Source organism: Helicovermis profundi (genome assembly GCF_033097505.1).
GTDB lineage: Bacteria > Bacillota > Clostridia > Peptostreptococcales > Acidaminobacteraceae > Helicovermis > Helicovermis profundi.
Window position 1 is genome coordinate 1,095,757 of the sequence record NZ_AP028654.1, and the last position, 57,671, is coordinate 1,153,427.

At 30.0% G+C, this 57,671-nt stretch carries 37 protein-coding genes, 14 tRNA genes, 3 rRNA genes and 1 other annotated feature (2 of these 55 only partly in view); of the genes, 44 read left to right on the forward strand and 10 right to left on the reverse strand.

The window, feature by feature from the left end; all coding sequences use genetic code 11:
* On the forward strand, positions 1–544 hold the 3' portion of the coding sequence (locus tag AACH12_RS04725) for a cell division protein ZapA (RefSeq protein WP_338536926.1). It extends 305 nt beyond the left edge of the window; only the last 544 of its 849 coding nucleotides appear in the window; the start codon falls outside the window, past its left edge; the stop codon is at positions 542–544.
* 207 nt (positions 545–751) lie between these two features.
* Here the strand turns inward: AACH12_RS04725 and AACH12_RS04730 are convergent, their stop codons facing one another.
* The gene (locus tag AACH12_RS04730) at positions 752–1,930 is read right to left on the reverse strand and encodes an IS110 family RNA-guided transposase (RefSeq protein WP_338536595.1); all 1,179 of its coding nucleotides are present in this window, start codon (positions 1,928–1,930) and stop codon (positions 752–754) included.
* A 267-nt stretch (positions 1,931–2,197) separates the two neighbouring features.
* On the opposite strand from AACH12_RS04730, the gene AACH12_RS04735 reads away from it, so the two are divergent.
* The 6 genes from AACH12_RS04735 (at position 2,198) to AACH12_RS04760 (ending at position 11,844) form a co-directional block, all read left to right on the forward strand.
* Positions 2,198–4,603, forward strand: coding sequence for a U32 family peptidase (locus tag AACH12_RS04735; RefSeq protein WP_338536927.1), 2,406 nt, complete (start codon positions 2,198–2,200; stop codon positions 4,601–4,603).
* A gap of 9 nt (positions 4,604–4,612) precedes the next feature.
* Positions 4,613–6,976, forward strand: coding sequence for an endonuclease MutS2 (locus tag AACH12_RS04740; protein ID WP_338536928.1), 2,364 nt, complete (start codon positions 4,613–4,615; stop codon positions 6,974–6,976).
* Positions 6,977–7,035: 59 nt separating this feature from the next.
* Positions 7,036–7,449 (forward strand): 2-thiouracil desulfurase family protein, encoded by a 414-nt coding sequence (locus AACH12_RS04745; protein ID WP_338536929.1) that lies wholly within the window; start codon positions 7,036–7,038, stop codon positions 7,447–7,449.
* A 138-nt stretch (positions 7,450–7,587) separates the two neighbouring features.
* Entirely contained in the window at positions 7,588–9,168 is a 1,581-nt protein-coding gene (locus AACH12_RS04750; protein WP_338536930.1) for a DUF342 domain-containing protein, read from the forward strand.
* Between the two features lie 21 nt (positions 9,169–9,189).
* On the forward strand, positions 9,190–11,001 hold the full coding sequence (locus AACH12_RS04755) for a hypothetical protein (protein WP_338536931.1): 1,812 nt from the start codon (positions 9,190–9,192) through the stop codon (positions 10,999–11,001).
* Positions 11,002–11,019: 18 nt separating this feature from the next.
* A complete protein-coding gene (locus AACH12_RS04760) occupies positions 11,020–11,844 on the forward strand; it encodes a carbon-nitrogen hydrolase family protein (protein WP_338536932.1) in 825 nt (274 codons plus the stop codon).
* Between the two features lie 100 nt (positions 11,845–11,944).
* Here the strand turns inward: AACH12_RS04760 and AACH12_RS04765 are convergent, their stop codons facing one another.
* Positions 11,945–12,754 carry a rhomboid family intramembrane serine protease gene (locus AACH12_RS04765; RefSeq protein WP_338536933.1) on the reverse strand — a complete coding sequence of 270 codons (810 nt, stop codon included), beginning with the start codon at positions 12,752–12,754 and terminating at the stop codon, positions 11,945–11,947.
* Between the two features lie 304 nt (positions 12,755–13,058).
* Positions 13,059–13,257 (forward strand) — a binding site (T-box leader).
* A 42-nt stretch (positions 13,258–13,299) separates the two neighbouring features.
* Between AACH12_RS04765 and argS the strand changes: the two genes are divergently transcribed.
* The 11 genes from argS (at position 13,300) to AACH12_RS04820 (ending at position 27,226) form a co-directional block, all read left to right on the forward strand.
* The gene (gene argS, locus AACH12_RS04770; RefSeq protein WP_463671011.1) at positions 13,300–14,997 is read left to right on the forward strand and encodes an arginine--tRNA ligase; all 1,698 of its coding nucleotides are present in this window, start codon (positions 13,300–13,302) and stop codon (positions 14,995–14,997) included.
* A gap of 396 nt (positions 14,998–15,393) precedes the next feature.
* The gene (locus AACH12_RS04775; protein WP_338536935.1) at positions 15,394–16,467 is read left to right on the forward strand and encodes a pyridoxal-phosphate-dependent aminotransferase family protein; all 1,074 of its coding nucleotides are present in this window, start codon (positions 15,394–15,396) and stop codon (positions 16,465–16,467) included.
* Between the two features lie 10 nt (positions 16,468–16,477).
* Positions 16,478–17,389 carry a D-2-hydroxyacid dehydrogenase gene (locus AACH12_RS04780; RefSeq protein ID WP_338536936.1) on the forward strand — a complete coding sequence of 304 codons (912 nt, stop codon included), beginning with the start codon at positions 16,478–16,480 and terminating at the stop codon, positions 17,387–17,389.
* A gap of 15 nt (positions 17,390–17,404) precedes the next feature.
* Complete coding sequence (locus AACH12_RS04785; RefSeq protein ID WP_338536937.1) at positions 17,405–18,649, forward strand: DUF1015 domain-containing protein; 1,245 nt, start codon at positions 17,405–17,407, stop codon at positions 18,647–18,649.
* Between the two features lie 520 nt (positions 18,650–19,169).
* Positions 19,170–20,921 (forward strand): B12-binding domain-containing radical SAM protein, encoded by a 1,752-nt coding sequence (locus AACH12_RS04790; RefSeq protein WP_338536938.1) that lies wholly within the window; start codon positions 19,170–19,172, stop codon positions 20,919–20,921.
* Between the two features lie 26 nt (positions 20,922–20,947).
* Positions 20,948–21,706, forward strand: a complete 759-nt coding sequence (locus tag AACH12_RS04795; RefSeq protein ID WP_338536939.1) for a hypothetical protein — start codon at positions 20,948–20,950, stop codon at positions 21,704–21,706.
* A gap of 14 nt (positions 21,707–21,720) precedes the next feature.
* On the forward strand, positions 21,721–22,539 hold the full coding sequence (locus AACH12_RS04800; RefSeq protein WP_338536940.1) for an NAD(+)/NADH kinase: 819 nt from the start codon (positions 21,721–21,723) through the stop codon (positions 22,537–22,539).
* A 14-nt stretch (positions 22,540–22,553) separates the two neighbouring features.
* The gene (locus AACH12_RS04805) at positions 22,554–23,675 is read left to right on the forward strand and encodes a tetratricopeptide repeat protein (protein WP_338536941.1); all 1,122 of its coding nucleotides are present in this window, start codon (positions 22,554–22,556) and stop codon (positions 23,673–23,675) included.
* 220 nt (positions 23,676–23,895) lie between these two features.
* Positions 23,896–24,804 (forward strand): bifunctional enoyl-CoA hydratase/phosphate acetyltransferase, encoded by a 909-nt coding sequence (locus AACH12_RS04810; RefSeq protein ID WP_338536942.1) that lies wholly within the window; start codon positions 23,896–23,898, stop codon positions 24,802–24,804.
* A gap of 68 nt (positions 24,805–24,872) precedes the next feature.
* Positions 24,873–26,648: an indolepyruvate ferredoxin oxidoreductase subunit alpha gene (gene iorA / locus AACH12_RS04815; RefSeq protein ID WP_338536943.1), complete on the forward strand. Its 1,776-nt coding sequence runs from the start codon at positions 24,873–24,875 to the stop codon at positions 26,646–26,648.
* A 2-nt stretch (positions 26,649–26,650) separates the two neighbouring features.
* Positions 26,651–27,226: an indolepyruvate oxidoreductase subunit beta gene (locus tag AACH12_RS04820; RefSeq protein WP_338536944.1), complete on the forward strand. Its 576-nt coding sequence runs from the start codon at positions 26,651–26,653 to the stop codon at positions 27,224–27,226.
* 151 nt (positions 27,227–27,377) lie between these two features.
* Here the strand turns inward: AACH12_RS04820 and AACH12_RS04825 are convergent, their stop codons facing one another.
* Both AACH12_RS04825 and trkA read right to left on the reverse strand, forming a co-directional pair.
* Positions 27,378–28,832, reverse strand: coding sequence for a TrkH family potassium uptake protein (locus tag AACH12_RS04825; protein WP_338536945.1), 1,455 nt, complete (start codon positions 28,830–28,832; stop codon positions 27,378–27,380).
* Positions 28,833–30,188 (reverse strand): Trk system potassium transporter TrkA, encoded by a 1,356-nt coding sequence (gene trkA, locus AACH12_RS04830; protein ID WP_338536946.1) that lies wholly within the window; start codon positions 30,186–30,188, stop codon positions 28,833–28,835.
* A 736-nt stretch (positions 30,189–30,924) separates the two neighbouring features.
* On the opposite strand from trkA, the gene AACH12_RS04835 reads away from it, so the two are divergent.
* The 17 genes from AACH12_RS04835 (at position 30,925) to AACH12_RS04915 (ending at position 37,634) form a co-directional block, all read left to right on the forward strand.
* Positions 30,925–32,458 (forward strand): 16S ribosomal RNA (locus AACH12_RS04835).
* 212 nt (positions 32,459–32,670) lie between these two features.
* A tRNA-Ile gene (locus AACH12_RS04840) sits at positions 32,671–32,747 on the forward strand.
* 361 nt (positions 32,748–33,108) lie between these two features.
* Positions 33,109–36,034: ribosomal RNA gene (locus tag AACH12_RS04845) — 23S ribosomal RNA — on the forward strand.
* Positions 36,035–36,209: 175 nt separating this feature from the next.
* A 5S ribosomal RNA gene (rrf, locus tag AACH12_RS04850) occupies positions 36,210–36,326 on the forward strand.
* The 16S, 23S and 5S rRNA genes sit together here with 14 tRNA genes alongside, the layout of an rRNA operon.
* A gap of 6 nt (positions 36,327–36,332) precedes the next feature.
* Positions 36,333–36,407, forward strand: a tRNA-Asn gene (locus AACH12_RS04855).
* Between the two features lie 11 nt (positions 36,408–36,418).
* Positions 36,419–36,507: transfer RNA gene (locus AACH12_RS04860), tRNA-Leu, on the forward strand.
* Positions 36,508–36,680: 173 nt separating this feature from the next.
* Positions 36,681–36,756 (forward strand) — tRNA-Met (locus AACH12_RS04865).
* Between the two features lie 10 nt (positions 36,757–36,766).
* Positions 36,767–36,841 (forward strand) — tRNA-Glu (locus tag AACH12_RS04870).
* 38 nt (positions 36,842–36,879) lie between these two features.
* Positions 36,880–36,955 (forward strand) — tRNA-Val (locus AACH12_RS04875).
* 6 nt (positions 36,956–36,961) lie between these two features.
* Positions 36,962–37,038 (forward strand) — tRNA-Asp (locus tag AACH12_RS04880).
* Positions 37,039–37,064: 26 nt separating this feature from the next.
* Positions 37,065–37,140 (forward strand) — tRNA-Thr (locus AACH12_RS04885).
* A 6-nt stretch (positions 37,141–37,146) separates the two neighbouring features.
* A tRNA-Tyr gene (locus AACH12_RS04890) sits at positions 37,147–37,231 on the forward strand.
* A gap of 3 nt (positions 37,232–37,234) precedes the next feature.
* Positions 37,235–37,309: transfer RNA gene (locus AACH12_RS04895), tRNA-Gly, on the forward strand.
* 4 nt (positions 37,310–37,313) lie between these two features.
* A tRNA-Gly gene (locus AACH12_RS04900) sits at positions 37,314–37,387 on the forward strand.
* A 6-nt stretch (positions 37,388–37,393) separates the two neighbouring features.
* A tRNA-Lys gene (locus AACH12_RS04905) sits at positions 37,394–37,469 on the forward strand.
* An 8-nt stretch (positions 37,470–37,477) separates the two neighbouring features.
* A tRNA-Cys gene (locus AACH12_RS04910) sits at positions 37,478–37,551 on the forward strand.
* 6 nt (positions 37,552–37,557) lie between these two features.
* A tRNA-Arg gene (locus AACH12_RS04915) sits at positions 37,558–37,634 on the forward strand.
* Positions 37,635–37,813: 179 nt separating this feature from the next.
* Here AACH12_RS04915 and AACH12_RS04920 read toward each other — a convergent pair.
* The gene (locus tag AACH12_RS04920) at positions 37,814–39,661 is read right to left on the reverse strand and encodes a sigma-54 interaction domain-containing protein (protein ID WP_338536947.1); all 1,848 of its coding nucleotides are present in this window, start codon (positions 39,659–39,661) and stop codon (positions 37,814–37,816) included.
* Positions 39,662–39,878: 217 nt separating this feature from the next.
* A complete protein-coding gene (gene nhaC / locus AACH12_RS04925; RefSeq protein ID WP_338536948.1) occupies positions 39,879–41,297 on the reverse strand; it encodes a Na+/H+ antiporter NhaC in 1,419 nt (472 codons plus the stop codon).
* Positions 41,298–41,564: 267 nt separating this feature from the next.
* Between nhaC and AACH12_RS04930 the strand changes: the two genes are divergently transcribed.
* Positions 41,565–42,743: an IS110 family RNA-guided transposase gene (locus AACH12_RS04930; protein WP_338536595.1), complete on the forward strand. Its 1,179-nt coding sequence runs from the start codon at positions 41,565–41,567 to the stop codon at positions 42,741–42,743.
* A 197-nt stretch (positions 42,744–42,940) separates the two neighbouring features.
* Here the strand turns inward: AACH12_RS04930 and lysA are convergent, their stop codons facing one another.
* The 4 genes from lysA to AACH12_RS04950 form a co-directional block, all read right to left on the reverse strand.
* Entirely contained in the window at positions 42,941–44,200 is a 1,260-nt protein-coding gene (gene lysA, locus AACH12_RS04935; RefSeq protein WP_338536949.1) for a diaminopimelate decarboxylase, read from the reverse strand.
* A 480-nt stretch (positions 44,201–44,680) separates the two neighbouring features.
* On the reverse strand, positions 44,681–45,850 hold the full coding sequence (locus tag AACH12_RS04940; RefSeq protein ID WP_338536950.1) for a M20 metallopeptidase family protein: 1,170 nt from the start codon (positions 45,848–45,850) through the stop codon (positions 44,681–44,683).
* A gap of 86 nt (positions 45,851–45,936) precedes the next feature.
* Complete coding sequence (gene alr / locus AACH12_RS04945) at positions 45,937–47,085, reverse strand: alanine racemase (protein WP_338536951.1); 1,149 nt, start codon at positions 47,083–47,085, stop codon at positions 45,937–45,939.
* Positions 47,086–47,095: 10 nt separating this feature from the next.
* Positions 47,096–48,043: a S66 peptidase family protein gene (locus AACH12_RS04950; protein ID WP_338536952.1), complete on the reverse strand. Its 948-nt coding sequence runs from the start codon at positions 48,041–48,043 to the stop codon at positions 47,096–47,098.
* Between the two features lie 139 nt (positions 48,044–48,182).
* On the opposite strand from AACH12_RS04950, the gene AACH12_RS04955 reads away from it, so the two are divergent.
* The 8 genes from AACH12_RS04955 to AACH12_RS04990 all read left to right on the forward strand — a co-directional run.
* On the forward strand, positions 48,183–50,036 hold the full coding sequence (locus AACH12_RS04955) for a sigma-54 interaction domain-containing protein (protein ID WP_338536953.1): 1,854 nt from the start codon (positions 48,183–48,185) through the stop codon (positions 50,034–50,036).
* A gap of 403 nt (positions 50,037–50,439) precedes the next feature.
* A complete protein-coding gene (locus AACH12_RS04960; RefSeq protein WP_338536954.1) occupies positions 50,440–52,380 on the forward strand; it encodes a peptide ABC transporter substrate-binding protein in 1,941 nt (646 codons plus the stop codon).
* A gap of 59 nt (positions 52,381–52,439) precedes the next feature.
* Positions 52,440–53,387 carry an ABC transporter permease gene (locus AACH12_RS04965; RefSeq protein WP_338536955.1) on the forward strand — a complete coding sequence of 316 codons (948 nt, stop codon included), beginning with the start codon at positions 52,440–52,442 and terminating at the stop codon, positions 53,385–53,387.
* Entirely contained in the window at positions 53,387–54,358 is a 972-nt protein-coding gene (locus AACH12_RS04970; protein WP_338536956.1) for an ABC transporter permease, read from the forward strand. Before AACH12_RS04965 ends, AACH12_RS04970 begins: the two co-directional genes overlap by 1 nt.
* Before the next feature lie 15 nt (positions 54,359–54,373).
* Positions 54,374–55,453: an ABC transporter ATP-binding protein gene (locus AACH12_RS04975; protein WP_338536957.1), complete on the forward strand. Its 1,080-nt coding sequence runs from the start codon at positions 54,374–54,376 to the stop codon at positions 55,451–55,453.
* A complete protein-coding gene (locus AACH12_RS04980; protein WP_463671001.1) occupies positions 55,446–56,375 on the forward strand; it encodes an ATP-binding cassette domain-containing protein in 930 nt (309 codons plus the stop codon). Before AACH12_RS04975 ends, AACH12_RS04980 begins: the two co-directional genes overlap by 8 nt.
* Positions 56,376–56,385: 10 nt before the next feature.
* Entirely contained in the window at positions 56,386–57,201 is an 816-nt protein-coding gene (locus tag AACH12_RS04985) for a C40 family peptidase (RefSeq protein ID WP_338536959.1), read from the forward strand.
* Between the two features lie 3 nt (positions 57,202–57,204).
* Positions 57,205–57,671, forward strand: partial view of a dipeptidase gene (locus AACH12_RS04990; RefSeq protein WP_338536960.1) — the start only. The gene runs 529 nt beyond the window's last position; only the first 467 of its 996 coding nucleotides appear in the window; it begins with the start codon at positions 57,205–57,207; the stop codon falls past the right edge of the window.

Below are 57,671 nucleotides of genomic sequence, written 5' to 3' on the forward strand. Positions count from 1 at the left end.
AAAAACTTCTGAGAATGAAATATTAATGGGTAATTTAAGCGAAATTCAGAAAAAGTTTTCTGAAAATGAAATTGAGGCTATTAATTTAAAAAGTAAAATATACGAATTAAATAACGAACTTGCTCACAAAAATCTTGAAATAGATTCTTTTAACGATGAGAATTTAGAAGCAAATTCACAAAAAGATAAAGAAATAAATCGTCTTAATGAAGAGCTTGGTGAAAAGAAACTTGTAAATAGAGAGCTAAGTAGTACTATAGAAGAATTTAAAAATACAGTATCAGAATTAGAAGAAAAAGTAAGAAAATATGATTTGAAATTTGAAGCGAAAAATAAAGAATTGATGTTAAAAGAAGAAGAGCTTGATGATATATATATAAAAACAGAGGAAATGAAAAATGAAATTAAATTTAATCTAGAACATGTTTTAGCATTAAAAGAAGAAGTTGCGATTAAAGATAATGAAATTTCTATTGCTTGGAAAAAATATAATCAGGCGGAAAATGAACTTAATGAATTTATAGAAGAATTTGATACTAATTAGTAAGTGAATATAGTGTATAATAAAATAAGGATGAGATTATATCTCATCCTTGTTTATTTGTAGTGGGTTATGGTTATATTAAGGAGCTAGCTATACAAAAGTCAAGAAATAAATGATGCTTTTTTTAAATGATAAAATAGAATTTTGAGCATACTTAATAAGAAGACAAGGTCTTCTAAAAGAAAATATAAATTGTATTAGATGAAACTACAATAAATTATTAAATGCAATACCAGTTTTCATAATCGCGTAAATAGTATTTGACATATTTTTTGCAGCATGGCAAATTGCCGAGTTATGATGTTTACCTTCTTTGATCTTTAGTAAATATTTATCTCTAAATTTGTTATCTTTAATTTTAGAATTTATTATAGCTACTTTAGTAGCGGTAAATATTGCAGTACGTAAATATCTTGATCCACGTTTAGATATATGAGAATTTTTAGCTATAAAGTTACCTGACTGATATATTGTAGGATCAAGTCCTGCAAAAGCAAGTAGGCTTTTAGGATGATCAAATCGATGTATATCACCGATTTCACCGACAATTAGGCCGGCAGTAATATGTCCAACACCAGGTATACTAAGTAAGAAAGAAAAATGAGCATCAATAATCTTGTTTATTTCTATCTCAAATCTATCCATTTGTCGTTTGTAATGAAAAATGTCCTCAAGAGTAGAATTAATCAGTATTTCATTTGTAATATTAACATTACCGATTGTGTTTTTAGATAATGTTTTAATTGTTTTAGCTATTTCGAATCTATTACCACGGCATTTTATAATAGATTCAAGAGTTGAAATATGCATATTAGAAATTTTTATAGTTGTAGGATAATCAGAAAAAAGTTTGTAAACCCAGTTTGAATGTTGATTAAATTGATGTCTAAATTCTGGGAAAGTAATATCTAGTAGTCGTGTCCACTCAGTTTTTGCTTTATTGAGTTTTTTTTGAACTTCAATTCTTGCTCTAGATAGTGACTTTAATTCATTTGAAATGTATAATGTAGGTGTATAGGAATTGTGACGTTTATGATTAAATTCTACGTACTTGCATATAGCATAAGCATCAACTTGATCTGTTTTAGTCAGTCTTGGTGAAAGAGCTTTACGACTATTACTTGTTAATACTGGATTAATCATTAAGACATAAAAGCCTTGTAACGCAAGAAAATTAGAAATATTTTGAGAGTATATTCCGGTTTCTTCAATTCCTATACGAATGTCATCAATAGACTCCGTATGGGATAGAATTAGCATACGGAGTTTTTTAAACCCCTCAAAATCATTTTGAATAGTAAAACATTTGGTGAGCACCTCACCATTACTTGAAGTAATTGTGATGTCATGCTTAGAAGAAGCTACATCAATACCGACAAAGATCATAAAAAAACCTCCTTATATATTTTATAAACAAGTGGTAAAACACACAATCTGAAACTTCAAATAATCTTGTAAATAAAACGTCATGCGTTCACTAGCTAATTAATTGTACAAGTAACAGATGTGGTTATAATCTCCTTAAAATAGTCAAGCTATAGAAAAAATGGAATAATCCACAATGTTTATTACTAAAATTATATAAGAAAAAATTAAATTATAAAACGAAAGGAGAGTTATACTAAAATTTATATTTTTAGTATACAAGAAAATATGATTGAATTATTGGCACCAGTGGGAACTAAAGAAGGACTAATTGCTGCTGTTCAAAATGGAGCAGATGCAGTATATTTAGCAGGTAAATCTTTTGGAGCTAGAAAATTTGCAAATAATTTTAATAGAGATGAATTAATTGATGCAATTTCTTATTGTCATATTAGAGATGTAAAAGTATATGTTACTGTGAATACAATAGTTTTTGATAATGAATTTAATGAACTTGTCGATTTTGTTGGATTTTTATACAATAATGATGTTGATGCAATAATAATGCAAGATATAGGTGCATTTAAAGTAATAAAAAATAAATATCCGCTTCTAGAAATTCATGCAAGTACACAAATGTCTATTCAGACTGTATCTGATGCTAAGTATCTTTCTAGTTTAGGTATTTCAAGAATTGTTGTTGGGCGAGAAATGTCATTAAAAGAAATAAAAGAAATAAATGATACTGTTGATGTAGATATAGAAGTTTTTGTACATGGTTCTCTTTGTATTTCACAGTCAGGACAGTGTTTAATTAGTAGTATGATAGGTGGCAGAAGCGGAAACCGTGGAAGTTGTGCACAGGCTTGTAGGCAAAAATATGATTTGGTTAATATTGATTATGATTCAAAAATTAATTCTCCGCACGGTGAGTATTTACTAAGTCCAAGAGATCTTATGACTTTAGATGATATAGATAAAATTATTAATACAGGAGCAATTTCTTTAAAAATTGAAGGTCGAATGAAACGTGACGAGTACGTGGCAACTGTAGTTGATTCATATAGAAAAGCTATTGATAATGTTATTGATGATAAAGAAATTTCTAGTAAAGATGATATTAATAAGCTAAAACAATTTAACAGATTATTTACTAAAGGTCATTTGTTTTCTGAAAGAAATCAAGACTTAATGTCTAATGAATATACAGGTATACAAGGCGAGAAGATTGCTAAGGTACTCAAATATTATCAAGATAAAAAACAAGTTGAAATTGAACTTTTTAATGATCTTTGTCAGAATGATGAAATACAAATAAGAAGAGGCTTTAATACAGTTGGTGCTAGAGTTGAAACGATGTTTTCAAATAAAAATAGGATTAAAGAAGCTGTTAAAAATCAAAGAGTAAGAGTGAATTTTAAACATTTTTGTAAACCAGGTGAAATTTTATATAAAACTTTTGACGTAGAAGTTATGAATAATGCAAAAGAATCATATAGAAAAGAAAATAAAAAATTACCTATAGAATGTGAAATATTTATTACAGAAGGGTTGACATCAAATTTAATTATTAAAGATAGTAGAGGTAATGAAGTAAATATATTAGGTGAAAAAAATGCAGAAATAGCCCAAAATAAGGCCTTAACTGAAGAAGATGTTAGAAATAATTTAAGTAAATTAGGAAATACGCCTTATTTTATTGAAAAATTAATTATTAATATTGATGAAAAAGTGTATTTGCCTGCAAAAGAAATAAATAACTTAAGAAGGAAAGCTATTGAAGAATTAGATATGCTTAGAAAAAATATATATGGTAGAGAGTTTGAAAATACAGAGTATAATTTAACAAATAAACATAATTCTATAAAAACGGATATGAGTTTTACTTATTCTGTTCATACATTTGATCAATTTCTAGCATTAGTTGACTTAGATATAAAAGAAATAATGCTTGAAAATTCTTATATTTTTAAGGAATGTTTGGATTATATTAATGAAGAAAATATTGATGTAAATATTATTCCGATTATTTATAAAAGTACATTAGAAGAAAATCATAGTAAATTTATTAAACTTTTTAATGATTATTGTGTAAAAGACGTGATGATAACAAATTATGGCCATATAATACATTATATTGATAAATTTAATTTACTTACAGATTACAGTATGAATGTAGTTAATTCTAATAGTAGCGAATTTTATAATTCTTTAGGATTTAAAAGAATAACCCTTTCGCCAGAATTAAATATAAAGCAAATAGAAAAAATGTATACCAGTGAAAATTTGGAAATTATAGGATATGGATATATTCCAGTTATGAATTTGAAATATTGTCCAATTTCAAATGTATTTGGAAGTGAAAAGAATTGTGGAATATGTGAGAAAGATAATTACGGTCTTAAAGATAAAAAAGATTATATTTTTCCACTTCTTAGAAAAGAAAATTGTAATATGGAAGTGATGAATTCAAATAAATTATTTTTAGTAAACTATTTAAATGAATTAGAGAATTCAGGAGTTTCATATTATAGAATGAACTTTATTTTTGAAAATCCTAACGAGGTCAAAAATGTTATAAAAATCCACAATGATTTTAGAAGTACTGGTAACTTTGATAATAATGAAAGATTTTATAAAAAGTTAATTAAAGAAGGAATCACTAAAGGGCATATTAAAAGAGGTGTCGAGTAGGAGTTTAAAATGAATAAAAGAAGTTTAAGAGTACTTGAATTTAATAAAATTATTGAATTATTAAAATTAGAAATTACTTCAAATGTTGGGAAAAATATTGCTGAGAATTTAGTACCATCTTCTAATATTGAAGTGGTAAGGGAATCACTAAAAGAGACTTCAGAAGCATTAAGTTTAATTATTAGAAAAGGAAATTTTCCGAGCGGTCCAATATTTGATTTGAAAAAATATTTGAAATTAGCTCAAATAGGTTCTAGTTTAAATACAAAACAATTAATAGAAACCTCAGATACACTTAGGACATCTAGAAGGATTAAAAGTTTTATAGAAGGAAATGATTCTGAAATTTATCCTAAATTATTTTCTTACTCAAATAGTATTACCATGCTAAAAGGTGTAGAAGATGAAATTAATAATGCTATTATTGGTGAAGATATAATCTCTGATAAAGCTAGCTCGAAACTTAAAAATATAAGAAAAAGTATAGAAAATAAAAATACTTCTATTAGGCAAAAACTTGATTCAATAGTTAAATCATCTTCAAATCAAAAATATCTTCAAGATGCGATTGTAACTATAAGACAGGGAAGATTTGTAGTTCCGGTCAAGAGTGAATACAGGTCTATGATTAAAGGAATAATACATGATCAATCCTCTACAGGGTCTACTCTTTATATTGAGCCATATGCAATTGTAGATTTTAATAATGAATTAAGTCAACTTAAAATTGATGAAAAGGAAGAAATAGAAAGAATTTTAATGGAGTTAAGTGCTTTAGTTGGTCAAAGTGCAAATGAAATAAGATTAAATATTGAAATGGTAAGTATTATTGATTTTATAATAGGAAAAGGAAAATTATCATTAAAATATAATGGAGTTGAACCGATATTAAATGAGAGAGGATATGTAAATATTAAATCTGCTCGTCATCCATTAATTAATAAAAAAGATATAGTTGCAAATAATATTTACATTGGTGAAAATTTTAATATTTTGCTTATAACTGGCCCTAATACTGGAGGAAAAACTGTAACAATAAAAACTTTAGGATTGCTTTCATTAATGAATCAAGCTGGACTTCATATACCTGCAAATCACAATTCCCAGATGTCCATTTTTACAAATGTTTTTGCTGATATTGGTGATGAACAGAGTATTGAACAGAGTTTAAGTACATTTTCTTCTCATATGACTAATATTGTAGAGATTATTAGAGATGTGGATGCAAAATCATTAGTTTTATTTGATGAACTAGGAGCAGGGACTGATCCTACTGAGGGAGCGGCTCTTGCTATGAGTATTTTATCATTTCTTCATAAAAAAAATATTACTGCAGTTGCTACTACACATTATAGTGAACTTAAAGAATTTGCCTTACTTACAGATAGAGTTGAAAATGCATCAGTTGAATTTAATGTAGAAACCCTTAGCCCAACTTATAAACTTTTAATAGGCGTACCAGGTAAGTCAAATGCTTTTGAAATATCAAAAAAACTTGGACTTAGGGAAGATATTATTGAAGAATCTAAGATATTTATTAAAAGAGAAAATATAGAGTTTGAAAAGATTTTAGAAACTATAGAAGAAAATAGAAAAGAAGCTCAAAAAGAAAAAGATGAAGCTGTTCGTATGAGGATAGAAATAGAAAATCTTAAAAAGCAAGTTAATGAAAAGAAAGAAAAATTAAGTTCTCAAAAGGATAGAATTCTTAGAGATGCAAAATCTGAGGCAAGAAAATTACTTAAAGATTCTAAAGAAGAATCAGAGAGAATAATAAAAGAATTAAGGGGCTTATCTGAATCTAATGATAAAGAAAAAAATAGAAAAATAGAAGAAGCTAGAAGAAAATTAAAAAGAAAACTAGAAAATACTGAAGAAAATATTTTTGAAAAAACTATTGATTATAAAAAAATACCAAAAAATTTGAAAATAGGTGATACAGTAAAATTAATTAATCTAGATCAAATAGGAAATGCTTTAACGAAACCTGATTCAGATGGAAACTTAACGGTTCAAGTTGGAATTATGAAAATTAAGACTAATAAAAAAGACTTACTACTTATTAAGGAGAAAAAAGAACATTCTTCTTCTAAAAAAATAAGTAAATCTTACACTATAAACTCTGCTAATATAAGTCCAGAGCTTGATTTAAGAGGTTATAATGTAGAAGAGGCTATTTTAGAATTAGACAAATATCTAGATGATGTATATCTTTCAAGCGTTAAATCGGTCACTATAATTCATGGTAAAGGCACAGGAGCGTTAAAAAGTGGACTAAAGAGTTTCTTTCAAAAACATTCGCATATAAAGTCTTTTAGAGAAGGCGTATATGGTGAAGGTGGTTCAGGAGTCACAGTATTAGAAATTAAATAAATAAAATTTAGCTTATTTTTATTAAAAATAAGCTAAATTTATATTTGGAGGATACAAAAATGATTTTAGTTAGCGCATGTTTATTGGGTATAAATTGTAAATATAATGGCGAAAATAATAAAAATCAAAAGGTTATTGATTATGTATTAGGAAAGAAGTTTTTACCAATTTGCCCAGAACAATTAGGTGGACTTACTACTCCAAGGTTACCAGCAGAAATAATTGGAGATAAAGTTTTTTTGACAAACGGGGAAGATGTTACTAGTAAATTTGAAAAGGGATCATTAGAGATTATGAAGTATACTGAATTACTTCCGATTGACTTTGCAATATTAAAAGACGGAAGTCCTTCTTGTGGCAGTGAATTTGTTTATGATGGAAATTTTACTGGAACAAAAATAAAAGGAGAAGGTATTACAACAGAAGAGTTAAGAAAAAAAGGTGTAAAAGTTATAAATGAAAATAATTTATAGTTTTATTTAAATATTGTTGATAATTTTAAGATAAAAGCATTAAATTGATTTCTTATTTATTAAATTTTAAGAAAATTCAATAAATTATTTAGATAATTTATGATAGAATTAGGTATAAATGTATTTTGGGAGAAAATTATGGAAATTTATAGAGATAGTAAGCTAATACTTGAAATAAATGATAAAGACGTTAATTTACAAGTATTTAATGAAAAAATATCTATGCCGGAATTTAATAATGTTTGTAAATTAAATCCGAGGGTTAAGATTACTGACTTTATTGCATTAAAAAAATTATTAAATTTAGATAGTACTGAAAAAACTAAAATAGGTGAATTGAAAGAAATATATGAACTAGATATTTCAAAAGATGAAATGGTTGCTTATTTAAAAATTTATTTAACAAATAGTGAAATTGATAGAGATGTAGATAAGGTAAAAACAGATATAATTTCTTTTTTAAATAGCAAAAATATTTTAGAAGGCATAAATCATGAACTATTAAATTCAGATATTCCTTCTTGTAAAAAATTCGTTGTTGCTACTGGTAAGGCTCCAATAAGTGGAGAAAATGCAAAACTTGTATACTATAAGTTAAGTGAAAGAAAAGTTAAAGAAGGAACTGATGGTAATATGGATTTTTATGATGTCAAGTTAATTGACAATGTTGAAAAGGACGATTGGATTGGAGAAAAAATCCCTCCTACTCTAGGAATTAATGGAAAAACACTTTTTGGAAAAATTGTGGAGCCAAAACCTGGTAAAGATGCTCAGCTAAAATATGAGAAAAAATCTGTATATGAAAATCCAGAGAACGGTAATTATGTTTTAAGAGCAAAATTTGCTGGTGCAGTTAAATTTGATGGAAAAAAAATTGGAGTTGATAATCACTTAGTAATACATGGGGATGTTGACTACAGCACAGGTAATGTAGATTTTGATGGATATGTAACTATTAAAGGCACAGTGGCTGATTTATTTTCAGTAGAAGCTACAAAGGATATAACTATCGAAGGTAAAATGGGGATAGGTGCTGTTAAATTCATAAAATCTAGGGACGGTAGTGTTTCTATTTCTGGTGGCGTTAATGGCAAGAATACTACTAAAATTAGTGCAAAACGTGATGTTTATTTGAAATACGTTAATGAAACAAGTGTTGTCGCTGGTGGAGATATCCATATTTCACAATATTCAATGGATAGTTATTTAGAAGGAAAAAAAATAATACTTTCACCGAAAAATGGAAGAATAATCGGTGGCCAAGTAAAAGCTGATCATAAAATTATTACAGGTTCAATTGGCAATAAATTTGAGAAGAAAACGGTAGTGAATGTTAAGGGATTCGAAAGAGTAATGATAAAACATGAACTTGATAGTATTGAAATTATTCTTAAGGAAACTATTGGAAAAGCAAATAAATTAAAAAGACAATTAGAGATTTTTGAATCAAACAAATCAAGATTAGAAGAAAAAGCATTAAATACTTTTAGGGCCTTAATTATAAATTATGATAATATTATGGATGAAATTGCTAGAACAAATATAAAACTCGACCACTTAGAGGATATGCTAAAAACTAGAGGTGATGGGGAAATCAAGATAGTTAATGGAGTTTATCCTAAAACCGTACTAGAAATTAAAAACTTACAGAGAAAAGTAAATGATTTAATGTCTTGTTCATTTTATGTTAAAGATAATGAACTGCATTTATATGATTAAATAATAGGGTGGTGAAAAGACATGGATAAAAATATTAAAAAAGTTTTAACAACTATTGATTTTTTTTCACAGATTTTAAGTTTTGAACAAATTATTTCATATGGGTATGAATTCTTCCACAGCACACTTAATTTAGATAAATCACTATTATATGTTAAGTATAGTAATAAATATTTAATGAAAAAATCTATTGGTTATACAAATTATATATCAGAGTATGATTATTCAATGAAATTAAAATCAATTGCCACTTTATATGGTCGTATTATGTATAAAGATTTTGATAAATATTTTGAAGAAAATTTTTATAAGCATTATAATACTGAGGTGATAATTCCAATTATTGTACGCGATGAATTGATTGGTTTTATTATTTCAAATGGATTTAAAGATAAAAATAATGTACATATATCAAAAGAATACAATGAGGGTATGAAAAATTTATTGAATCTTGCCCTCACAATAGCACTAGATACTGATAAGAATACAAAATTAAAAAAAGAGCTCGATAAAAAGATTTTTAATTTATTTTTTGTAAATCAAAGTACAAAAATGATTATGGCTGAACTAGATCTTAGTAAACTGTATTCTCTTTGTATTGATATTATAAGAGAGCTTACTTCTAGTTCAATAACATCTTTTGGATTATATGATGAACTAAGGAAAAAAATTGTAATAAAAGGCTATAGTGACATAGTTAATTTTAAAAAATATTATTCAGAAATTGACTTAATTTCTAAAAATGCTACAAATTTAAAAATTATTTATAATTTAGATACAGATAGAGATGAATTAAGCAAAATATTTGTTGATGTCTCAGAATTTGATAGATTAAGTGCTAAATATGTTATTTTGCTAATTAAAAATGATATTTTAGGGTTTGTTACTGTAGGCGAGCCTGTAAATGGTAAGAAATATGAAGATGATACTTTAGTTCAAATTGAAAGTATGGCGAAATCGATATACATATCAATTACAAATGCACTTTATTTTAATAAAATAGCATTTCAAAAGGAAATAATAGAAAAACAACTTAATGATATTAAGAATTTAAATAGAATGGTAAAAAACATTAATTCATGTAGTGATATGAATGAACTTTGCGAAATTGCAATTGAAACTATTAATATTGGTTATGATGTATCAAAAGCATTTATCTTGGTTAATGTTGGTAATCAATTTAATGTAGTAAGTAAAATAGGTTATGAAAAGAATACTAAAATAATTGTTAATGATGAATTTATTTCTTTAAATACTGAGGAAAGCTATGTAGAATACGATAATACAAAATATGAAGATTTTTTTGATATTTCATGTGGGGGAAATAGACCGGATTCGAATTGTTTATTAATTAGTCCAATTAAAATAAATTCATTTGACATATTTAACAATAATATTTACGGCTATATCGTTGTTACAGAAACATACAGTTTACTTAATAATAATCAAATGATTATTGTAGATTCAATTTCAAATAGTATTGCACCCCTATTAAAACAATTTCTAACTGTAAATCAGATAAAGAAAACTATGGTTGAAGATTCTAAAATCAAATTTTTAAAAACTCTAGATAATTATTTTGATTCAAAAAATAATTATTTTATGGATTTTAAACTCTACTATAAAGTTATTTTAAGCAAACCATTTGAAAAAACAAATCTTGATATGTATTCGAATTATGAATTTTGGTATTTTGATAATACAGTATTGTTTTTAAATTATAACGATGAAGAAATTGATGAAAATTTATTTGATGGATGTGTTTCTGGTGATGATTTGGAAGAAATAAAAGAAAATCTATCTATTGAAATAGCTTTCATAATTAATGAGTAGAATGCATATGGAGGAATTATGGATAATTTTAAAATTTCCGTTTGTCAATTGAAACCAGAGAATAATAAAGAAACTAATATTAAAAAAGCTGAAATTATGATTAGGGAAGCTAAAAATAATGGAAGCGATATTATTGTTCTTCCAGAAATGTTTAATTGTCCATATGATAATAAATTTTTTTTGGATTATAGTGAAGAATATCCAGGGTATACAACAGCTTGGTTATCTAAACTTTCAAGTGAACTTGGTATCTACATAATTGGTGGTTCAATACCAGAATTAGAAAATGGAAAATTATATAATACATCTTTTTCTTTTAATAGAAAAGGTGAATTAATTGGAAAGCATAGAAAACTACATTTATTTGATATTGATATTGAAGACAAAATATTTTTTAAAGAATCTGATACGTTGTCATATGGCAGTAAAATTACTGTGATTGACACGGAGTACGGGAAAATTGGAATTGCTATTTGTTACGATATGCGTTTTCCTGAATATATGAGAATTCTTGCACTTGAGGGTGCAAAACTAATAGTTGTTCCAGCTGCGTTTAATACTGTGACTGGACCTATGCATTGGAACTTATTAGCAAGAGCTAGGGCACTTGACAATCAGGTGTATTTTGTTGCAGCTTCCCCGGCAAGAAATATTCACTCTTCATACAAAGCGTATGGACATTCTATAATCGTTGATCCTTTTGGAAATATTATAAATGAGGCTAACATAGAAGAGGGGATTATTTCAGCTAAAATTGATTTCGATTACGTAAATAAAATAAGAGATGAACTTCCTCTTCTGAAACATAGAAGGGAAGACTTGTATAAAATTAGTTACAAATAGTTTAAAAGGAAAAGATATAATATACTTATAAAGTTTAAGTATATTATATCTTTTAAAGTTTCAGCAAAAGTAAAGCAAATGCTTAAGCTAGAAAATTAATTTATTTTAAAAAGGAGTTTTTAAATTTAATAATGGTTTCATTATGAGGAAATTTTTCGCTTGCTTCCATAATTAATTTTGTTGTTTTTTCATAGTTTTTGTCATTGTATGAATCGACAATATTATAAATATAATAATTTGCTTTACTTTGATATGAAGGGATAGAAACAAAAATAAAAAACATAAATCCAAGTATTAGGACGAGTTGAGCAATTCTATTTTTAATCTGCATTTTAATTTGATTTGGATATCCGTATGCCCATGCAGCAATAAAACCACTAATAAGCCCAAATCCGTGTGCAAAATTATCAATTTGAGGATTGGTAGTTCCGTACCATACGTTGATTAGTACAATAACTAACATGTTTTTCCTTATTGATTTTTTTATATCGTCAGGATAAAATGCTGAAATATAGAAATATGCTCCTACTAGTCCAAAAATTCCGCCTGATGCGCCAATAGATATACTATCGTCAAACATAAAACTACCAATTGAACCAAAAATTCCTGCAGTTAAATAAATTAAGAAAAAACGCTTTTTTCCTAGATTTTCTTCTATGCTTCTACCAAAAGATAAGAGTGCAATGGAATTAAATAGTATATGAGTAAAACTTCCATGTAAAAGCATTGGAGTTACAAGTCTATATAGTTCGTAATTTGCTATTTTATAATTAATCTTTGCTCCTAGTAGAAGTAAAGTATCACTTCCACTTATATATTTAATTGCTAGTGAAATTAGAAAAACAACTATATTAGTAATAAGGATTATGTCCGTTAGATATATTTTTTTATTTTTTATTATAGATTCCATGTATAAACTCCTTTTTAAATCGAGCGTATTTATAATACGTCAGCCAGTTTTATATTATAATAGTATATTCATTTTACATAATCGTGTGCAATATGCAAAATAAAAGTTATTTACTTACTATAATAATATAGCATGAAAGAATGCTTATTTCTATTATATATGGAATTAACAAAATATTTGATGTTTGCTATTATATCGCAACACACTTATGAATAGGAAAGCAAAAATCACTTTATGGTAAAAAAAAATATTTATAATATTGTACTATTATATGAAATGTGGTAAAATTAATTTCAAATGAATATTCTAATCTATGATAAAGAAAAGTAATTTAAGTACTATTTTAAGCGAACTAGAGTTGGTGTAAGTCTAGTAATAAACTTTTATGAAAAAAGAGCTTTTGAGATTTTAAATTTAAAAAAATTTATGGTATCCCCATTAAAGGATTTGAGTGGTAGCTTGCTACAACTAGAGTGGTAACGCGGATAATATTCGTCTCTTGATTTTTCAAGAGGCGATTTTTGTTTTATAAAGGAGGAAATATGATTAATTTTAAAAATGAAGTTGTTGATTTGCTAAGTGTTGTGATTCCAGAAATTGAAAAAAATGAAATATCAAGTTTGCTTGAAATTCCAAAATATACTAATATGGGTGATTTTGCTTTTCCATGTTTCAAATTATCAAAAATTTATAGAAAATCGCCAAATATGATTTCAAAAGATCTAGTAGAAAAAATCAGTGGAAACAAATATTTTGAAAAAATTGAATCTGTGAATGCTTATATTAATTTTACAAATAGTAAAACAATATTTGTTAAATCAGTTTTAGAGAATGTTAATGAAAAAAAAGATAGTTATGGTTCAAGTGATATTGGAAATGGTGAAGAGATTATTGTAGAATTCTCTTCAACTAATATTGCAAAACCTTTTCATATGGGTCATATAAGATCAACTATGATTGGAAATTCTCTTTACAAAATTCATAAATTTTTAGGGTACGATACTGTTGCAATAAACCACTTGGGGGATTATGGTACGCAGTTTGGAAAGTTAATTGTAGCATATAAATTATGGGGTAATAAAGAAGATATTGAAAACAACCCAATACCAGAACTTTTAAAAATTTACGTTAAATTCCATGAAGAAGCTGAAAAGGACGAAAAACTTGATCAAGAAGCAAGAGATTGGTTTAAGAAACTTGAAAATAATGATCAAGAAGCATATGATTTGTGGAAATGGTTTAAAGATGTATCTTTAAAAGAATTTAATAGAGTTTATGGAATGCTTGGAGTTGAATTTGACTCATATACAGGCGAGAGTTTTTATTCGGATAAAATGCCAGCCGTATTAAATGAGCTAAGAGAAAAAAATATTCTTACAAAGTCTAAAGGAGCGGAAATTGTAGATTTAGAAGAGTACGATATGCCACCAGCATTAGTTACTAAAAGTGACGGATCATCTCTTTATATAACAAGAGATCTTGCTGCTGCAATATATAGAAAAAATCATTATAAATTTGCTAAGAATATTTATGTAGTTGGTTCGCAACAAAAATTACATTTTCAGCAATGGTTCAAAATAATTGAATTAATGGGTTACGATTGGTATAAAGATTGTGTTCATGTTGATTTTGGTATGGTAGGTTTAGAAGAAGGATCGCTTTCTACAAGGAAAGGAAGAGTAGTATTTTTAGAAGATGTACTAAATAAAGCAGTGGACAAAACTAAAGAAATTATTGAAGAAAAAAATCCAAATTTAAAAAATAAAGAAGAGGTTGCCAAAGCTATAGGTATTGGAGCTGTTGTTTTCCAAGAATTATCAAACAATAGAATTAAAGATTATACTTTTTCTTTAGAAAAGACTTTGTCATTTGAAGGTGAAACGGGACCTTATGTTCAATATACCCATGCAAGAACTTGTAGTGTTCTAAGAAAATTAGATGGTGCTATATCTAATGAAATTGATTATTCAAAATTAAATGATGAAGTCTCAGTAGAAGTAATAAGGTTACTTGCTAAATTTCCAGATGTTGTCAAAGATGCTGCAAGAAAATACGAACCTTCTCTTATTACAAGATATACAATTCAATTGGCACAGGAATTTAATAGATTCTATCACGACAATTCAATACTTGTTGACGATTTAGATTTAAAAAATGCTAGAATCATGTTAGTTCAAGCTGTTGAACAGACACTAAAAAATGCATTAACATTAATTGGATTAAAAGCTCCGGAACAAATGTAATGACAATTTTGATTTTGCAATGATTTAGTTAACAAAATTTTTATAGGGACTTTATTGTTATTTTATATATATAAATTGTCCCAACAAATTTAATATTCAAATGATTATAAAGCTAAAATATTTTAAATTATATCTAAAAATATTTTAGCTTTATGTGTATTATTGACATATAAATTAAAATCACTAAGTAATATTATATAATTACTAAATATATAATAAATTTAATAATTATATTTTATTTATTATTGAAATGAATAATTTTTATGATAAAATGTGAGTGTTAAGATATAATAGTTGATAATTGTCTATGAATCACTTATTTAATAATTTTTATCAATTGTTGCTTAATATTAAGCTTGAATAAATTTTATTTATATTTATAAAGGGGGATTACAATTGTACAAAAAATTATTTATACCAGGACCAGTTAATGTACTTGATGATGTTCTAGAGAAAATGGCTACTCCGATGATAGGACATAGAACTAAAGAAGCTTCAAATATACAAAGGTCAATTTCTGAAAAAATGCAGAAATTATGGTCTACTAAAGAACAAATAATACTATCAACTTCTTCTGGTAGTGGTTTAATGGAGGGTGCAATTAGAAGTTGTACTAGAAAGAAAGCTGCAGTTTTTAGCGTGGGTGCATTTGGAGATAGATGGCATAAAATGGCAATCTCGAATGGTGTAAAAGCAGATAAATATGCATCTGAATGGGGACAACCAACAACACCTGAAATGGTAGATAAAGCATTAAGCACTGGCGAATATGATCTACTTACGATCACTCATAATGAAACTTCAACTGGATTAATGAATCCTATTGTTGAAATTGCAGAAGTAGTTAAAAAATATCCTGAAGTAATTTTCTGTGTTGATATGGTTAGTTCTGCGGGTGGTGCAAAAGTTGAAGTTGATAAATTAGGAATAGATATATGTATAACTTCTACTCAAAAATGTTTAGGATTACCTCCTGGAATGGCTATTTGTTCGTTTTCAAAAAAAGCTGTTGAAAGAGCGGAATTAGTTGAAAATAGAGGTATGTATTTTGATTTATTAGCTTTGTACAAATACATTTTAAAGAAAGATCATCAATATCCATCGACTCCAACCTTATCTCATATGTTTGCACTAGATTACAAACTAGATAAAATGGAAAAAGAAGGATTTGACGCTATTTATGATCGTCACGAGGAAAATGCAAAGTTTGTTAGAGCGTGGGCAAATAAATATTTTAAAATGTTTGCTGAAGAAAAGTACGCTTCTAATACACTTACTACTATACTAAATACTAGAGAAATAAGTGTAGCAGATTTAAATAAAAAACTTGGTGAGAGAGGTTTTACTATCTCAAATGGATATGGTGATTTAAAGGAGAAAACTTTTAGAATTGCACATATGGCTGATACTACTCATGAAGAATTAGAAGAACTATTAGGACAAATTGAAGATATATTAAATCTTAAGTAGGAGGGATTAAATGCTAAAGATACTTGCAAATGATGGTATGGATAATGCTGCTATTACAATCTTAGAGGAATGTGGTCATTATGTAGATACTAATTTTTATAATGTTGAGGAATTAAAAGAAAAATTATTAGATTTTGACGTGTTAATAGTTAGAAGTGCTACAAAGGTAAGAGAAGAACTAATTGACGTGGTGGCAAATGGCTCTTTGAAACTTATAATTAGAGCTGGTGTTGGAATCGATAATATAGATCATAACTATGCTGAAGGTAAAGGAATATCGGTTAAAAATACACCTAAATCTAGTTCTAGTGCTGTTGCAGAGCTTGCAATTGCACATATGTTTGCCTTAGCAAGATTTATTAATATTTCTAACGTAACTATGAGAAACGGCGAGTGGAATAAAAAAGCTTATAAAGGTATTGAAATTAATGGTAAAACACTTGGAATTATCGGTTTTGGAAGAATCGGTAAGGAACTTGCTAGAAAAGGTGAAGCTCTAGGCATGAAAATTGTCTATACTGATATTTTCGGTAAAAGTGAAGGCTTTGATAATTATGAATTTTTATCACAAGACGAATTGTTAGCTGTGTCAGATTTTATTTCACTTCATGTTCCATTTATTAAAGAAAATGGTGCAACTATTAGTGAAAAAGAATTTAAATTAATGAAAAAAAGTGCATTTATTATTAATGCAGCTCGTGGTGGTGTTATTGATGAAAATGCACTGCTAAACGCTTTAAATAATGGTGATATTGCAGGTGCTGGAATTGATGTTTTTGAAGAGGAACCAACTAAAAATGAAAAGTTAATTAATCACCCAAAAGTATCTGTTACACCACATATAGGAGCATCAACAAATGAAGCGCAAACTAGAATTGGTAACGAGACAATTGACACTATTAAAGAGTTTTTTAGTATTTAATATAGGAGGTATACAATGGCAGTAGTAAGACCATTTAAAGGATTTAGACCAAAAGAAGATTTAGTAGAAAAAGTTGCATCATTACCTTATGATGTAATGAATAGAGTAGAAGCAAAGAAAATGGCTGAGGGTAACGATATATCTTTTTTACATGTCGTTAGAAGTGAAATGGATGTAGATGATTCTATAAGTCAATATGATGAAAAAGTATATTTAAAAGCAAGAGAAAATCTTGATAATTTTATTGATGATGGAGTACTTATTCAAGATGAAAAACCTACATTATATATTTATAGACAATTAATGAATGGTCGAGTACAAACGGGTGTTGTTGCTTGTACATCAATAGATGATTACATGAATGATATTATTAAAAAACATGAATTTACACGTGCAGAAAAAGAAGTAGATAGAATTAATAACTTTGATGTATGTAATGCAAATACTGCTCCAATATTTTTAACTTACAGAAATAATAAAGAAATTACAACTATTATTAATGATTGGATTAAATTTAATATGCCTGTTTATAATTTTATTTCTGATGATGATATTACTCATATTATTTGGACAATTGATGAAGACAAGATTATTGAAAAATTAAGTTCTTTATTTGAAAAAGTTGATTACTTATATATTGCTGATGGACACCATAGATCAGCTTCATCAGTAAATGTTGGAAACAAGAGAAGAAAAGCTTTTCCGGACTATAGTGGAGAAGAGGAATTTAACTATTTCTTATCAGTAATATTCCCGGATGATGATTTATTTATTATGGATTATAATAGAGTTGTAAAAGACTTAAATGGAAATACTCCTGCTGAAGTAATTGAAAAAATAAAAGATAAATTTATCGTAGAAGAAGTTGATTCGGCTTCACCATATAAACCAAAGGATGCAAAGACGTACGGAATGTTTTTAGAAAATAAATGGTATAAGTTATCTGCTAAAGAAGGTATCTATGATGCTAATGACCCTGTGGATAGATTAGATGTATCAATTCTTCAAAAGAATCTTTTAACTCCAGTTTTAGGTATTGGAGATCCTAGAACAGATAAAAGAATTGACTTTGTTGGCGGAATTAGAGGACTTAAAGCACTTGAAGAAAGATGTAACAAAGATATGAAAATTGCATTTTCAATGTATCCTACTACTATGGATGATTTATTATCAATAGCTGATGCTGGTGTGGTAATGCCACCTAAATCAACTTGGTTTGAACCAAAACTTAGAAGTGGACTATTTGTTCATAGATTATAATTAAAAAATTGATACCTAAATACGCTTCATCAGCAAAATCAGTTGAAAGGCGCTACTTTAGGTATCAATTTTTTTGCCTTTAAAACATGAAATGGAAATAAAAAGATGTATAAAGGAACCTAAATACGCTTCATCAGTAAAATCAGCTGAAAGGCGCTACTTTAGGTATCAATTTTTTTGCCTTTAAAACATGAAATGGAAATAAAAAGATGTATAAAGGAACCTAAATACGCTTCATCAGCAAAATCAACTGAAAGGCGCTACTTTAGGTATCAATTTTTTTGTCTTTTAAAACATGAAAAATAAATGGAAATAAAAAGATGTACAAAGGAACCTAAATACGCTTCATCAGCAAAATCAGCTGAAAGGCGCTACTTTAGGTATCAATTTTTTTAATTTTTAACAATAATAATAAAGTGAGTAAAAATATACATAGAATATTAAATATAAATTCATCAAGCATTATGCTTTTGTGTGATATAATACATCTATCAATTATTAAATTACAAAGGAAAATAATATGAAAATTTTGTTAACAACACTTAATGCTAGATTTACTCATTCATCTTTGGCTCTGAGATATTTAAAAGCTTATAATGATAAAATAAATTCTACTGAATTCGATGTTGATATTCGAGAATTTACAATAAATCAGCACAAAGATTATATTTTAAAAGAACTTTTTACTGGAAAACATGATATGGTTGCATTTAGCTGCTATATATGGAATATTGACATGATACTTGAAATTGCAAAAAATCTAAAAAAAGTTAGTCCTAAGGTGAAAATTATACTTGGTGGTCCTGAAGTGTCTTTTGATTCAGAACTTATTTTGAAAAATAATTTATTTATTGATTTTATTATTTTTGGAGAAGGGGAAATTACATTTAATCACCTTTTAAATACTATAAAAAGCGATGAAAACTTAGCTTTGGTAGATGGTTTATCTTTTAGAATTGGGGAGAAAATAATTAAAAATAAAGAAAGAAATCAAATCGATAATTTGGATATTGTTCCATTTCCTTATTCTGATTTAAAAGAACTTGAAAATAGAATTATTTATTATGAGAGTTCGAGAGGGTGTCCATTTAATTGTCAATATTGCCTTTCTTCGCTAGAAAAAGGTGTAAGATTTTTTTCTTTTGAAAGAGTTAAGAAAGACTTAGACTTTTTTTTAAAGCGCGATGTAGTTCAAGTTAAATTTGTTGATAGGACTTTTAATGCAAATAAAGCTCATGCTTATAAAATATTTGATTATTTAATTCAGAATGATAATGGTATTACAAATTTTCATTTTGAAATGACAGCATCTTTAATTGATGATGATATGATAAGTCTTGTAAAGAATGCTAGAGAAGGTTTGTTTCAATTTGAGATAGGCGTTCAGAGTACAAATGTAGAAACTATAAAAGAAATTAAAAGGAAAATTCCGTTTGATAAGGTTAAATATGTTACTCTAAAGTTACTAGAAAGCAAAAACATACATTTGCATTTGGATCTTATTGCAGGTTTACCGTATGAAACTTTCAGTATTTTTATGAGTTCTTTTGATGATGTATTTGCTCTTAGACCGGAAAAACTTCAATTGGGATTTCTGAAACTTCTTAAAGGAAGTGGACTTAGAAAAAATATTGATATGTACGAGTATGTTTTTGATAATAAAGCTCCATATGAAGTTTTTTCAAATAAATATATTAGTTTTTCTGATATAATTAAGTTAAAAGGGATAGAAGAACTTTTAGAGTTATATTATAACTCAGGGTTATTTAAGCATACAGTCGAGTATATTCTGCTAAATTATTTTGAAAGAGAATCCGAATTTTTTGTAAAATTTAATGAATATTGGATAAGAAAAAAATTGATTCATAATTCACATGGAATGGAACAATTATTTGTTATTTTATATGAATTTATGAACGATTTATTTCCAGACAGCTTGGAAATTATTGGAGAATTATTACAGTTTGATTTTTATAGAATCGGAAAGAAAAAAGAATTTAGTTGGTATAAAAGGGATTTAAAAGAAATAAAAAAAAGTACACATGATTTTTTACATGATGAAGAAAATTTAATGAAATATTTACCAGGATATATTAATGTACCAGCAAAGGAAATATTAAAAAAAATTATAATTAGAGAGTTTTCTCATGATGTAATTCAATTAATTAATAGTGCATATAAAGAGTCGGTTCCAAAGTCAACTTTAGTGCTATTTGATTATAATGTGAGTAATAGAATATTTGATTTCTCTAATTATTATAAAATAAGATGATGAATTTGAAAGATTAAGAGGTGAAAATGGATATTATTAAGGATTTATTTGTTACAAATAAGAAGGTTTTAAAGAAAACAATAAAAAAAATGTTTAACAATCCAGCTATTTTTTTAGTAGGAGTTCCATACTTGATAATCATGTATATAGGGTTAAAGCTTGCTTCGAATATGAGTATTTTTGGTGGAATTATTATTTTTCTATTAGAAAGTGCTGTTGTTTCGAGCTATTTATATGTTATAAATGAAATTATAAGTAACAAGATTTTTGAATTATCAGACTTAAAGTATAGTTTTTCTATTTATTTAAGGAAAATTTATGTATTATTATTAATTCTTTATCTTTTTAATTTTGGAATGTCGTTGTTTGTTTTTCCACTTCTATCTTTAATTCCATTTGGAAAGATTATATTGATATTGTGTTATTTTGCATTATTTATATTGTTTAATCCTCTTCTTGAGATAATTTATCAATTCAATCTTACTGAAGTAGATTCTTTAAAGTTTTCAATAAATTTTGTTAAAAATAATTTTTTTAGTTGGTTAATTCCAAATGTTATTCTTATTGGAACTATAACAGTAGTAGTTTATTATTTTACAAATTTAGTTTTGACAATCGTAAATACTCCGCTTTACAACGTCAACTTTGCACTAAAATTTGTAATATTCCTAATTCTTGGTCAAGGATTTATTGGTACAATAATGATATATAGGGGAGAACTATTTGATATTCTTTCAAATACAACAAGAAAAAAAAGATTATTCAATAGATTAAATGATAAGTAAGGTAGGGGTTATATATGAAAAATATTATGCTATTTAATAATAATAGAAAAGCTTCCTTAAAAACTAAAGAGCAACTGAAAGGTATTCTAATTAAAAATGGATTTAATATAGTAACAGAAAAAGCGAATTTAATCATTGTAATTGGTGGTGATGGTACTATGCTTAGTGCAATTAGAAAGCATAGGTATAAAAACACGCCTTTTCTAGGTATAAATACCGGAAGTTTAGGTTTTTTGCCGAGTATTTCTCCGAATGAAATCGAAAAAATAATTAGTATATTAAAAAATAAAGATTATAAAATTATGAGTTATCCTTTACTTGAAGTAAAAGGTGTAACTGTAAAGGGAAATAAGTTGTTTCATTATGCATTTAATGAAATACTTATTAAGCATTTAGATCCTACAATTATGGAAGCTAAAATATATATTAATGGCAAGCCTTTTAATTATTTTACTGGAGATGGTTTTATTATTTCAACGCCCATCGGTGCAACGGGTTATGCTATATGGGCAGGTGGTGTTGCAACACATTCAGAACTCCCAGTATACCAAATAACACCCTTAAATCCTAATGATAATAGTATTAATAGACCACTTAAAACAAGCATGATTGTTCCGGTAGATACTCTACTCGATATTAAGATTGTTAAAGATAAATATCGAGCTGTAATTGTAGCATGTGATGGTAGAAAAGTTAGCAATGATTATATATCAGAATTACATATAAGTGCTTCTCATAAAGCAATAAAGATATTAAGATGGGGAGAATATGATTATTTCGATTTATATAAAAATAAAATAATTGACAAAAATATTAGTAAAATTATTTTTTGATTTTAGGAGGAAATATGTCAAAAGAATTTGAAAAATTTTTACTTAAAAAAACTAACGAAGTAGTTTTTATTGAGCTAAAAGAAAATAAAACAGTGGAATTTAATGGTGTAGTAATTGATAGTAAAACTCCACTTCCAGTACTACTTACAAACATTGTTGGTAAAGTTAATGAGGTATCAATTTCAGATTTTAAAACAAACGATTTTATAGATGGAATGGCTTATATAATTGGAATTGATAATGAGTTTATTCACAAAAGTAAATACATTGATTTACTACTAGCAATTGATAAAGAAATTTGGAAAAAATTTCTATCAAAATCTTTGTTCTTGGCGAACAATGGAAATAAAATTGATGCTATTATTTATTTAAGAGTAGCAAATGTTTTAAAAAAGGGTAATATTGATATTTTATATAATTATTCACGAATCCTAGAAGAAATGTCAAATGATAGTTCTTTTGATGATAATGAAAAAAATATATTTTTAGATGAATCTTTTAATTCGTTTAAAGAATTTATTAATGAATTTCCTGATTATCCATTTGGATATTACCATTTAGGATTTCATTATTATAATAAGAAAAACTATGCTATTGCAAGTGAAATGTGGAAAAAGTCGATTACGCTTAATATTAATGAGGATAAGAGAGATGAACTTATCGAAAGAATTAATGATATTGATGCTAAAGTTAAATACGAAGAAGGATATAATTTAGTTATTAATGGAATGCATGAAGAAGGTTTAGTAAAACTACTTCCTTTAGAAAATGATTATAGTGATTGGTGGAATCTAATGTTTTTTATTGGGTTAGCCTATAGAGGTTTAGAAAATTATTCAAAAGCACTGAAATACTATTTCAAGGTACTTGATCTAAATACTGGAAGCATAGAAACATATAATGAAGTCGGATTGTGCTTAATGGCTGAAGAAAAATATTTAGAAGCAGAAAAATATTTTAAAGAAGCTCAAAAAATGCATATTGACTCTTCTGATATATGGTGCAATTTAGGAATTGTATATTTTAAACAAAATAAGTTAGACCTTGCTAAGGAGTATATTAATAAAGCATTTGAGCTAAATCCTGATGATGAAGTTACTCTTGCATGGAAATCACATATTGAGTCAATGAATTAATTTTAAAACTAAACATTAAACATTTAAAATAACAAATCATATATTTGATTTGTTATTTTTTTAAATTAATTTTATTGTTGTTTTTAAAAATAATTATGAAATTAATAAAAAAATATTACAAAATTCTTGCAAGTATGCTAAAAGTTTTGTATTATTATAGTGACAGTTAATTTTGTTGAAGTGTTCAACAAAAATGTGAAGAAAATGTGGGGGTGAGAGATTGATTAATAATATTGATGAACTTTTTGAAAAAGCAAAAGTTCAAAAAACTATGAAACTTGTTGTTGCTGCTGCGCAGGATACGGATGTATTAGAAGCTGTTTCAAAAGCTGCTGAGGAAAAAATAATTTTGCCTATTTTAGTAGGAGATAAAAATGCAATTGAATCAATTGCAAAAGAAAAAGGTTTAGATATTTCTCCTTATGAAATAATTGATGAGTGCAATTTAACTGAAGTTGCAAGAATTTCAGTAAAACTTGTTTCAGATGGAAAAGCAGATTTTCTAATGAAAGGTCTTATTGACACTGCTATATTACTTAGAGCAGTTTTAGATAAAGAAATTGGTCTTAGAACTGATAGCCAATTAAGTCATGTTATGATTTATGAATTAGAGAATTATCACAAATTATTATTCCTAACTGATGGTGGTATGAATATAACGCCAACTTTAGAAGAAAAAATTAAAATAACTAAAAATGCTATTGATGTAGCAAAAGCGATTGGAATTGAAACAGTTAAAATAGCAGCGTTAGCTGCAAAAGAAAAAGTAAATCCTAAAATGCCTTCAACAGTTGATGCTAGATCACTTCAAGAAGAATGTGAAAAAGGTACTTTTGGTAGTGGTGTATTACTTGAAGGACCATTAGCTTTTGATTTAGCTGTATCAAAAGAAGCTGCAAAAGTAAAAGGATTTTCAAGCAAAATAGCTGGAGATACTGATATACTTGTTGTTCCTTCAATTGAAATGGGAAATGGAATTGGTAAATCATTTAGCTATATTGCAAAGGGAAGAAGTGCAGGCGTTATAATGGGTGCAAAAGTACCCGTGGTTTTAGTTTCTAGAGCGGATTCCTATGATGCTAAATTAAGTTCAATTGCGCTTGGAAGTGTAATTGCAGCTAATATGTAATGATGTTTAAAAAATGTAGTATGTATTATTACTAGATTTTATATAAAAAATATGAGGTGATTTATCTAATGAAAAAGTTTTTAACAGGTAATGAAGCGGTTGCTCAAGGTGCTTGGGAAGCTGGAGTAACATTTGCTGCAGCTTATCCTGGAACTCCATCTACGGAAATTCTTGAGAGCGTTGCGCATTTTACGGATATTAAAGCAGAATGGGCAACTAATGAGAAAGTTGCACTTGAAACTGCAATTGGTGCTTCTGTTGCAGGAGCTAGAAGTTTAGCTGCAATGAAACATGTGGGAGTAAACGTTGCTGCAGATCCATTATTTACAATTGCGTATACTGGTGTTACTGGTGGATTAGTTCTTGTATCTGCGGATGATCCTGGTTGTCATTCATCACAGAATGAGCAAGATAATAGATATTATGCAAAATTTTCTAAAATTGCTTGTATAGAGCCAGCGGATTCAAATGAATCAAGAGACTTTATTAAAGAGGCTTATAAAATTTCAGAAGAATTCGATGTTGCAGTTCTTTTTAGAATGACTACAAGAGTTTGTCATTCAAAAGGTCTTGTTGAACTAGGGGACAGAGAAGAGTTTAAAATGATTCCTTATGTAAAAAAACCTGAAAAATTTATTGCCGCACCAGCTAATGCTAAAATTATGCACCCTAAGCTTGAAGAAAAATTGAAAAGATTAGAAGAATTTTCAAATACAACTTCTTTAAATAGAATTGAAATGCATAATAAAAAAATTGGTATAGTAACAAGTGGTGTAGCATATAGCTATGCTAAAGAAGTTTTTGGTGAAAATGCTTCTTATTTAAAAATTGGTTTTTCAAATCCTCTTCCTATGCAAAAAATAAAAGATTTTGCTAAAGAAGTAGATACTTTATATGTTATTGAAGAATTAGAGCCCTTCATTGAAGAGCAGATGATTCAAAATGGAATTGAATGTATTGGTAAAGAAAAGATTCCAAGGGTTGGTGAACTTAATCCAGATATAATAGCAAAAGCTCTATTAGGCGAAGAAAGAGAATTATTAGTTTTTCCTGAGGAAAAAATAGTAGCAAGACCTCCTACACTATGTAGCGGATGTCCACATAGAGGTTTTTTCTATTCACTCTCTAAGAAAAAAGATATTATGATTACTGGTGACATTGGATGCTACACTCTAGGAGCAAGTGAACCGTTAAATGCTACTGATACAGTTATTTGTATGGGCGCTTCTATATCAATGGCACATGGTGCTAAACAAGCATTTGTAAAAAATGGAGTTGAAAAAAGAGTATTATCTGTAATTGGAGACTCGACGTTTTTCCATACAGGAGTAAACTCTTTAATTGGAGCAGCTTATAATAATAGTAATATTGTAAGTGTTATTTTAGATAATAGAATTACAGGAATGACTGGACATCAACAGAATCCAGGTACTGGATTCTCTCTTCAAGGTGACACAACCAATCAAATAGATATTCCTGCATTAGTAAAATCGATTGGTATTAAACATGTGGTTACTATTAATCCATTAAAACTTGATGAAGTAGATAAAGCGGTTGAAGAAGCGTTTGCTTTTGAAGGACCTGCTGTTATCATAACAAGATGGCCATGTGCACTTAAAAAATATTCTAATCAAGATATTAAGGAATTTGGTTCACTTATTAATAAATGTATAGTTAACGAAGATAAATGTAAAGGATGTAGAATTTGTACAAAAACTGGTTGTCCATCAATTAGTTTTGATAAAGAAACGAAATTAGCTCATATTGATGCAAATACATGTGTTGGTTGTGAAGTTTGTCTTCAAGCATGTCCATTTGATGCAATTGAAAAGGTAGGTGAATAATAATGGCTGAAGTTAAAAATGTTTTATTTGCTGGTGTTGGTGGCCAAGGTATTATTCTTGCTAGTAAGATTCTTGCAGCAGGTTTAATAAAAGCTGGTTATGATGTAAAAATGTCTGAAGTGCATGGAATGGCTCAAAGAGGTGGAAGTGTAACCACTCAAGTTAGATTCGGAGAAAAAGTAAATTCTCCTATTATAGGAAAAGGGCAAGCAGATATTTTAGTTTCATTTGAAATTATGGAAACAGGTAAATGGTTAGATTATTTAAAAGCTGATGGAAAAGTAGTTGTAAACGAATTCAGAATTCCATCTGCACCAATATTAGTTGGGAAAATTGATTATCCAGAAGGTATTTTAGATGAAGTGAAATCGAAAGCTACGACATATTCTTTTGATGCTTCAAAAATTGCTGCTGAACTTGGAAACATTAAAACAACGAATGTTGTATTATTTGGAGCTCTTGTAAAAGCTATGGGACTTAATGATATTGATTGGGAAGAAGTAATTAGAGAAACTGTTAAAGAAAGATTTATTGATATAAACATAAAAGCACTTAAGCTTGGTATGGAGCAACTTTAGGAAAAAACTCACAAAAATATTATATAAAAGCAGTCGTGATCTTATTAGTCAAAGATCACGACTGCTTTTTAATATTTAATATACGTAAATGAACTTAATGGTTTTGGTGAATTTTTTTTCTCTTAATAATTCTATACTCATTATCATAAAATTATAATTCTCTTTTCCAAAACTTTGGTGTAAGAAGTGCAATAACAGTGAAGAGTTCTAATCTTCCAAGTAACATAAGAAATGAAAGTAATATTTTGCTAAAGTCAGAAAAATTTGAATAAGTATGTGTTGGACCAACAAATTCAAATCCAGGTCCGATATTACCAAGCGTTGCAGCAACAGCACTCGCTGCGCTTATAAAACTTATATTTTCAAAAGAAATAATTACTGTTCCAAGAATAAATATAAGCATATAGAGCATAAAAAAACTTGAAATATTAAGGAGTGTATCTTCTGAAACGGGCTTATTACCAAATTTCACTGAAACTATCGCTCTTGGGTGTATTATTTTAGTAAGTTCTCTCTTTACAAGTTTTAATAGCGCTAAGATTCTAATTACTTTGATAGAACCGCCAGTGGAACCTGCACTACCACCTACGAACATTAATAAAAATAAAATACTTTTTGAAAATGATGACCACTTTTCGTAGTCAAAAGTAGTGTAACCAGTTGTGGTAATTATCGAACTAACCTGGAACAAAGAATGTTTAAATGCATTAAACAAATTGTGATATAAGTGAAAATTTGTATCTAGTGTAATAAGAAAAACACTAATTGCAATAATACTTAAATACAATTTCAATTCACTATTTTTAATAACGTCTCTCCACTTTCCTTTATATAAATCATAATAGAGAGAGAAGTTTGCACCGGACATTATCATAAAAATAGAAATAACAATAAAAATATAAGAACTATTAAATGCTCCAATACTACCATTTCTAGTTGAAAATCCTCCGGTACCAAGTGTTCCAAAAGTGTGAACGATTGATTCGAAAGGTGTCATACCACCAAATAAAAGCAATATAAATTCTAAAATTGATATAATAATGTATGTAGCATAGAGTATTTTTGCTGTATCTTTGATTCTGGGTACTATTTTATCGGCAATTGGTCCGGGACTCTCAGCTTTGAAAACATGAAACCCTCCAGCACCCATCATAGGGAGAACGGCAACGGCAACAACCAAAATTCCCATGCCACCAATCCAATGAGTAAATGAACGCCAAAATAAAATTCCCATAGGTAAAACTTCAATATCATTAATAATAGTTGCTCCAGTAGTAGTAAATCCTGATACAGTTTCAAAAAAAGCATCAACATATGAAGGGATGCTACCTGAAATATAAAACGGCAAGGCACCAAAAATTGAAGCGAATATCCAGCCGAGTGTTACAATAACTAAACCTTCCTTTGCTTTAATTTTAGTATTAGTATTTTCTAACTTAATTCTAGTTAAAATAAATCCTATGCTAAAAGTTAAAACGATGCTTATAGCAAATGCAATCATATCGTATTGTTCTTTAAAAAGAGAAATAAGAAAAGGAGGTATCATACTTACTGCTATTATAAGTAGTAAGTATCCTAATACTTTGAAAATCATTTTATAATTCATTTATCTACCTTCCTTTAAATTGAAGAATGTTTCAAGTGCTGGAACTTCAGAAAGTAAAGAGAATACGACTATTCGATCTCCTTTACTTATAATGGAGTCACCTTTAGGTATAATTACTTTGTTTTTGTGAACAATAGCTCCAACAATAATTCCCTTTGGTAAGTTTAAATCTTTAATTTTCGTGTTTAATATTTGTAAGTTTGAAGATGCAATAATTTCAGTGACTTCTGCTTGACCATCCAGTAGCAATGAAACGGATACAACTTTTCCACCTCGTATATATTTCAAAATATTACTTGCAGTGATATTTACAGGGTTTATAGCCATATCAATTCCAAGTTTTTCTATAACGTGTATATAACTTTGTCTTGAAATTTTAGCAATTACTTTTGGAATGTTGAGTTGCTTAGCTCTAAGTGACATAAATAAGTTTTCTTCATCATATCCGGTTACGCCAATGAATACATCCATTTTAGAAAGTTCTTCTTCTTCAAGTAAATTTATATCTGTTCCATCTCCATGTATTATCAAAACATTGTCTGGGAGTGTATCTGCCAAAGTCTTGCACCTTGTAATATTTGATTCTATTATTTTAACAGAAATACCTTTTTTAGAAAGATTATCAGCTAAATAGTATCCTATTTTTCCACCGCCTAATATCATAACTTTTTTAACATTTTTTTTATTTACTGATTCTTTTAATTTTTTTGCAATAATTTCTATGTTTTCTTTTTTTCCAATAACGTAAATTATATCGTTCTCATGTAGAATTGTTCCACCGTGAGGAATGATAATATCACCATTTCTTGAAATAGCAACAATAAGGAGGCTATCGACAGATGTAAGCTCGCTTATACTTTTATTGACAAATTCACTTAAATTTCTTACATTAAAATTAACAAGGGAAACTTTGCCAAAAGCATAGTCACCAAAATAGAAAGTATAGCTTTCCATCACATACCGTAAAATTTCATTTGAAGTAGCAAGTTCAGGATTAATTACAAGGTCAATATTATATAAAGATTTTATAAAATCTAGCTGATTAGCATATTCTGGGTTTCTTATTCTTGACACTGATCTTTTACAACCTAATTTTTTAGCAATAGAACTAATTACAATATTTGTTTCATCATTGCTTGTAACAGAAATTACTAAATCATATGTATCGATGTGCAATTCTTCCAAAACTTCTTTTCTTGCGCCATTAGCATTGATTGTTAATACATCGAGATGATCCTTAAGGCGATCAAGTATTATAGGATTATTATCAATTATAGTAACATGAATTTCTCCATTTAGCATTGCGGCTGCTAGTTTTGTACCAAGTTTTCCTGCACCAACTATCATTACTTTCATAAACACCAACTTTTCAATTTATTTTGTTTCTAAAAACATACTCTATTTTATCATATATAGATACTAATAAATAGAAAGATAAGAAAAATTGTTTTAATGACTAAAAATTTTAATTATTTTAAAAAAAATAAAATAATAGTTTAGAAGTGTATATAGTTGGATAGTTATAAGATAGAATTTAATATTAAATCAAATTTGTCGCTTATTAACGCTTACAAATGATAATTGAATATGTTTTATTATGGTTATCAAAAACTCTTTATTTTATATAATTAAAGAAGAAAAAAAATAAAAAGAAAAAGAGTATAAAAAGCAAAAAAAAGTGTTGACAGATTAATCATCAAATGATATTCTATAACAGTTGCTGATGAGAGCGAGAGCGAGTCAAGGCAACAAAGAAAGTTTTAAGAAATAAAAAAACATGTTGACAAAGCAAATGGAAATGTGTTATGATTATTGAGTCGTCCGGTGAGGAAGACAAAGAAAAATTGAACTTTGAAAACTGAACAGTAAAAACGTAAGGTTTGATAGAATTAACGAGTAGTTTTAATTTATCGACGAGCGAAATGAAGGAATGTATTTAATACATGACTGAGTTGAGCGAGGAAGAAAAATTAAAAATGCGAAGTAAATTATATTAAACAAGCGGAACCTAGTCAAAATGATGAAGGAAACAAACTTGCGAGCAAGTATAAAAAACGAACTTGAAGAAACAAGTATAAAAACGCCAGCAAATTTTTTTAAGAGTTTGATCCTGGCTCAGGATGAACGCTGGCGGCGTGCCTAACACATGCAAGTCGAGCGTGAAGTTAGTGAATGAACCTTCGGGTGAATGAATTGATGGAAAGCGGCGGACGGGTGAGTAACGCGTGGGTAACCTACCCTATACAAAGGGATAGCCACTGGAAACGGTGATTAATACCTTATAAGACCACAGAATTGAGTGATTCAGTGGTAAAAGCTCCGGCGGTATAGGATGGACCCGCGTCTGATTAGCTAGTTGGTAGAGTAACGGTTTACCAAGGCGACGATCAGTAGCCGACCTGAGAGGGTGATCGGCCACACTGGAACTGAGACACGGTCCAGACTCCTACGGGAGGCAGCAGTGGGGAATATTGCACAATGGGCGCAAGCCTGATGCAGCAACGCCGCGTGAGTGATGAAGGCTTTCGGGTTGTAAAACTCTTTTCTAAGGGAAGATAAAAGACGGTACCTTAGGAATAAGCACCGGCTAACTACGTGCCAGCAGCCGCGGTAATACGTAGGGTGCAAGCGTTATCCGGAATCATTGGGCGTAAAGGGTGCGTAGGTGGTTTAACAAGTCAGAAGTGAAAGGCAACGGCTCAACCGATGTAAGCTTTTGAAACTGTTAGACTTGAGTGCAGGAGAGGAAAGTGGAATTCCTAGTGTAGCGGTGAAATGCGTAGATATTAGGAGGAACACCAGTGGCGAAGGCGACTTTCTGGACTGTAACTGACACTGAGGCACGAAAGCGTGGGGAGCAAACAGGATTAGATACCCTGGTAGTCCACGCCGTAAACGATGAATACTAGGTGTCGGGAGTCGAATCTCGGTGCCGGAGCTAACGCATTAAGTATTCCGCCTGGGGAGTACGTACGCAAGTATGAAACTCAAAGGAATTGACGGGGACCCGCACAAGCAGCGGAGCATGTGGTTTAATTCGAAGCAACGCGAAGAACCTTACCAAATCTTGACATCTATATGACCTATTCTTAATCGAGTATTTCTCTTCGGAGACATATAAGACAGGTGGTGCATGGTTGTCGTCAGCTCGTGTCGTGAGATGTTGGGTTAAGTCCCGCAACGAGCGCAACCCCTATTTTTAGTTGCCATCAGGTCAAGCTGGGCACTCTAGAGAGACTGCCGGTGACAAACCGGAGGAAGGTGGGGATGACGTCAAATCATCATGCCCCTTATGATTTGGGCTACACACGTGCTACAATGGTCGGTACAACGGGCAGCTAAGGAGTGATCTGGAGCGAATCCTAAAAAGCCGATCTCAGTTCGGATTGTAGGCTGCAACTCGCCTACATGAAGTTGGAGTTGCTAGTAATCGTGAATCAGAATGTCGCGGTGAATGCGTTCCCGGGTCTTGTACACACCGCCCGTCACACCATGGAAGTTGGGGGCACCCGAAGCCGGTGATCTAACCACGTAAGTGGAGGAAGCTGTCGAAGGTGAAATCAATGACTAGGGTGAAGTCGTAACAAGGTAGCCGTATCGGAAGGTGCGGCTGGATCACCTCCTTTCTAAGGAGACTAAAGGTTTATTACTGTTCAGTTTTGAAAGTTTAATACTTTCAAGCAAAAATAATTTTAGCGAATGGGATGAAAGTGAATTTGAAAGAATTTACAAGTAGTTCAAGGAACTAATGAACGAAGCGAACGAAACGTATTATATACGTAAGTGTGTTGAGTGAAGAAAGTGACGCGGAAGTGCGCAGAAAATTATTTCAAATTTTGGGCGTATAGCTCAGCTGGTTAGAGCGCACGCCTGATAAGCGTGAGGTCGGTGGTTCGAGTCCACTTATGCCCACCATTTAAACATGAAGTGACATATTCATGTTTAAAAAAATGCAAAATTATAAATTTGTTATGGTGTTGCATTAAAGTCGCTTAGGCGATGATTGTTCTTTGAAAACTGCATGTGGATAAAAAACGAGAAGACAAAAGAAACAAGTTTAAAAAGCGAAAGCTGTTTAAATAAAGTTATTACTATTAAAGTAGTAACACTCATCGTTTAACGAAGTTTATGTAAATAAATCAGTTAAACAAAAGGTTTTCATTAAAATTTACGAACAGTTCAAGGAAACGATGAGCTAAAAAGCGCGCGTATCTAATACGCAAGTGATTTAGCGAAGAGATGACGAAGAAATGTGAAGTAAATTGTAATGAAAAAAGGTCAAGAGAATAAGAGCATAGGGCGGATGCCTTGGCACTAGGAGCCGATGAAGGACGTGGTAAGCTGCGAAAAGTTTCGGGGAGCTGCAAGCGAGTGTAGATCCGGAAATGTCCGAATGGGGAAACCCGGCTAGTTTAATAACTAGTCATCTATAACTGAATAAATAGGTTATGAGAAGGAAACTCAGGGAACTGAAACATCTAAGTACCTGAAGGAAGAGAAAGAAAAATCGATTCCCTAAGTAGCGGCGAGCGAACGGGGAAGAGCCCAAACCGACATCTACGGAAGTCGGGGTTGTGGATAGAGAATAAAGTGATGGAGGTAGTCTAGCCGAATCGTATGGGAATGCGAACCGAAGATGGTGAAAGTCCAGTAGGCGAAAGATGAAGACCCGCGACTCTAATCCAGAGTACCACGGAGCACGTGAAACTTTGTGGGAAACAGGGAGGACCATCTCCCAAGGCTAAATACTACCTAGTGACCGATAGAGAATAGTACCGTGAGGGAAAGGTGAAAAGAACCCCGGGAGGGGAGTGAAAAGAACCTGAAACCCTATGTTTACAAGCACCGGAAGTTCCATACGAGAACAACCGGGTACTTTTTGTAGAACGGGCCAACGAGTTACGATATGTAGCGAGGTTAATTGTTTAAGACAAGGAGCCGAAGCGAAAGCGAGTCTTAAGAGGGCGAATTAGTTGCATGTCGTAGACCCGAAACCGGGTGACCTATCCATGAGCAGGGTGAAGCAAAAGTAAAATTTTGTGGAGGCCCGAACCCATATCTGTTGAAAAAGGTTGGGATGACTTGTGGATAGCGGAGAAATTCCAATCGAACTCGGAGATAGCTGGTTCTCCCCGAAATAGCTTTAGGGCTAGCCTTAAATGATGAGATCCGGAGGTAGAGCACTGAATGGCCTAGGGGTTTTCACCGACTACCGAAGCCTATCAAACTCCGAATGCCGGAATCTTTAATTTAGGAGTCAGACTACGTATGATAAGATTCGTGGTCGAAAGGGAAACAGCCCAGACCAACAGCTAAGGTCCCAAAATGTAGATTAAGTGGGAAAGGATGTGCAGTTGCTTAGACAACTAGGATGTTGGCTTAGAAGCAGCCACTCATTTAAAGAGTGCGTAATAGCTCACTAGTCGAGTGATTGTGCGCCGAAAATTACCGGGGCTAAAATCTACTACCGAAGCTTTGGCATATACTATCGTATATGGGTAGGGGAGCATTCTGCATGGAGCGAAGCAGTACCGTAAGGAGCTGTGGACTTTGCAGAAGAGAGAATGTTGGCATGAGTAGCGAGAGGCAGGTGAGAATCCTGCCCACCGAAAACCTAAGGGTTCCTGAGGAAGGTTCGTCCGCTCAGGGTAAGTCAGGACCTAAGGCGAGGACGAAAGTCGTAGTCGATGGACAACAGGTAAAGATTCCTGTACCACCGTTTATTGTATGAAAGAAGTGGTGACACAGAAGGATAGGTTAAGCGTACGAATGGAAGAGTACGTCCAAGCACAGAGTTAGATATGTTAGGTAAATCCGGCGTATTGTTCATATGATGTGTGATGGGGAGTGAAAAACAAGTAACGAAGTAACTGATTTCACACTGTCAAGAAAAGCCGCTATTTAGATAAAAGGTGCCTGTACCGTAAACCGACACAGGTAGGTAGGTAGAGAATACTAAGGTGAGCGAGATAACTATTGTTAAGGAACTCGGCAAAATGACCCCGTAACTTCGGGAGAAGGGGTGCCGATCTAGGTTCAGAGCTAAGGTCGGCCGCAGAGAATAGGCCCAAGCGACTGTTTACCAAAAACACAGGTCTCTGCTAAATCGAAAGATGAAGTATAGGGGCTGACGCCTGCCCGGTGCTGGAAGGTTATGAGGAGATGTTAGCGTAAGCGAGGCATTGAATCGAAGCCCCAGTAAACGGCGGCCGTAACTATAACGGTCCTAAGGTAGCGAAATTCCTTGTCGGGTAAGTTCCGACCCGCACGAAAGGCGTAACGATTTGGGCGCTGTCTCAACAATAGACTCGGTGAAATTGTAGTACCGGTAAAGATGCCGGTTACCCGCAGCAGGACGGAAAGACCCCGTGGAGCTTTACTGCAGCTTGGCGCTGGACTTTGATATATAATGTACAGAATAGGTGGGAGACTGTGATACATGAACGCCAGTTTGTGAGGAGTCGCCTTTGGGATACCACCCTTTGTATATCAGCGTTCTAACCTGGTACCGTGATCCGGTACAGGGACAATGTCAGGCGGGCAGTTTGACTGGGGCGGTCGCCTCCCAAAGAGTAACGGAGGCGCTCAAAGGTTCCCTCAGAATGGTTGGAAATCATTCAAAGAGTGCAAAGGCAGAAGGGAGCTTGATTGCGAGACATACAGGTCGAGCAAGTACGAAAGTAGGACTTAGTGATCCGGCGGTACCGAATGGAAGGGCCGTCGCTCAACGGATAAAAGCTACCCCGGGGATAACAGGCTTATCTCCCCCAAGAGTCCACATCGACGGGGAGGTTTGGCACCTCGATGTCGGCTCGTCTCATCCTGGGGCTGAATTAGGTCCCAAGGGTTGGGCTGTTCGCCCATTAAAGAGGCACGCGAGCTGGGTTCAGAACGTCGTGAGACAGTTCGGTCCCTATCCGCTGTGGGCGCAGGAAATTTGAGAGAATCTGTCCTTAGTACGAGAGGACCGGGATGGACATACCAATGGTGTATCAGTTGTTCTGCCAAGAGCATAGCTGAGTAGCTAAGTATGGAAAGGATAAGCGCTGAAGGCATCTAAGCGCGAAGCCCCTCTTAAGATAAGATTTCCCATCACTTCAAGTGAGTAAGACCCCAGGTAGAAAATCTGGTTGATAGGTCTAGGGTGAAAGTGCAGCAATGTATGAAGCTGATAGATACTAATAGGTCGAGGTCTTGACCACAAGAAAAAAACGTTTAATCCATATGCAGTTTTGGAAGAATAATTCCAAATATATTTGATAGAATTTACGAGTATTTCGAGATATTAACGAGTGGAAAGAATGAGCGTATTAAATACGTGAATGAAAGACACGAGGAAAATAACGAAGAAAGACGAAGTAAATTGTAGCAAATAAATCTAGTGATGATGGCAAGAAGGCTACACCTGTACCCATACCGAACACAGAAGTTAAGCTTCTTAGCGCCGATGGTACTTGGGGAGCAGTCCCCTGGGAGAGTAGGTCGTTGCTAGTTATTTGTTCCAAGGTAGCTCAATGGTGGAGCAATCGGCTGTTAACCGATAGGCTGTGGGTTCGAGCCCCACCCTTGGAGCCAAAAAATGATGTGCCGGGGTGGCGGAACTGGCAGACGCACAGGACTTAAAATCCTGCGATCCTTACCGATCGTACCGGTTCGATTCCGGTCCTCGGCACCATTTACAAAAGTTAAAAGTAATAATGTAGAAATACAAAGAAGATGAACTACATTTGTTAAAATTTGCGAGTAGTTCAAGGAAAAAATGAATAAGGTGATAGAACGTATAATATACGTGATTGAACTTTATGAAGCATTTGACGCAGAAATGCGAAGAAAATTTTATCAAATCATCGCGGAGTGGAGCAGCTGGAAGCTCGTCGGGCTCATAACCCGGAGGTCATAGGTTCGAATCCTGTCTCCGCAACCAATTTATTTACGGCTCCTTGGTCAAGCGGTTAAGACACCGCCCTTTCACGGCGGTAACAGGGGTTCAATTCCCCTAGGAGTCACCATTTATATAAGAAACATCCTAGCAAAATGAAACAAATGTGGGAGTATAGCTCAGCTGGGAGAGCATCTGCCTTACAAGCAGGGGGTCACAGGTTCGAGCCCTGTTACTCCCACCAAATAATGGCCCAGTAGTTCAGTTGGTTAGAACGCTAGCCTGTCACGCTAGAGGTCGAGAGTTCGAGTCTCTTCTGGGTCGCCATTTATATTTAAAGCACATAGATATGTGCCAGTGTAGCTCAATTGGTAGAGCAACTGACTTGTAATCAGTAGGTCGCGGGTTCGAGTCCCATCACTGGCTCCATAAAGTGGAGGAGTTCCCGAGTGGCCAAAGGGGACGGACTGTAAATCCGTTAGCAGTGCTTTCGATGGTTCGAATCCATCTTCCTCCACCAATTGCAGAAGTGGCTCAGTGGTAGAGCATCGCCTTGCCAAGGCGAGGGTCGCGAGTTCAAATCTCGTCTTCTGCTCCAAAATGCGGGTGTAGCTCAGTGGTAGAGCCCTGGCCTTCCAAGCCAGTTGCGAGGGTTCAATTCCCTTCACCCGCTCCAATACATGGTCCATTAGCTCAGTTGGTAGAGCATCTGACTTTTAATCAGGGTGTCCCGCGTTCAAGTCGCGGATGGATCACCAATTTTTTTGGCGGCATAGCCAAGTGGTAAGGCAGAGGTCTGCAAAACCTTTATCCCCAGTTCAAATCTGGGTGCCGCCTCCAAATTTAGCGCTCTTAGCTCAGCTGGATAGAGTATCTGACTACGAATCAGGAGGTCGTGGGTTCGAATCCCGCAGGGCGCACCAAAACAGCATAATGTGAAATTAGCAGATTAAAATGTATCTTTAAACAGGGTTGTTTAGAGTTTTTTTTGTTTTTTGTAAAAATAAATTATAAAATTCAATATTTACTTATACAATTTAAATTATACTAATAGCATAAAAAGGATTTATTCCTTATATATAAATGTTTGTAAAAATTGGAATTAAAGTTTATATTTTTTCAATTTATCATAAAAAGTAGTTCGTTTTATTTTGAGAACTTCCATGACTTTTAATTTATCATTATTATAGTAGTTTAGCGCTTCTTTTATTATATTTTCTTCAGCATTATTTACATATTCTTTTAAAGATTTAAATGATTTTTTATCTTCATTTAAAACATGAGTATCAAAAACAATATCTTCACTTAAAATAATATTTTCAGACGAAGTATTTACTGCTCTTTCTAATATATTTTCAAGTTCTCTTACGTTTCCTGGATAGAGATATCTATTAAGTTTTATCTGTGCTTCATGAGTGATATTTTTATTAGGGGTATCATATTTTTTGCAAATATTTTTTATAATATTTTGCGAAAGATCTATTATATCATCTTTTCTGTTTCTTAATGGTTCAATATATATTGAAAAAACATTTATTCTATAGTATAAATCATTTCTAAATTTACCTAATTCAATATATTTGACTAAATTTTTATTAGTTGCTGATATTAGTCTAACATCTACTTTTATTTCTCTTGTACTACCAACTTTATAAAAAGTCTTATCTTGAAGTACTTTTAGTAATTTAGCTTGTAATTTAAAATCAAGTTCACTAATTTCGTCAAGAAAAATTGTGCCATTATTTGCACTTTCGAATAATCCAATATTACCTTTTTTCTTTGCGCCCGTAAATGCACCTTCTTCGTATCCAAATAAAATACTTTCAATTAATTCATTTGGAATTGTAGCACAATTTACGTGTACAAAAGGAAAATTTCTTCTAGAGCTCTCATTATGTATTGATTTTGCTAAATGCGTTTTTCCGGTACCTGTTTCTCCTAAGATTAGAATATTTGAATTTGAAAGTGACGCTTTATAGATTTGTTTTTTTAAATTTTTAGTTGTAGTACTTTCGCCAATAAAGTCCTTAAAGGTATTGTTTACGATTGAATTTTCAATAATTTTATTTTCAAGTTCCTTTAATTTTCTAATAGAAGTATTATAAGAATTTGTAATATTATGAATTTCTGATACATCGTCTATTTTTAATAATGTTTCAGAGTTTCCTTGTTCATCAGAAATTTGAGTTAAACTGAATAATGTAGGTATACCATTTATCTGTTTAAATTGATTTGTATATTCAATATTATCACCTAGAGCGCATTTGATTATATCGCTAATGATTGAATTGTGTTTAAACACAGTAGCTATATTTTTTCCTATGAGATTTGTAGGTTTATTTAAATTACTTTTATTTTGAAATGACATTGCCATTAATATTTCTCTAGCACTTTCTTTTCTTGCTGTAAAACCCCTTGATTGATAAAATTTTACGTTTTTGTTTATTGAATCAATCACTACAATATGTCCAACAGCAAAAATATAATTAAATTTATAATTATTTGAGTTAGCAGCAATATTTATTGACTTTTTTAGTAAATTTACTTCAATATTAAAATCAATATCATATATATTTTTATTTAGTGAGAAGATATTTTCATTGGAAGTTACAAATTTTATAATAGGTTTTTCATTTGTCATGTATTTTCCAATAATAATAAAAGGTTCATTATATGGGACATTTCCTTTAAATCCTAATTTATTTAAAGCTTCTTTATTAATATTTCCATCGTCTGTTCCCGTGCTATTTGATGCGTAGCAGACGATATCACCTTTTTTTATAATTCCATTTTTATGATTAATTTTATAGTTATTATTTAATCCAAAAATATTCAGTAATTTTGTATTACATAATTTTATAGTTCCTTTTGAATCAACAATAAGAATTCCTTGATCTATTTTATCAATTATTTTTTGAGTGTATAAATTATTTAACGTTTGATTTTTCAAAATTACCTCCGTAAATGAAACTTATGATTTAGATTGGTATTTTATTAAGTAAAAAGTTACAAATATAAATTCAACTATAAAGTAGAAGATACAAAAAACAACTCATTCTATGGTAAAAATTTTATTTGAGAATGAGCTGTAATAATATTTTATTAGTTACATAATGAGTTCGTAGATTAAGTGATCTTATACATAACATAAAAACTTAGAAATTAATTTATGCAGCGTTTTTTTCTTCGTATTTGTCTAAAGGAATCATTGTGAGACCAGTTGCTCCATAAATTAAAGATGTTAATGGAGATAACCAAGCTAAAAATACAAATGGAATAAAGGAACCTACAGAGACACCGAGCATTGTAGCTCCAAATATTGCGTTTGCATTCCATGGTATTAGCCAAGCACCTAATGTGCCACTGTCTTCAAGAAGTCTTGAAAGGTTTTGAGGAGCTAGATTGTTCTTTTTAAAAATAGGCTTCATGATTGTTCCAGGAACAATTTCTGATAAGAGCATTGAAGAAGCAATCATATTTGTTGAATAACCCATAATTAATGTATAAAGTACAGTTTTAAATCTTGATCCTTCACAGTTATTTGCAAGTGGTCGTACTAATGCATTTAAGATACCAGATTCACTAAGCATACCAGTTATAGCTGCGGCAGAAAATACAATTAAGAATGAACTAATCATACTCATAATTCCACCTCTATTTAATAATTTATCAATATAAGTAATTCCACTTTGAATTGAATAACCATCATAAATATAACCTAATAGTGAGTGTATAGTTTCTCCTTGTCTGAAAAATGCTAATATAAGTCCTGATGCCGTACCCGATAAAAGCGCCATAATTGGAGGGGCTTTTTTTATTAATAAGAAAATTACAACTGCTAATGGTAATAATTCAATAAAAGAAAAATTAAAAATACCACTTAAAGCGGTTACTGTGTTATTAACAATTGTAGGGTCATAACCTGTAGCATCAAATTTAAATCCTAAGAAAGTAAAAAGTATAGCTGTCATTATATACGCAGGTATAGTTGTTAATGTCATATGTTTTACATGAGTCATTAGTGGAGTTCCAGTTACTGCAGCTGCTAAATTTGTAGTATCTGAAAGAGGAGACATTTTATCGCCAAAAGCTGCACCTGAAATTACAGCTCCAGCTGTCATAGCAGGTGGTACACCTAAAGCGTTTCCAATACCAATCATCGCAAGTCCAGCAGTACCAATAGTTCCCCATGATGTACCAGTAGCGAGTGAAGTAAAAGAAGTTACTAAAAGCGCGGTTAAAAGAAAAGCTTTTGGTGAGATTAATTTAAGTCCAATTACAATTATTAGAGGAACAGTTCCACTTGCAATTAATGCTGCAACCATTGTTCCTACAATTAAAATTATAAAGTTTGCTTCTAAAGACTGCATTACTACTTTCCAACCAAAATCTTGAACTTCTTTGTAAGTATATCCTAATTTCATTACAAGAGGAACTGTAAATATTAATGCGAGAATAAACATTGTTTCAATATTACCGCCAAAAAGTATTGCTCCTCCAAGTACAAATCCAAAAACAAGAAAAACAACCATCGCCGCGTAACCTAGTGAAATATCTTTTCCTTTTTCCAAAAATGATTCTGACATATAATCTTGTATACTAAAAATATAAATTTTAGTATAACTCTCCTTTCGTTTTATAATTTAATTTTTTCTTATATAATTTTAGTAATAAACATTGTGGATTATTCCATTTTTTCTATAGCTTGACTATTTTAAGGAGATTATAACCACATCTGTTACTTGTACAATTAATTAGCTAGTGAACGCATGACGTTTTATTTACAAGATTATTTGAAGTTTCAGATTGTGTGTTTTACCACTTGTTTATAAAATATATAAGGAGGTTTTTTTATGATCTTTGTCGGTATTGATGTAGCTTCTTCTAAGCATGACATCACAATTACTTCAAGTAATGGTGAGGTGCTCACCAAATGTTTTACTATTCAAAATGATTTTGAGGGGTTTAAAAAACTCCGTATGCTAATTCTATCCCATACGGAGTCTATTGATGACATTCGTATAGGAATTGAAGAAACCGGAATATACTCTCAAAATATTTCTAATTTTCTTGCGTTACAAGGCTTTTATGTCTTAATGATTAATCCAGTATTAACAAGTAATAGTCGTAAAGCTCTTTCACCAAGACTGACTAAAACAGATCAAGTTGATGCTTATGCTATATGCAAGTACGTAGAATTTAATCATAAACGTCACAATTCCTATACACCTACATTATACATTTCAAATGAATTAAAGTCACTATCTAGAGCAAGAATTGAAGTTCAAAAAAAACTCAATAAAGCAAAAACTGAGTGGACACGACTACTAGATATTACTTTCCCAGAATTTAGACATCAATTTAATCAACATTCAAACTGGGTTTACAAACTTTTTTCTGATTATCCTACAACTATAAAAATTTCTAATATGCATATTTCAACTCTTGAATCTATTATAAAATGCCGTGGTAATAGATTCGAAATAGCTAAAACAATTAAAACATTATCTAAAAACACAATCGGTAATGTTAATATTACAAATGAAATACTGATTAATTCTACTCTTGAGGACATTTTTCATTACAAACGACAAATGGATAGATTTGAGATAGAAATAAACAAGATTATTGATGCTCATTTTTCTTTCTTACTTAGTATACCTGGTGTTGGACATATTACTGCCGGCCTAATTGTCGGTGAAATCGGTGATATACATCGATTTGATCATCCTAAAAGCCTACTTGCTTTTGCAGGACTTGATCCTACAATATATCAGTCAGGTAACTTTATAGCTAAAAATTCTCATATATCTAAACGTGGATCAAGATATTTACGTACTGCAATATTTACCGCTACTAAAGTAGCTATAATAAATTCTAAAATTAAAGATAACAAATTTAGAGATAAATATTTACTAAAGATCAAAGAAGGTAAACATCATAACTCGGCAATTTGCCATGCTGCAAAAAATATGTCAAATACTATTTACGCGATTATGAAAACTGGTATTGCATTTAATAATTTATTGTAGTTTCATCTAATACAATTTATATTTTCTTTTAGAAGACCTTGTCTTCTTATTAAGTATGCTCAAAATTCTATTTTATCATTTAAAAAAAGCATCATTTATTTCTTGACTTTTGTATAGCTAGCTCCTTTTGATAATATAGTAATAATACAATTTTCTAAAATATTTATAATCTATTTATATAGATTAATAAATCATAGTTAAATTTCTCTATTAATCATCTCTTCGTACGATTGCCTTTTTACAATAATGCGATCTTCACCATTTTTTATCATTACTACTGCAGGAATTGGAAGTTTGTTATAGTTATTTGACATTGAATAGTTATATGCACCTGTGCTTTTAACTACAAGAAGATCACCTTTTTTTACTTGGGGAACTTCTAAATCTTTAATTAATATATCTCCTGATTCACAACATTTTCCAGCTATTGTTACGATTTCATTTTTTTCGATATTTGATTTATTTGCAATTAGTGCTTCATATTTTGCTTGATATAGTGCTGGCCTTGGATTATCAGGCATTCCACCATTAATACCAGCGTAAGTGCTTAAGCCTGGAGCATTTTTAATATTTCCAATTTCATAAATAGTAATCCCCGATTCTCCTACAATCCATCTTCCAGGTTCAATAATAACAAGAGGCATATCTAAATTTTTATCATTAGTTCCAGTTTTTATTAATTCCATAATTGCATCAGTAAAATAAGAAATATTTTTACGATTATTAGAATCAGCATATTTAATTCCAAATCCACCACCAACATTTAATTCTTTTGTAGTAAAATTAAGGTCATTTTTAGCTTTTTGCATTGTGTTTAGTAAAATTGTAGTAGCTTTTAGATGTGAATCATTATTATCTAATTGTGAACCAACGTGAAAATGAAAGCCTGCAAGATTAATGAATTCAGAATCTGTTGCAATTTTAATTGCCTTATACAAAATTTCTTCATTAAGAGATATACCAAATTTTGAATTAATATCGCCTGTAGAAATATAGCTATGAGTATGACTATCAACGCCTGGAGTAATTCTAAAAAGAATTTTAGTGATTTTTGATTTTAATTTACTTAATTCAATAATTTGTTCGAGTTCACTTATATTATCAACTACGATTCTTCCAACATTATTATCTATAGCAAGGGTAAGCTCATCAAGTGATTTGTTATTTCCATGGAAAATTATTTTTTGACTTGGAAAATTTACACTTAATGCTGTAAATAGTTCTCCTCCTGAAACAACATCAAGTCCCAGACCTTCTTTAGCAATTATTCTACACATAGTTTTGGTATTGAAAGCTTTTCCAGCATAAACGGCAAAAGTATTTTCATATTTATTTAAAAAATCTTTTTTTATTTCCTCACATCTTTCAATAATATAATCCTCTGACATAACATATAAAGGTGTACCATATTTTTTTGCAAGATATACGGTATCAACTCCGTAAAAATTATAATTCATTATTAATTGCCTCCTTATAGACGATTATTGATAAAAAAATTAATTTGAACATTTATTAATAAAGCAAATATTATGCCAAAAAAATAAATAAGATTTTATATAAATAAATGTGTATTTTACAAAGGTAAAGGGTTTTAAAATAAAATTACAAAAAAGAAGCAATATATTTTAAAAAAAATAATCCGAAATATCGGATTAAAAATAAGCTTATAATATAAAAAAATAACTTTTAATAGTGTTTTTATATGTGATAGTAAAGAAGTATAGTCAAAAATATCGTAGTCCGGAATTCTGAACAAAATCCAAAATTCCGGACTACGGCAAGAAATGCAATTAAATATATTATTTATCCGATGCCTTAGAGTTCTAATATCCCCACTTCTAAAAAAAGTGGGGGGTAAAGAACTCTAAAAAGGCCCTGGATTATGTTTTCTAAGATTCAGTGGGAGTAAAAACTCCCTCTGAATCTTAGAAATTCATTTATGATTGTAATAAATTTAGAGCAGTCTTAACTTGCATTAATATGCCTGTTTTAATACAATTTTCATCAACGTCAAAATTGTTGTTGTGAAGTGATGTGCTAAGATTTTCTTTTTTGCATCCTAAGTGGAAAAAAGCACCTGGAACTCTATTGGAGAAATATGAAAAATCTTCAACTCCAAGACTAGGAAAGTCTTTAAATACAATATTTTCTTCTCCGATATTTTCGATTGCAGTATTATATAATACTTTAACCACTTCGTCGTTATTGATTAATGGTTCATATCCGTTTTCAATTATTACTTTAGAATCACCACCGAATGCTTTTGCAGTATATTCAGCAATTTCCCTGATTTTTTTATGAGTAAATTCTCTTGTTTTGGAATCTAAAGTTCGAAGAGTTCCACTTAAAATAACTTCATCAGCAATAATATTAGTTTTACTTCCACCATTTATAGTTCCAAAAGATAAAACAGCTGAATTTAGAGGAGATATATTTCTACTAATTAAAGTTTGCATAGATACAATAATATGACTTGCTATAAGGATTGCATCTATAGATGTTTCTGGATAAGCACCATGTCCGCTTTTTCCGCTAACTATTATTTTTATTGTATCTGATGCAGCGTTTAATTTACCATATTTAAGTTCGATTTTACCTGTTTTCAAATATGGCATAACGTGAAGGCCAAGAACGTAATCTACCTTAGGACTTTTAAGACAATTTTCTTCAATCATAGGAAGGGCACCACCAGTGGTTTCTTCAGCAGGTTGAAAAAATAACTTAACATTTCCAGAAAATTTATCTTTAAGATTGTTTAGTATTTTCGCACTTCCAAGAAGTATTGCAGTATGTACATCATGACCACATGCGTGCATTACGTTTTTTGATATTGATTTAAATGGAAGATCAGTTTTTTCTTCTAAAGGAAGCGCATCAATATCCGCTCTAAGTGCAATAGTTTTTTCGCTATTTGATATTCCACTAATAATACCAAGTACACCCGTATTTGCAATAGTTCTATTTTCAATATTATTGCTGTTGAGAAAGTTTACTATTTTTTTATTAGTGTTATATTCTTGATTGCTTAATTCTGGATTCATATGAATAAATCGTCTAATTTCAATGATTTCATCATATATTTCGTCTATCATTTTTTTGATATCCATAAAAACTCCTTTTGATCTATTAAGTTGTTAATATTATATTTTGAGTTAGCGTTTTTTTGATCCTATTCTTTGAAATTAAAATCTATTTAGAGCAAATCATTTTTGATTTTTAATATTTTATTGTTCTTAATATATATTTTAGGTACTCTTTTTGTAAATCTAGATACTATTTCATTTTTATTTGTTTGGCTAAGTAAAGCAATTTCATCAAGGGACATTGAATTATTTGTTCCATCCGAAATTATTATTACATTATCATTTTCATTTAGATTTTTAATATCTGTTAAATCTATCATACATTGATCCATACAAATAACTCCAACTATGGGTGCTTTTTGATTATTTATTGTTACAAATCCTCTTTGGTACATGTTTCTAGGATACCCATCTGCATATCCAAAAGGAAGTGTTCCAATTTTTGAGTTTCGTTTTGCTACCCATCTCATGCCATAACTAATTGATTCTCCTTTTTTTAATTTCTTTACAAAAGATAATTTTGTGTGAAAAGATAAAACTTGTTTAAGATTTAGAATTCCTCTTTCTTCAGATTCTAAACCATATATTAATGCGCCTATTCTAACCATTGACATTTGAAATTCTGGATAAAGAACACTTGATATACTATCGCAAATATGTTTATATTTAAAACTTATATTTTCAAGTTCTAGTCTAGATATTAATAAATTTAATTGATCAAATTGCTTTTGATCACTTTCTTTATTTTTTAAAGCCAAGTGTGAAAATATGCCTATAACATTTAAATTTTTTAATTTACTTATTTCTTTAACTATACTTAAAGTATCTGAGTTTATTTTAATTCCTAATCGATTAAATCCTGTATCAATTTTAATATGAATATTAATAGTTTTATTATGTTTTAGAGATAAATCATTTAAAAGTTTTGCTTGCTCTAAAGTGAAAATTGTGCATTCTAAATCATTTTCAACAATTGCATTTAAATATTCATTTGGAGTATGCCCCATAATTAGTACATTAAAATTTTGATTGTAAGTTTTTAATTCAATTCCTTCAAGTAGTGTAGAAACTAAAAAATAATTTACACCATTATCATATAAGGCATTTGCTATTTCAATGGATCCATGTCCGTATGCATCAGCTTTTAATACAGCAGATAATGTAGTATTTTTGTTTAAAAAGTTCCTTATTTCATTAACATTATGAATTAAATTATCTAAATTTATTTTTAAGTGAGTATGTCTATAAATTTTATTCATTTTTACTCCTCTATAATGGTTTAATATTACTGTTTTCTAAAAATGTTATTGTTTTCTTGCTAGCATCTAGTTCTATATCAACTCCAAATGGTATAGTTGGCTGTGGATAGTTATGTCCAGCTCTAAAGTTTGATATAGTTGGTTTATTATATGGAACAATAATTTCATTAAAAATAAGGTCTAAATTTAAATCCTTTTGAACACCATTTCTAAAATCGGGTTTGCAATTAGAAAATGTACCTAAGATTATTCCTGAACAATCTTTAAATTTGTTTGCAAGTGCTAAAGAAGTTAGCATTCTATCAATTTTATAATTTAGTTCTCCAACTTCTTCGATAAAGAGTATTTTTCCCTTAACGTCGATTTCATAAGGTGAACCTAGCGTTGAAACTAATAGTGATAGATTTCCTCCAATAATTTTACCATTTGAGACACCGTCGACTAAAGTTTCTATTTTTTCATTTTCAGGATTTTCTAATAAATTTAGTGAATCGTAAGAAAATAATGCTTTTTTTAAATACTTTAGGGTATATTCGTCTAAAACACCTAGTAATCCAGCTGCTGCCATAGGTCCATGATAAGTTACCATATTGCATTTTTTTGCAAATGCAATATGAAGTGCTGTTATATCACTATATCCTATAAAAATTTTAGGATTATTTTTTATGATATCGTAGTTTAGAAGTGTGAGTAATCTTGGTGTACCGTATCCACCTTTTAAACATATAATTCCTTTTATTGATGGATCAAGAAAAGCGTCATTAATATCTTTTGCTCTAATTGCATCAATGCCCGAAAAATGTCCATGTTTTTCGTAGCAACTTGGAAATATTACTGGAGACAGTCCTAATTTTTTAATTGCAATTTTTACTTTTTCTATATTTTTTATTTCAGTAGGTGAAGCTGGCGCTATTATTGCAATTTTATCATTAGTTTTTAAAGCGTAAGGTTTATTCATAATAGTTCTCCTTATTTTAGTAATTTTTAATATTTATTATTTAAACTAATAATATAGCATATTTCGTGCCAAATTTCATTTAAATTTCAAATAGAACTATATTAAAAATAATGATATATTAAAAAGAGGGGGTGAAGAAATGAAATATCAATTATTAACAAAAGATTTTTCTGAATTTATGAATGAAGGATTAATTTATATAGATAAAAATGGAATTATAAAAGAATATAATGAAAAAGCAAAAGAACTTATTGGAATAAAGAGAAGTTGTACTAGAAGCCATAGTAAGGGGAAAATTAATAAAAATGATATTGTAATTCTCGCCTATACATCTTTTGGATATGATAAAAATGGCCTTGAAGAAAAAGATCTAAAGAAAATAGGAATTAATCTACCAAATTTAAAAAAAGGGGATACCTTATTAGCCTATGGAAAATATGAATCAGATGAAATAGGAAAGAGTAAAGTAAAAGAATCTGATATTTTAATAGATAATTTTATTATGGATGCTAAAATAGATGGAATTAAAATATCTTCAAAAGTTAATTACCTTAAAAGATTTGTAGAGATAAAAGTTGATAATGAAAAATATAGACATTATTATAACAATTTTTTTAGTCATGTTATTATACTAGATAAAGATAGTAAAGAAATAAAATTTTATCAAGACGGTGGTTATACAGCGTGGAAAGAAGATTTAAAGCAAATTCTAGATGGGAATTTTTATCATGAGAAAAAAAATGGATGCAATGAAATAGAAGTTATAAATAAACATATTTTAGATATTCATGATAAGACTGAGATAATTAACGATTTAATAAATTGCTCTCAAAATGAAATTGTGGGATACAAAGGGAAAAAGAGTAAAATAAACGGAATTGATGCTTTATGTACATTAAAGCAAGTAATGCGTGGAAGTGAAATTATAGGCGCTTTTTTACTTATTAATGATATTAGTAGGCTAAGAAATGCAGAAGTTCAAAAAGAGATGGTATATAAAAAACTTAAATTGGCAAAAGAGGCATTAAAAAATAATAGCGAATATGCAAAATTATTTCCAAAATTAATTGGATCGAGTCAGAGTCTTTTAGAAGTAAAAAGACTTGCCTATAAAGCTAGTAAGTTTCAATCAAATTTATTAATATTAGGTGAAAGCGGAACTGGTAAAAGCATTTTAGCTAGATGTATACATGAAGCGTCTGCTAATCATGATATGCCTTTTATAGAAGTTAATTGTAATTCTATTCCTGAGAGTTTAATGGAAAGTGAGTTATTTGGGTATGAAAAGGGAGCGTTTACTGGTGCAAATCAAAAAGGTAAAAAAGGATATTTTGAAATGGCGAATGGTGGAACTCTTTTTTTAGACGAAATTGGTGATTTTCCTAAAGGTATGCAGGTAAAACTATTACATGTAATTCAAAATAAAAAATTCTTTAAAGTTGGTGGAGATAAAGAAATACAAGTAAATTTAAGAATTATTGTTGCCACAAATAGAAATTTAGAGAAAGATGTAAAAAATGGTATATTTAGAGAAGATTTGTATTATAGAATTAACGTGTTTCCCATACATTTACCTCCTTTAAGAGACAGAATAGTAGATATTTATGAATTAATTGAATTTTTACTTCCAAGAATATGTAATAGAATAGGTACGAATCAGAAACATATTAGTGGAGAAGCTATTAATAAAATTAAGGCTTATCACTGGCCAGGAAATATAAGAGAACTTGAAAATGTCCTTGAAAGAGCTGTTAATTTATGTGAAGATAAAACCATTTTATCAGAACATTTAAAAATCAAAATAACAAAAAAGAATATTGTTAATAGAGAAGAATATTTAAGACCTTTAAAGGAAACTATGAATTCAATTGAGCTTGAAATAATTGAAAACGTATATAATTACACAAATAGAGATAAGAAAAAAACCATGGAAATATTAAAAATAAAAAAAACTAAGTTATATGAAAAGATAAAGGAGTTAAAAAATAATTAAGATTCCGTTATTTCGGATACAGGATAAAAGCATGTAAGATACTGAAAATAAAGAAAAGTGTAAATGAATTTTGAGAAAATTTAAAATTGATTACACTTTTCTTTTATTTTCCTAAAATTCGGAATAAAATAAATTATAGGTTCTTTTAGCTAATTTAAAGGGATGTGGTTATATAAATTAGATTTTAGATAAAATAAAGCTATAATAATTCAATAAAAGTCCGTAATTTAGGAATAATTTTTAATTTTAAAGAAGTAGAAAGATAGTATTTTTATAAAAATACACTATTTTACAGAAAGTTATATTAATATTTGATTTTGGCATGTCCTTTGCTTTATATGAGTGTGAGTAAGAAAATGTAGTGAGTTTCTTATAATTAACTTATAATCTTGGGGGGAAAAGAATGAAAAGAATGTTATCAGTAATAATGCTAGTTGTTTTGTTATTTGTTTTTGCGGGATGCTCAAACGATAAAACTTCCGCAGTAAGTAATGAAAAGGAAGTAAATAATGCCAAAACGACGGAAAGTAGTGATCAAGGTGATACAAATAAAGAAAGTGGAAAAGTTGATAAAATTACTTATGCAAAAGATCAAACTTATACTAGTATTTATTCAGGTGAAATATCAACATTAAATTACTTAACTAGTTCTTCAACTAATGAAATTGGACTAGCGTCAAATTTCGTTGATACTTTAGTTGATTATGATCAATACGGAGTTATGATTCCAAGTTTAGCAACTGAGTGGATTTCATCAGAAAATGGTAATGTATGGACTTTTAAAATCAGAAAAGGTGTTAATTGGTATACTAGTGAAGGTGAAGTATATGGAGAATTAACTGCTCAGGACTTTGTAGATTCGTTAAAGTACACTTTCAATAAAGATAATGGTTCTAAAACTGCAAATATAGCATATAAAGTTCTAAAAAATGGTAAAAAATATTATGATGGAGAAATTACTGACTTTAGCAAAGTAGGAGTTAAGGCTATTGACAAATACACACTTCAGTATACTTTAGAAACTCCAGTACCATATTTTGAATCAATGCTTACTTATGCTAGTTTCTTTCCAGTTAACGGTAAATTCTTAGCTGAAGTTGGAGATAAATTTGGTACAAGTAATGATAATATTTTGTATAATGGAGCATATATTCTTCAAAAATTTGAACCACAAAACAGTAGAATATTAGTGGAGAATGAAAATTATTGGGATAAAGATAAGGTGTTTATAAAAAAACTAAAATATAAATATAATAAAGAAGCTAAAACTATTGGTCAGGAATTGTTCTTAAGAGGAGATATTTCTGAAGTTTATGTACCTTCTACTTCTATTGATGCTTGGATGCAAGACAAGGATAAAAAAGAAATGGTAAGACCATCCAATCCAAGTTTTTATACTTATTTTTATGCTATAAACTTTGATCCAAATTTTGATAAAGCTTATGATCCTGAAAATTGGAAGAAAGCTGTTAATAATGTTAATTTCAGAAAATCATTATTTCATGGTTTAGATAGAGTTGCAGCATTAACTACAGGTGAACCCTACAATCCTAAAAATAAAATTGCTAATACAGTTACTCCTCCAAATTTCGTAAATGAAGATGGTATTGATTTTACACAAATGGGTTCTTTGAAGAAATTTACAGATACAGATTCATATAATTCAGATTTAGCTATACAATTCAAAGAAAAAGCAATGAAAGATCTTGAAGGCAAAGTGGATTTTCCAGTAAAAGTTGTTATACCTTATAGTACAGGAAGCTCAGAAAATGCACAAAGAGCACAAGTAGTTCAGCAACAGCTTACTAGAACTCTTGGTGATGATTATGTAGAAGTCTTTATTGTTCCTTATCCTCCATCAGGTTTTTTATCTAACACTAGACGTGTTGGAAAATATGGAATGGAATTAGTTAACTGGGGACCAGATTTTGCAGATCCAGAGACTTATACTTATATGTTTATTCCAGGTTCAAATTATAACTTCCCTGAAAAAACAACTGAAGTTGATGAAAATGGAAATAATAAATTTGATGTATATATGAAAATGGTAACTGCTGCAACCAATGAAAAAGTTGATTTAGCTAAAAGATATAATTTATTTGCTGAAGCGGAAGCTTATTTAATTGATCAAGCATGGGTAATACCATATAGACTTGGTGGAAATGGTGGTTATGTAGCATCAAAATTAGATCCATTTGAAGCGCCATATTCTCCATTTGGAGTTTCTAGCTTAAGATATAAAGGTCAACATATCCTTGATAAACCAATGAGTACAGAATTGTATTTATCTGAAAAAGCTAAATGGAATGAAAAAAGAAAAGAAATATTAAATTCCTTAAAATAACTTTAATAATATTAAATATAACGAAGCTTTGGCTTCGTTATATTTAACAAGGAGGAAAAATGTTTAAATATATTATTAATAGATTTTTAAGATCCTTGTTAACACTTTTTGTTGTAATAACAGTAGTTTTTTTATTGATGCGCATGATGCCAGAAGAAGGATATTTTGGAAAAGAAGGTACTGATAAATTAGATGCTAAACAAAAAGAAGCAATATTAACTAACTTAGGTCTTAGAGATCCAATGACTGTGCAGTTAAAGAATTTTTATGAAGAGTTATTACATGGTAGCTTAGGTGACTCTATTATTTATAGACCTAATGTGCCAATTGGAAAAATTATTAAAGAAAAAGCACCTTATTCAATTGCCATTGGTTTATCAGCACTTGGAATTTCATTAATAACGGGTCTTATTATGGGCGTTATTATGGCTCTTAAAAAGAATAAAATTCCTGATAAAATTGGTACATTTTATGTAGTTGTAATTAGAGCGGTTCCCCCCATTGTTTACTATTTGTTTATTCAAGTATATTTGACAAAGATACTTAATTTACCAATTCTATTTGATGTTGATGAGCCGTCTAGTTGGATATTACCTACGGTAGCTATGGCACTTGGCAGTATAGCTGGTTATGCTATGTGGATGAGACGTTATATGGTTGATGAACTTAATAAGGATTATTTAAAACTTGCAAGAGCAAAAGGTCTTAGTGAGAAAAAAATAATGTTTTATCATGTTGCTAGAAATGCTTTAGTTCCTATGGTTCAATATTTGCCAGCTTCAATTTTGTTTACTATAGGTGGATCAATTTATATTGAATCATTATTTTCAATTCCAGGAATGGGAGGCCTTTTAGTTGATTCAATACAACTTCAGGACAATAATCTAGTTCAAGCTCTTGTACTTATGTTTTCTGTAGTTGGTGTACTTGGATTATTTTTAGGAGATGTTCTAATGGCAATGTTAGATCCAAGAATTAAATTACATGGTGATGGAGGTGGTAGATAATGGTTAAAAATAATTTAGAAAATTCTGATATAGAAGAGATTGATAAGTCTTTATTTGAATTTGCCAAGTACGACTCTAAAAAGGCAGAATTAATTGGATATTCAAATTATTCATATTGGAAATCAACTTTGAATGTATTTACGAAAAATAAAGTTGCAGTTTTTTTACTTGTAGTAGTAGTTTTTCTTTTATTATTCACTGTAGTTCAGCCATATCTTCCAAATCAACATTCACCAATAAAAATAAATATAGATGAAAAAACTGGATTACAATTAAGAAATTTACCTCCAAGTGCTGAGTATTGGTTTGGAACTAATTCTATAGGACAAGATTTATGGTCGAGAATATGGAGTGGTACAAGAACATCTTTATTTATTGGCTTGACTGTTGGATTTATTGAACTTATTATAGGTATTTTTATAGGATCCATTTGGGGTTATGTAAGAAAATTTGATCCAATAATTACTGAAATATACAATGTTATTACTAATGTCCCAACAACAATAATATTAATACTTATTGCTTATATAATGAAACCTGGAATTATTACGATTATTGTTGCAATGAGTGTTACTAGGTGGACTAATATGGCAAGATTTGTAAGGAATCTAGTGATCATTATAAGAGATAGAGAGTATAATTTGGCGTCAAGGTGTTTAGGTACACCGCTTAGTCGAATAGCCACTAAAAATTTACTTCCCTACTTAGTGTCTGTAATTATGCTAAGACTTGCTCTTGCAATTCCGCTTGCTATTGGTTCAGAAGTATTCTTAACTTATATTGGAATTGGACTTCCTGTTGATGTACCGTCTCTTGGTAATTTGATTAATGAAGGAAGGGTATTTATGATGGTACCTTCATTAAGATATCAATTGTTATTTCCAACAGCAGTTTTATCAATAATCACAATTTCATTCTATGTTATGGGAAATGCTTTTGGTGATGCGTCAGACCCTAAAAATCATCTTTAAGGAGGAGTAGAAACTATGTTAGAAAATTTAAATAAAGAATTAAATAAAAAGGATAAAGAAATAATTCTTTCGGTTTCGGATCTTGTTATTAAATTTGATTTAAGAGGTAAAGATTTAACGGCAATTAGGAAAATTTCTTTAGATTTATATAAAGGTGAAAATTTAGCGATAGTTGGAGAATCGGGATCAGGTAAATCCGTCTTTACAAAATCCTTTATGGGATTATTAGATAAAAATGGTTGGATTGATAATGGAAGTATTAATTTCGATAATAAGAATTTAGCAAAATTTGAAACCGAAAAAGATTGGCTTGACGTTAGAGGAGGAAAAATTGCGATGATTTTTCAGGATCCAATGACTGCCTTAAATCCACTAAAAAAAATTGGTATGCAGGTTCAAGAAGCGGTTGAACTTCATCAAAAAATAAAGGGTGAAAAAGCGAAAGAAATAACTTTAAAACTGCTTGAAGATGTGGGTATTCCATTTCCAAAAAAAAGATATAATCAATATCCGCATGAATTTTCTGGTGGCATGAGACAAAGAGTTGTAATTGCAATAGCAATGGCTTGTAAACCTGAAGTTTTAATATGTGATGAGCCTACAACAGCACTTGATGTTACTATACAAGCTCAAATATTGAATTTAATTAAAGATATGCAAAAAAAATATAGCCTTACTGTAGTATTTATTACACATGATTTGGGTGTAGTTGCTAATGTTGCGGATAGAATTGCGGTAATGTATGCAGGAGATATTATTGAGATTGGAAAATCAGAAGAAATCTTTTATAATCCACAACATCCGTATACATGGGCACTTTTGTCTTCACTACCTCAATTAGGCGAAAAAGGAGAAGATTTATATGCAATTGATGGAACTCCACCAAGTTTGTTTAAAGAAATAAAGGGAGATGCCTTTGCTCCTAGAAATCCAAGAGCATTAAAAATAGATTTTATAAAGAGACCTCCGTATTTTGAAGTATCAAAAACTCATAAGGCAAGGACGTGGCTTTTACATCCAGATGCACCAAAGGTTGAGCTTCCTAGTGCTATAAAAAAGCTTCATGAACATTTTGGAGGTGGAAAAAGTGAATAAAGAATTATTATTAGAAGTGAAAAATTTAAGGGTTGAGTTTGGAAGTAAAAAAAATAAATTTGTCGCAGTAAATGATGTAAGCTTTAATGTGTATAAAGGAGAAACATTTGGTTTAGTTGGAGAATCAGGTTCTGGTAAAACGACAATAGGTCGAGCAATTATGAGAATTAATGAAGCAGCTAAAGGTGAAATAATATTTAAAAAAAATAAAATAAATGGGAAAATATCTAAAGAACTAGATAAAGAAATCACTGAGAAGATTCAAATGATTTTTCAAGATCCTATGGCTTCATTAAATGAAAGAGCAAAGGTAGATTATATTGTTTCAGAAGGTCTTTATAATTTAAAAAAATTTAAAAATGAAGATGATAGAAAAGCTAAGGTTGAAAGAGCTCTTATGGATGTAGGTCTTCTTCCTGAATTTGCAAATAGATTTCCACATGAATTTTCTGGTGGACAAAGACAAAGAATAGGAATTGCTAGAGTTCTTGTAATGGAACCTGAACTTATTGTAGCTGATGAACCTATATCTGCTCTTGATGTTTCAATAAGAGCTCAGGTGTTAAATATACTTTCAAAATTACAAAGAGAAAAACAATTAACATATATATTCGTTGCTCATAATTTATCAGTGGTTAGATTTATAACTGATAGAATTGCAGTTATTCACAAAGGGAAAATTGTTGAATTAGCAGAGTCTGAAAGATTATTTGAAAATCCACTTCATCCATATACAAGGGCTTTAATATCAGCAATACCACATCCTGATCCTATTTCTGAAAGAGATAAGATTATAGAAGTTTATAATCCAGAGTGTCACAATTATGAAATTGACAAGCCTAAATGGGTCGAAATAGAAAAAGATCATTTTGTTTTAGCTAATGAAGAAGAAATTAATGAATATAAAAATGCTTTACTTTAGGAAGTGAAATATGAATGCAATCGTTAATGATACTTTAGTAGAACTAAAAAATAATCCATCTGAAAACTCAATAATTATAGATGAAGTATTTCTTGGAATGGAAGTTGAAATTTTGTGGGAAGATATAAATGATTATTATTATATAAAAACAGATTATGATTATAAAGGATATGCTAGTAAGAAAAGTTTTACTATTGAAAAAAATAAAGTTGATAAATGGAAAAAAGCAGAAAAATATATTGTTTCAGGTGAGTATATAGATGTTTTAGAAAATAATTTTTATGATAGTAAAATTGTTATTTCCTTAGTTAGAGGGTCTAAAATTATTAAAAGTAATAGTAGTAATAATATAAGATTTCAGATATTTTTACCAGATGGTAGAAAAGGGTGGATAAGAAGTGAATTCTTATCAAAACTAGAAGATGTTAAGTTAAAAGATAAAGAAAAAATTAGAAATGAAATTGTTGATAATGCGTATAAATATATTGGAAAGCAGTTTAGATGGGGTGGAAAAAGCCCTTTTGGCTTAGATAGTTCAGGACTCGTATCGGTTGTATATATGTTATCGAATTTAAAAATATGGAGAGATTCTAATTTTGTAGATAAGTATCTTCTACAAATAAAAAAAGAAGAGCTTAGGCGCGGTGATTTGATTTTTGGAGTAGATCATATTGCAATATATCTAGGAAAAGATAAATTTATAAACTCATCTGCAGTTGATGGCATAGTAGTTATTAAAAGTTTAAACTATAATGACGATAATTATCATGATATATTTGAAGGTCAAAATACAATTTATGCTTGTCATAAATTATTGAGAGGTTAGAAAATGTTTAAGAAAGCTAAAAAAATATTAAAAGATAGCGTAGTAATTGATGCGCATTTAGATTTAGGCGGAATTGTATATAATAATAGGATACTAGGAAAAACTAAAATTTTAAATGAATTATTTTTAAGTGATTTTAGAGAAGCTAGTGTTAATTTTATTATTGCAGCAATATTTGTAGAAACACCTTTTCTTGATAGTGCACTTAAAATGGCGTTACTTCAAATTGAACATTTGAAAGCAGATATAAAAGAGTGTAAAGATTTTGTTTTGGTTAAAAATTCTTTTGAAATGGAAGAAGCTCTTAAAGAAAATAAAATTGGTATAATTATGTCTTTAGAAGGATTAGAACCTATTGGTAGAAATATAGAACTATTAAATACCTTTTATGAATTAGGAATAAGAGGGTTTGGTGTAACATGGTCTAGAAGAAATTTTGTTGCAGATGGTTCTTATTTTGCTAGTCCTAG

Bases quoted from the DNA above. Each gene is read 5' to 3' on its own strand.
- AACH12_RS04970 (WP_338536956.1), top strand. From the start codon at position 53,387: ATGGTTAAAAATAATTTAGAAAATTCTGATATAGAAGAGATTGATAAG.
- nhaC (WP_338536948.1), bottom strand. From the start codon at position 41,297: ATGTCAGAATCATTTTTGGAAAAAGGAAAAGATATTTCACTAGGTTAC.
- alr (WP_338536951.1), bottom strand. From the start codon at position 47,085: ATGAATAAAATTTATAGACATACTCACTTAAAAATAAATTTAGATAAT.
- AACH12_RS04800 (WP_338536940.1), top strand. From the start codon at position 21,721: ATGAAAAATATTATGCTATTTAATAATAATAGAAAAGCTTCCTTAAAA.
- AACH12_RS04790 (WP_338536938.1), top strand. From the start codon at position 19,170: ATGAAAATTTTGTTAACAACACTTAATGCTAGATTTACTCATTCATCT.
- AACH12_RS04820 (WP_338536944.1), top strand. From the start codon at position 26,651: ATGGCTGAAGTTAAAAATGTTTTATTTGCTGGTGTTGGTGGCCAAGGT.
- AACH12_RS04785 (WP_338536937.1), top strand. From the start codon at position 17,405: ATGGCAGTAGTAAGACCATTTAAAGGATTTAGACCAAAAGAAGATTTA.
- AACH12_RS04985 (WP_338536959.1), top strand. From the start codon at position 56,386: ATGAATGCAATCGTTAATGATACTTTAGTAGAACTAAAAAATAATCCA.
- AACH12_RS04940 (WP_338536950.1), bottom strand. From the start codon at position 45,850: ATGGATATCAAAAAAATGATAGACGAAATATATGATGAAATCATTGAA.
- AACH12_RS04765 (WP_338536933.1), bottom strand. From the start codon at position 12,754: ATGGAATCTATAATAAAAAATAAAAAAATATATCTAACGGACATAATC.
- AACH12_RS04740 (WP_338536928.1), top strand. From the start codon at position 4,613: ATGAATAAAAGAAGTTTAAGAGTACTTGAATTTAATAAAATTATTGAA.
- AACH12_RS04745 (WP_338536929.1), top strand. From the start codon at position 7,036: ATGATTTTAGTTAGCGCATGTTTATTGGGTATAAATTGTAAATATAAT.
- AACH12_RS04950 (WP_338536952.1), bottom strand. From the start codon at position 48,043: ATGAATAAACCTTACGCTTTAAAAACTAATGATAAAATTGCAATAATA.
- AACH12_RS04750 (WP_338536930.1), top strand. From the start codon at position 7,588: ATGGAAATTTATAGAGATAGTAAGCTAATACTTGAAATAAATGATAAA.
- AACH12_RS04735 (WP_338536927.1), top strand. From the start codon at position 2,198: ATGATTGAATTATTGGCACCAGTGGGAACTAAAGAAGGACTAATTGCT.
- AACH12_RS04795 (WP_338536939.1), top strand. From the start codon at position 20,948: ATGGATATTATTAAGGATTTATTTGTTACAAATAAGAAGGTTTTAAAG.
- AACH12_RS04975 (WP_338536957.1), top strand. From the start codon at position 54,374: ATGTTAGAAAATTTAAATAAAGAATTAAATAAAAAGGATAAAGAAATA.
- AACH12_RS04955 (WP_338536953.1), top strand. From the start codon at position 48,183: ATGAAATATCAATTATTAACAAAAGATTTTTCTGAATTTATGAATGAA.
- AACH12_RS04930 (WP_338536595.1), top strand. From the start codon at position 41,565: ATGATCTTTGTCGGTATTGATGTAGCTTCTTCTAAGCATGACATCACA.
- trkA (WP_338536946.1), bottom strand. From the start codon at position 30,188: ATGAAAGTAATGATAGTTGGTGCAGGAAAACTTGGTACAAAACTAGCA.
- iorA (WP_338536943.1), top strand. From the start codon at position 24,873: ATGAAAAAGTTTTTAACAGGTAATGAAGCGGTTGCTCAAGGTGCTTGG.
- AACH12_RS04960 (WP_338536954.1), top strand. From the start codon at position 50,440: ATGAAAAGAATGTTATCAGTAATAATGCTAGTTGTTTTGTTATTTGTT.
- AACH12_RS04965 (WP_338536955.1), top strand. From the start codon at position 52,440: ATGTTTAAATATATTATTAATAGATTTTTAAGATCCTTGTTAACACTT.
- AACH12_RS04755 (WP_338536931.1), top strand. From the start codon at position 9,190: ATGGATAAAAATATTAAAAAAGTTTTAACAACTATTGATTTTTTTTCA.
- AACH12_RS04760 (WP_338536932.1), top strand. From the start codon at position 11,020: ATGGATAATTTTAAAATTTCCGTTTGTCAATTGAAACCAGAGAATAAT.
- AACH12_RS04805 (WP_338536941.1), top strand. From the start codon at position 22,554: ATGTCAAAAGAATTTGAAAAATTTTTACTTAAAAAAACTAACGAAGTA.
- AACH12_RS04780 (WP_338536936.1), top strand. From the start codon at position 16,478: ATGCTAAAGATACTTGCAAATGATGGTATGGATAATGCTGCTATTACA.
- AACH12_RS04825 (WP_338536945.1), bottom strand. From the start codon at position 28,832: ATGAATTATAAAATGATTTTCAAAGTATTAGGATACTTACTACTTATA.
- AACH12_RS04730 (WP_338536595.1), bottom strand. From the start codon at position 1,930: ATGATCTTTGTCGGTATTGATGTAGCTTCTTCTAAGCATGACATCACA.
- lysA (WP_338536949.1), bottom strand. From the start codon at position 44,200: ATGAATTATAATTTTTACGGAGTTGATACCGTATATCTTGCAAAAAAA.